Source organism: Mesorhizobium sp. B4-1-3 (genome assembly GCF_006439355.1).
Lineage (GTDB): Bacteria > Pseudomonadota > Alphaproteobacteria > Rhizobiales > Rhizobiaceae > Mesorhizobium.
This window is the reverse complement of the sequence record NZ_VFTG01000029.1, coordinates 1-57,671: the sequence shown is the minus strand read 5'-3', so window position 1 is coordinate 57,671 and position 57,671 is coordinate 1. Positions and strand designations below refer to the sequence as shown.

Annotated in this window: 45 protein-coding genes; 26 read left to right on the top strand and 19 right to left on the bottom strand. The window is 64.7% G+C overall.

The features are described from left to right. Nucleotides 1–20: 20 nt before the first annotated feature. The 7 genes from FJW06_RS25860 to FJW06_RS25830 form a co-directional block, all read right to left on the bottom strand. Nucleotides 21–1,268 (bottom strand): ABC transporter substrate-binding protein, encoded by a 1,248-nt coding sequence (locus FJW06_RS25860; protein WP_140755863.1) that lies wholly within the window; start codon nt 1,266–1,268, stop codon nt 21–23. Nucleotides 1,269–1,317: 49 nt separating this feature from the next. Beyond that, nucleotides 1,318–2,478, bottom strand: a complete 1,161-nt coding sequence (gene argE / locus FJW06_RS25855; RefSeq protein ID WP_140755861.1) for an acetylornithine deacetylase — start codon at nt 2,476–2,478, stop codon at nt 1,318–1,320. Between the two features lie 42 nt (nt 2,479–2,520). Next, the gene (locus FJW06_RS25850; RefSeq protein WP_140755859.1) at nt 2,521–3,417 is read right to left on the bottom strand and encodes an amidohydrolase family protein; all 897 of its coding nucleotides are present in this window, start codon (nt 3,415–3,417) and stop codon (nt 2,521–2,523) included. A gap of 185 nt (nt 3,418–3,602) precedes the next feature. Beyond that, on the bottom strand, nt 3,603–4,670 hold the full coding sequence (locus FJW06_RS25845) for a branched-chain amino acid aminotransferase (protein ID WP_140755857.1): 1,068 nt from the start codon (nt 4,668–4,670) through the stop codon (nt 3,603–3,605). A gap of 65 nt (nt 4,671–4,735) precedes the next feature. Beyond that, a complete protein-coding gene (locus FJW06_RS25840; RefSeq protein WP_140755855.1) occupies nt 4,736–5,755 on the bottom strand; it encodes a succinylglutamate desuccinylase/aspartoacylase family protein in 1,020 nt (339 codons plus the stop codon). A gap of 233 nt (nt 5,756–5,988) precedes the next feature. After that, a complete protein-coding gene (locus tag FJW06_RS25835) occupies nt 5,989–6,906 on the bottom strand; it encodes an AraC family transcriptional regulator (protein WP_140755853.1) in 918 nt (305 codons plus the stop codon). 246 nt (nt 6,907–7,152) lie between these two features. Further along, nucleotides 7,153–7,473, bottom strand: coding sequence for a DUF1330 domain-containing protein (locus FJW06_RS25830; RefSeq protein WP_140755851.1), 321 nt, complete (start codon nt 7,471–7,473; stop codon nt 7,153–7,155). A 128-nt stretch (nt 7,474–7,601) separates the two neighbouring features. Here FJW06_RS25830 and FJW06_RS25825 point away from each other — a divergent pair, with 128 nt between their 5' ends. From FJW06_RS25825 to FJW06_RS25815, 3 genes are all read left to right on the top strand, one after another. Then, on the top strand, nt 7,602–8,051 hold the full coding sequence (locus tag FJW06_RS25825) for an Lrp/AsnC family transcriptional regulator (RefSeq protein ID WP_140755849.1): 450 nt from the start codon (nt 7,602–7,604) through the stop codon (nt 8,049–8,051). Between the two features lie 109 nt (nt 8,052–8,160). Further along, nucleotides 8,161–8,931 (top strand): fumarylacetoacetate hydrolase family protein, encoded by a 771-nt coding sequence (locus FJW06_RS25820; protein ID WP_181178570.1) that lies wholly within the window; start codon nt 8,161–8,163, stop codon nt 8,929–8,931. Between the two features lie 25 nt (nt 8,932–8,956). Further along, nucleotides 8,957–9,691, top strand: a complete 735-nt coding sequence (locus FJW06_RS25815; RefSeq protein ID WP_140755845.1) for an SDR family oxidoreductase — start codon at nt 8,957–8,959, stop codon at nt 9,689–9,691. A gap of 25 nt (nt 9,692–9,716) precedes the next feature. Here FJW06_RS25815 and tssH read toward each other — a convergent pair whose 3' ends face one another. Beyond that, nucleotides 9,717–12,542, bottom strand: a complete 2,826-nt coding sequence (tssH, locus tag FJW06_RS25810; protein WP_140755843.1) for a type VI secretion system ATPase TssH — start codon at nt 12,540–12,542, stop codon at nt 9,717–9,719. A 331-nt stretch (nt 12,543–12,873) separates the two neighbouring features. Between tssH and tssA the strand changes: the two genes are divergently transcribed. The 15 genes from tssA (at nt 12,874) to FJW06_RS25735 (ending at nt 31,075) form a co-directional block, all read left to right on the top strand. Further along, nucleotides 12,874–14,049 (top strand): type VI secretion system protein TssA, encoded by a 1,176-nt coding sequence (gene tssA / locus FJW06_RS25805; protein WP_140755841.1) that lies wholly within the window; start codon nt 12,874–12,876, stop codon nt 14,047–14,049. A gap of 6 nt (nt 14,050–14,055) precedes the next feature. Further along, a complete protein-coding gene (gene tssB, locus FJW06_RS25800; protein WP_140755839.1) occupies nt 14,056–14,592 on the top strand; it encodes a type VI secretion system contractile sheath small subunit in 537 nt (178 codons plus the stop codon). 3 nt (nt 14,593–14,595) lie between these two features. Beyond that, nucleotides 14,596–16,101, top strand: coding sequence for a type VI secretion system contractile sheath large subunit (gene tssC / locus FJW06_RS25795; protein WP_140755837.1), 1,506 nt, complete (start codon nt 14,596–14,598; stop codon nt 16,099–16,101). Nucleotides 16,102–16,174: 73 nt separating this feature from the next. Beyond that, a complete protein-coding gene (locus tag FJW06_RS25790) occupies nt 16,175–16,624 on the top strand; it encodes an Hcp family type VI secretion system effector (RefSeq protein WP_164772067.1) in 450 nt (149 codons plus the stop codon). Then, nucleotides 16,611–17,363 carry a type VI secretion system baseplate subunit TssE gene (gene tssE, locus FJW06_RS25785; protein ID WP_140755835.1) on the top strand — a complete coding sequence of 251 codons (753 nt, stop codon included), beginning with the start codon at nt 16,611–16,613 and terminating at the stop codon, nt 17,361–17,363. The genes FJW06_RS25790 and tssE overlap by 14 nt, the downstream gene beginning before the upstream one ends. Nucleotide 17,364: 1 nt before the next feature. Beyond that, on the top strand, nt 17,365–19,239 hold the full coding sequence (tssF, locus tag FJW06_RS25780; RefSeq protein WP_140755833.1) for a type VI secretion system baseplate subunit TssF: 1,875 nt from the start codon (nt 17,365–17,367) through the stop codon (nt 19,237–19,239). Then, nucleotides 19,203–20,270, top strand: coding sequence for a type VI secretion system baseplate subunit TssG (tssG, locus tag FJW06_RS25775; RefSeq protein ID WP_140755831.1), 1,068 nt, complete (start codon nt 19,203–19,205; stop codon nt 20,268–20,270). Before tssF ends, tssG begins: the two co-directional genes overlap by 37 nt. Further along, nucleotides 20,267–21,718 carry a type VI secretion system-associated FHA domain protein TagH gene (gene tagH, locus FJW06_RS25770; protein ID WP_140755829.1) on the top strand — a complete coding sequence of 484 codons (1,452 nt, stop codon included), beginning with the start codon at nt 20,267–20,269 and terminating at the stop codon, nt 21,716–21,718. Before tssG ends, tagH (FJW06_RS25770) begins: the two co-directional genes overlap by 4 nt. A 4-nt stretch (nt 21,719–21,722) precedes the next feature. Then, nucleotides 21,723–22,175: a type VI secretion system lipoprotein TssJ gene (gene tssJ / locus FJW06_RS25765; protein WP_140755827.1), complete on the top strand. Its 453-nt coding sequence runs from the start codon at nt 21,723–21,725 to the stop codon at nt 22,173–22,175. 35 nt (nt 22,176–22,210) lie between these two features. Beyond that, entirely contained in the window at nt 22,211–23,545 is a 1,335-nt protein-coding gene (tssK, locus tag FJW06_RS25760; protein WP_140755825.1) for a type VI secretion system baseplate subunit TssK, read from the top strand. A gap of 4 nt (nt 23,546–23,549) precedes the next feature. Next, on the top strand, nt 23,550–24,875 hold the full coding sequence (gene tssL / locus FJW06_RS25755; RefSeq protein ID WP_140755823.1) for a type VI secretion system protein TssL, long form: 1,326 nt from the start codon (nt 23,550–23,552) through the stop codon (nt 24,873–24,875). 1 nt (nt 24,876) lies between these two features. Further along, entirely contained in the window at nt 24,877–28,413 is a 3,537-nt protein-coding gene (gene tssM, locus FJW06_RS25750; protein ID WP_140755821.1) for a type VI secretion system membrane subunit TssM, read from the top strand. Further along, nucleotides 28,395–28,964, top strand: coding sequence for a type VI secretion system-associated protein TagF (tagF, locus tag FJW06_RS25745; protein WP_181178568.1), 570 nt, complete (start codon nt 28,395–28,397; stop codon nt 28,962–28,964). Before tssM (FJW06_RS25750) ends, tagF begins: the two co-directional genes overlap by 19 nt. Nucleotides 28,965–28,976: 12 nt before the next feature. Then, nucleotides 28,977–30,032 (top strand): DUF2169 domain-containing protein, encoded by a 1,056-nt coding sequence (locus FJW06_RS25740; RefSeq protein ID WP_140755819.1) that lies wholly within the window; start codon nt 28,977–28,979, stop codon nt 30,030–30,032. After that, nucleotides 30,032–31,075, top strand: coding sequence for a beta-ketoacyl synthase N-terminal-like domain-containing protein (locus FJW06_RS25735; protein WP_140755817.1), 1,044 nt, complete (start codon nt 30,032–30,034; stop codon nt 31,073–31,075). The genes FJW06_RS25740 and FJW06_RS25735 overlap by 1 nt, the downstream gene beginning before the upstream one ends. A 27-nt stretch (nt 31,076–31,102) precedes the next feature. Here FJW06_RS25735 and FJW06_RS25730 read toward each other — a convergent pair whose 3' ends face one another. The 6 genes from FJW06_RS25730 to tssI are packed head-to-tail and all read right to left on the bottom strand — an operon-like array spanning nt 31,103 to nt 37,450. Continuing rightward, entirely contained in the window at nt 31,103–32,107 is a 1,005-nt protein-coding gene (locus FJW06_RS25730; protein WP_140755815.1) for a type VI immunity family protein, read from the bottom strand. Next, nucleotides 32,091–32,639, bottom strand: coding sequence for an SMI1/KNR4 family protein (locus FJW06_RS25725; RefSeq protein WP_140755813.1), 549 nt, complete (start codon nt 32,637–32,639; stop codon nt 32,091–32,093). Before FJW06_RS25725 ends, FJW06_RS25730 begins: the two co-directional genes overlap by 17 nt. Before the next feature lie 10 nt (nt 32,640–32,649). Beyond that, nucleotides 32,650–33,609, bottom strand: coding sequence for a DUF4150 domain-containing protein (locus FJW06_RS25720; RefSeq protein WP_140755811.1), 960 nt, complete (start codon nt 33,607–33,609; stop codon nt 32,650–32,652). A 4-nt stretch (nt 33,610–33,613) separates the two neighbouring features. Beyond that, the gene (locus FJW06_RS25715; protein ID WP_140755887.1) at nt 33,614–34,684 is read right to left on the bottom strand and encodes a HEAT repeat domain-containing protein; all 1,071 of its coding nucleotides are present in this window, start codon (nt 34,682–34,684) and stop codon (nt 33,614–33,616) included. 2 nt (nt 34,685–34,686) lie between these two features. Further along, on the bottom strand, nt 34,687–35,115 hold the full coding sequence (locus FJW06_RS25710) for a DUF6484 domain-containing protein (protein WP_140755885.1): 429 nt from the start codon (nt 35,113–35,115) through the stop codon (nt 34,687–34,689). A 10-nt stretch (nt 35,116–35,125) separates the two neighbouring features. After that, the gene (gene tssI / locus FJW06_RS25705; protein ID WP_140755809.1) at nt 35,126–37,450 is read right to left on the bottom strand and encodes a type VI secretion system tip protein TssI/VgrG; all 2,325 of its coding nucleotides are present in this window, start codon (nt 37,448–37,450) and stop codon (nt 35,126–35,128) included. 308 nt (nt 37,451–37,758) lie between these two features. On the opposite strand from tssI, the gene tagH (FJW06_RS25700) reads away from it, so the two are divergent. From tagH (FJW06_RS25700) to FJW06_RS25670, 7 genes are all read left to right on the top strand, one after another. Beyond that, nucleotides 37,759–38,838, top strand: coding sequence for a type VI secretion system-associated FHA domain protein TagH (gene tagH, locus FJW06_RS25700; protein WP_140755807.1), 1,080 nt, complete (start codon nt 37,759–37,761; stop codon nt 38,836–38,838). Nucleotides 38,839–39,238: 400 nt separating this feature from the next. After that, entirely contained in the window at nt 39,239–40,768 is a 1,530-nt protein-coding gene (tssL, locus tag FJW06_RS25695; RefSeq protein ID WP_140755805.1) for a type VI secretion system protein TssL, long form, read from the top strand. Continuing rightward, on the top strand, nt 40,768–44,295 hold the full coding sequence (gene tssM, locus FJW06_RS25690) for a type VI secretion system membrane subunit TssM (protein WP_181178563.1): 3,528 nt from the start codon (nt 40,768–40,770) through the stop codon (nt 44,293–44,295). The genes tssL (FJW06_RS25695) and tssM (FJW06_RS25690) overlap by 1 nt, the downstream gene beginning before the upstream one ends. Nucleotides 44,296–44,412: 117 nt before the next feature. Next, nucleotides 44,413–45,192, top strand: a complete 780-nt coding sequence (locus FJW06_RS25685; protein ID WP_140755801.1) for a PP2C family serine/threonine-protein phosphatase — start codon at nt 44,413–44,415, stop codon at nt 45,190–45,192. Continuing rightward, nucleotides 45,189–47,681 carry a protein kinase gene (locus FJW06_RS25680; protein ID WP_140755799.1) on the top strand — a complete coding sequence of 831 codons (2,493 nt, stop codon included), beginning with the start codon at nt 45,189–45,191 and terminating at the stop codon, nt 47,679–47,681. Before FJW06_RS25685 ends, FJW06_RS25680 begins: the two co-directional genes overlap by 4 nt. 9 nt (nt 47,682–47,690) lie before the next feature. Beyond that, a complete protein-coding gene (locus tag FJW06_RS25675) occupies nt 47,691–48,185 on the top strand; it encodes a DUF1036 domain-containing protein (RefSeq protein ID WP_246674842.1) in 495 nt (164 codons plus the stop codon). Further along, complete coding sequence (locus tag FJW06_RS25670) at nt 48,182–50,611, top strand: M23 family metallopeptidase (protein WP_140755797.1); 2,430 nt, start codon at nt 48,182–48,184, stop codon at nt 50,609–50,611. The genes FJW06_RS25675 and FJW06_RS25670 overlap by 4 nt, the downstream gene beginning before the upstream one ends. Before the next feature lie 63 nt (nt 50,612–50,674). Here the strand turns inward: FJW06_RS25670 and FJW06_RS25665 are convergent, their stop codons facing one another. Next, entirely contained in the window at nt 50,675–51,211 is a 537-nt protein-coding gene (locus FJW06_RS25665) for an OmpA family protein (protein WP_181178561.1), read from the bottom strand. A gap of 190 nt (nt 51,212–51,401) precedes the next feature. On the opposite strand from FJW06_RS25665, the gene FJW06_RS25660 reads away from it, so the two are divergent. Then, a complete protein-coding gene (locus FJW06_RS25660) occupies nt 51,402–51,962 on the top strand; it encodes a hypothetical protein (RefSeq protein ID WP_246674839.1) in 561 nt (186 codons plus the stop codon). A gap of 18 nt (nt 51,963–51,980) precedes the next feature. Here the strand turns inward: FJW06_RS25660 and FJW06_RS25655 are convergent, their stop codons facing one another. The 4 genes from FJW06_RS25655 to FJW06_RS30405 form a co-directional block, all read right to left on the bottom strand. Continuing rightward, nucleotides 51,981–53,186 (bottom strand): caspase domain-containing protein, encoded by a 1,206-nt coding sequence (locus FJW06_RS25655; protein ID WP_140755794.1) that lies wholly within the window; start codon nt 53,184–53,186, stop codon nt 51,981–51,983. Between the two features lie 40 nt (nt 53,187–53,226). Further along, on the bottom strand, nt 53,227–54,327 hold the full coding sequence (locus FJW06_RS25650) for an OmpA family protein (RefSeq protein ID WP_140755793.1): 1,101 nt from the start codon (nt 54,325–54,327) through the stop codon (nt 53,227–53,229). A gap of 437 nt (nt 54,328–54,764) precedes the next feature. Next, nucleotides 54,765–57,314: a caspase family protein gene (locus tag FJW06_RS25640; RefSeq protein ID WP_140755791.1), complete on the bottom strand. Its 2,550-nt coding sequence runs from the start codon at nt 57,312–57,314 to the stop codon at nt 54,765–54,767. Nucleotides 57,315–57,337: 23 nt separating this feature from the next. Then, nucleotides 57,338–57,671, bottom strand: a 334-nt coding sequence (locus FJW06_RS30405) for a hypothetical protein (protein WP_210238996.1), incomplete at its 5' end; no start/stop codon positions are given.

Genomic DNA, 57,671 nt, shown 5'->3' with positions numbered 1-57,671 from the left:
TGCCGACCGGTAGGCTTCTGCTACTGCTTGATCCAAGGCGGAAGCTTGAAATCGCCAGTCGCGTATTTCCTCGGCCCGATCAGGAAGCGCTTGCCGTCCCAGATCTGGTAAAAGGTCACCGGAATGTGGTTCTCGTCCTGCACGGCAAGATGAGTCGCCTGGTCGAATTCCACCGGCCCTGGCGCGGCGTCGAACTTGGTTTCGCCGAGCGCCTTGCCGATCGCATCGTGATCCTTGGGATCGCCGACCTTCTCCATCGCCGCGAAATACATCTCTGCCTCTTCGTAGAGGGCCGAGCCGTAGACGCCCGAAGCGACCTTGAACTTGTCCTGGTACTTCTTCAGCACTTCCTGTCCGCGCGGCCAGCCGGGCGAGTCGATGGCGCCGCCGATCAGGTTGTAGAGGACGCCGTTCGACTGTTCCTTGGTCAGGTCGACGAATTCGGGCACCGACGGCGCGTATTGCAGGAACACCAGGCTCTGGGTCGGCTGTTCAAGGAACTGTTTCAGGAACAGCGCGGAGTTCGAGGGCTGGTAGTCGGTGTTGACCACGAGATCCGGCGGGTCCTGCCGCACCTTAGCAAGGATCGCGCGCCAGTCGTTGACCGGGCCGAACGGCACCATCTCATCCACGGTCACGGTCCAGCCGGCCGCGGAGAAGGACTTCTTCATGCCTTCCGAGATGACCTTGGAATAAGGATTGTCGGACGAGATCATCGCCAGCTTCTTGCCCGTCGGCTTGAACTTGCCGCCGGCGATCAGCCCTTCCACCAGGGGAAGCACGTCCGTCTCGTAGCCCTTGTAGGACGGCGACAGCGACCAGCAGCAATTATAGTTCCCCGGGTCCTTGCTCACGATACCGGCAAACGAACCGGACGGGCCGGACGAGATGTAGGGCATGTTGGCGTCGGCGAAGAGATCGACCTCGAAGAGCGACAGGCTCGCATAGCCGGTCAGCACGACTTGCACGCCTTCGGTGTTGATGAGTCGCTGGGCCGCGCTGCTGACATTGTCGGGCGACCCGTCCTTGACGTCGGCCGAGATGATCTCGAACGTGTGGCCGGCCACGCCGCCCTTGGCGTTCCTTTCGTCGACGGCGAGTTCCACGCCCTTGACGAAGTCCGCGCCGTCGGAGGCCGAAGGTCCGGAAAGCGGCGCGAGCACGCCGATCTTGACAACGTCGGCAGCCGCCGCGCCCATTGCCATGCCCAGAGCCGACGCGCTTAGCGCGCCGACGACAAGCACTTTTCTCAGTAGTCCCCTCTGCATGAGATCATTCCCCATTTTTGCGATGTTCAGTCTCCACGGCAGGCCCTTTTCAGGCATGACGCGCATGGTCAATCAGCCGGTCGATGAAGCCGACACAACGTTCGAGCTGTTCGACGGCGATCCATTCGTCGGTTATATGCGCCTCGCTGTCGCGCCCCGGACCGCAGATGATGGTCGACATGCCGGCGGACTGGAAGATGCCGGCCTCGGACCCATAATTCACGGCCGTCACCTCGTTGCGGCCGGCAAAACGCTTGGCAAGCGTTTCGGCGCGCGAGCCCGCGTCGGGAATGAAGGGCGGAACGTCATAGGCGATATTGGTCACCACGGCGGATCCGGCGAAGCCTTCCTTCATGGCAGGAACGACCTTGCCGTCGCTGAATGCCCGGAACCTTTCCACCAGCGTCTCCAGCACGCCGCCGCGAGTAGCGCGGATATCCCATTGGAAGGCACAATCGCCGGGTATGGCGTTACGCGCGGTGCCGCCCTGGACGACGCCGACGCTCACCGTCGTGTAGGGCACCTCGAACGGCGAGTCGGCCTCCGGGGCCGAACGAAGTTCGTTCGCGTAGGAGCGCAATTCTCCCATCAGGTCCATGGCGTGGAAGATGGCGTTCACGCCGAGGTCGGGGCGCGACGAGTGACAGGCCTTGCCTGTCACGGTGGTGAGCAGGCCGGCGCTTCCCTTATGGCCGCCGACGACGCCCATGCCGGTCGGCTCGCCGACGAAGACGGCAAGTTGCGGCGGCAAGGTCTTCGCCATGTGCTCGATGATGCCGTGCACACCCAGGCATCCGACCTCTTCGTCATAAGACCATGCCAGATGGATGGGCGCGGCAAGGGGCTTCTCCAGCATGGCGGGTACGCCGGCCAGCGCGCAGGCGATGAAACCCTTCATGTCCGAGGTGCCGCGGCCATAGAGCCTGTCGCCGTCACGCCACATGTTGAACGGGTCGCGCGACCACTCCTGCCCCTCGACCGGGACGACATCGGTATGGCCGCTCAGCACATAGCCTGGACGGTCGGCCGGCCCGATCGTGGCGAACAGGTTGGCCTTGGTGCCGGTCGCGTCGGGGATGATGACGCTCTCCACCCCGAAACCGGCAAGGTAGGCCTTGATGAAGTCGATCGCCTCCAGATTCGACCGGCTGCTGATGGTGTTGAACCCGACCAGCCGGCTCAAGAGTTCGATCGCGGAAGAATGTGTCATTGTCTGTCCTGGTCGCCGGTTCGGCACAGCGATGATTGCCGGTCAGAGCCGGTAGAAGCGCTTGGCGTTGTCGTGGAACAATCGCGATTGCTCCTGTGGCGACAGGACGGCAGCGATCTTCTTGAAGGTGTCGTAGATCTGGTCGAAGCTCATCTGGATCTTCGAGACCGGATAATCCGTGCCGAACATGCTACGCTCGGTGCCGAAACAGTCGATGCAATGCATGGCGACGTCGCGCACGCTTTCCAGCGTCCAGTTGTGGTCGTAAGCGCCCGGGTTCGAGATCTTGATGGCGATGTTGGGACAGGCGGAGATGTGCTTCAGGCCGTCGCGCCAGCGCTGCATGCCTTCCGGATCGCGGTCGATCGGGCTGCCGCAGTGATTGATGATGATCTGCAGACCGGGAAGAGCCTCGGCGATCTCCCGCACGATACCGGCCTGGTAGGGATACATCATCAGCTCGAGATTGAGTCCATGCTCCTGCAGCCGGGCGATATCGCGGCGCCACTGCGGGTTGCGCCCGAGCTCAGGGTCGGTGACAAAGCATTTCTTCGGGTCCGGGTGCCAGCTCAAAATGCCCCGGATGCCGGTCATCCGGTCGAACGCTGCCTGTCTCGCGATAGCGTCCGCCGCGTCCGGCTTGCCCAGCGAGGCGCCGCCGACGTAACGCGAGGCCACGCCCTTCGACTTGTCCAGGGTTTCCAGCCAGCGGGTCTCCCCCACCGGATCTCCCGCCCACAACGCCTCGATATGCACCGTGGCGACGATGTTGTGACCGCTGGAATCGCGGACGTAATCGTCCACCAGATAGTTGGTGGCGATCGCGGAAAGACCGGCTACCGCCTGCACGGAAGGGTCCGTGGGCAGCAGCCATGGATGCTTGCCCATGGAAAGGTCCCACAGGTGATGGTGCGGATCGATGATCGGTCCCGAATACATGAATACTCCCGGTGTGGAGACGCGGCCAAACCGGGAAGGTCAGCGTTCACGACTCCTACCGGAACCCGCATGCTAACCGTCCCTGTCCGGCCTGCAACCCAAGCAGTCATAGTGATTGCAACAAAAATGCCGGTATTGTCTTTCCGGGACACGATTTCGCAGAAAGGACTCCACCGGCATCCATCTCAGTCGACGGCGACCGACCAGCCATGGCTGTCGGGCACGGTGCCGGCATGGAGGCCCGTCAGGTGCTCGAACAACTTCGCCGCCACCGGTCCCGTCTGGCCGCCATTGACGACGATCTTTTCGCCGCGCCAAGCGAACTCACCCACGGGAGAGATCACGGCCGCCGTGCCGACGCCCCACATCTCCTCCAGCGCGCCCGTCCTGGATGCCGCCGCGACGTCCTCGATGTCGATGGGCGCCTCGGCCACCTCCATGCCCCAGTCGCGCAGAAGCGCGAGCACGCTGTCGCGCGTGATGCCCGGCAGGATCGAATCGCTCAATGGCGGCGTGAGGATGCGGCCGCCAATCTTCACCATGATGTTCATGGTGCCGACCTCCTCCAGATAGCGGCGCTGGACGCTGTCCAGCCACAAAACCTGGCTGAAGCCGGCCGCGGCCGCCTCGCGGCCCACCTTGAGGCTCGCCGCATAGTTGGCCCCTGCCTTGGCCGAGCCGATCGCGCCCTTGGCCGCGCGCACGCGCGTCTCGGAGACGAGGATGCGGACCGGACCGGCGCCCTCCGAGTAATAAGAGCCGACGGGGCAGAGGAAGATGAGATAGGTGTAGGTCCTGGAAGGCCGCACCACCATGTAGCCCTCGGTCCCCACCATGGTCTGGCGCACATAGATGGCGTTGCCACGCTTGGCCGGCACCCAGTCGCGGTCGAGATCGATCAGCTTGCGCATCGCCGCAAGCACGAGGTCGGGATCGACCGCCGGCATGCACAGCTCGCCGGCGCTACGGTTGAGACGCGCGATATGAGCCTGCGGCCGGAAAAGATGGACCGAGCCGTCTTCGCGGCGATAGCCCTTGGACCCGTCGAAGATCGACTGAGCATATTGGATGACGGAGGATGAGGGGTGGAGCTGCAGCGGGCCGAACGGCACGATGCGTGGGGCGTGCCAGCCACGTCCTTCCGTATACTCCATCTGGAACATGTGGTCGGAGAAGTAGTCTCCGAAGCTCGCCCTGAGGTCTTGCGGGATGGGCTTGCGCGCCGCGGCGCGCGTGACGGGAATGTCATGCATGATGCTATGGATATCCTGATTGTCGATGAGGGCCGCGGGCCGTGCCCGCGCAGCCGAGATGCGGTTCAGGCTGGGGACGCCAGATGCCCAAGGCAGTCGCCGGCCTCCACCAGCGAGAAGGTGCGGATGCAGACGGCGAAACCGCCATGCCTGAAATGGACGGACACCGGTTCGGCCCAGGGATTGTCCAGATCGTAGATCAGACCGGCAAGCGCGCCGGCAGGCACCTCGTCGCCAAGCGCGAAACGTGGCTCGAAGAAGCCCCGGCGCGGCGCGAAGGCATAGAGGCCCGGATCGTCCATCACCAGCCGGCGCACCTTTCCGCGCCGCTTCGGCAAGGATGTTGCGAGCGCCAACACCTTCAGATGCGACAGCACCGAGCGCAGGCCGTTCTCGACCACGGCCAATCCTTCGATGTTGACCGTCGAGCCACCGCCGAACTCTCCGGTGACGAAGAAGACATTGTTCTGGTGCGCATAGTTGCCGATGACGCGGTCTTCGCCGCTCAACGCGCGGATGCTGTCGAAATAGACCACATTCGGCGGGTCGAAGGCGTCGATGAATTCTTCCAAGCGCTCTTTCTGCGCGGGATCGGACCAGCGCGGCGCGAGCAGCGTCGGCAGGTATTGCAGCGAGCTGCCGCCGGCGTGGAAATCGATCAGATAGTCCGAGCGGGGCAGCAGCTCGGTGGTCACGTAATGCGCGAGCATCTCCGTCGCCGTGCCGTTGCGCTTGCCGGGAAAGGTGCGATTGAGGTTGATGTCGTCGACGGGCGAGGTGCGGGTGCCGGCGACGAAGGCCGGATAGTTGACCGCCGGAACGACGATCAGCCGTCCCGAAAGCCGGGAAAGGTCGAGCTCGCGAACGAGCCGCGCCAGCGCGATCGGACCCTCATATTCGTCGCCATGGACGCCGCCCGTCAAAAGGACCGTCGGGCCTTGACCGTTCTTCGCCACCGCAATGGGGATGGCGATGTGGCCATAGGCAGAGCGATGCACGGAGTGCGGCAGCCGCAGCGTGCCCGTCTGCAGGCCGTCGCGATCGAAGTCGATATTCGTCCCGATCATGGACTTGTCGTCGCTCATCGTATCCCTCCATGCTTCATCCGCATCGACTGGCAAGCGTAGGGCGAGCGAGAAAGGCAAGTCTTGCGCGATAGAGCCTAAAGCGCGTCGCGATCCTTCAGATTCGCTCCATGCGCTTTAGTCATTGATTCTATGCACGTCTTTGTCCCGAAACCGGTTCTCGCTTCGGGAGACATGCATCGATCTTTCGCAGATCGGCCATGGCCGGCGTTCGTGCGGGCAGGCCCATCCCTTCAGACCAGCTCGCGCCGCCAGCGCAGCGGCGTCAGGCCGGTAGCCTTGCGAAAACAGGTGGTGAAATGGCTCTGGTCGGCGAAACCGCAGGTAAGCGCGACATCGGCCAGTTGCAGCTTCTGTTTCCTCAGCAGATCCTTGGCGCGATCGACGCGCCTGTGCACGATGAAGTTGTGCGGGGTCTGGCCTGTGGACTGGCGGAACATGCGCGTGAAATGCCGCACGCTCCACCCAGCCAGACGGGCGAGATCGGCGAGCGCGATTTCTTCCTGCAGATGGGCGTCGATATAGTCGCAGACACGCCGCCAATCGCGCGAGGAGAAGGCGCCGGTCGCCGGATGCGGGGTCCCGGCTTTCGCAAGAATGAGAACCTGGCAGATCAGCGCAAGCACCATGCTGTCCACCAGCATGCGGCCCAGCGGACCGTCCGGATCGCCAAGCGTCCAAAGCTGTTGAAGAAGCGTGCTCACAACGGTGTCGGGCGCCGTGGATCCGGACAGCGGCTCGAGCGCCGATGACAGGTCGTCGGGACATTCCGGGCCGAGCAGGCTTCTGACATGGTCGACCGGCACCGCCAAGATGACCAGCTTGCGGGGACCGCCGACGCGCCAGCGGCTCTCGACGTTGGGCGGCACCACGATGAGATCCCCGGTGCGAGACTTCCCCCCTGCCCACCCGGCCCCCATGTTCCAGTCGTAGGAACAGGCCGGCGCCGACAGCGGCGTGGATATGACGACTTCCTCGACGGCCGGGTCGGCAAGCTCATGCCGCCCCTGCTCGACCAGGATCATGCTGTAGCGTCCGGTGCCCTCGATGGTGCGATGCTGCTGGGGAAAGGCGGAATAGGAAGACCTGCGGTAGAACTCCGCATAATTCTGATACGCTTCCCGCGCGACCTGCACATTCTCGGTCCTCATCGCCGGCCTCCAAGGAGCCAAACTTCGCTTTTCAAATTCGACCTGAAGCGGGTCGGCGTTTCAAGGAAAACTCGCACTGCCCCGCTCGCGTTTGTAGCATGAACTTTTCACCGGGATCGCAAGGTGCGTTCCCCGGACCGTGCTCTAAGTTCTTGTTTTTATGCATGTCGCTATCCCAGAACCGCTGCACACTTCTTGGGGACATGCATCAAGAACGCACTTCGCCGGCTCAACGGCTTCGGTCGCTCAGACGAGCGGATCGGGAGCCGCGCTTTCGCCTCGACCCTGCTGCAGGACCATCCGTCCGCGGTCGGAAGAGGCGCGGCGGAACTTCGACGCCGCCTGATAGTCGGTGTCGTTGTACCAGGCCCGGGCTGTGGCCTCGTCCGGAAACTCGAGGATGACCATGCGGTCGGTGAAGGTCTCGCCCTCACAGGTGGTCACCGGGTCGCCGCGTGTCAGGAACTTCCCGCCGTATTTCTTCAGCGTGGCGGGGGTGAGCGCGGTGTACTTCTTGTACGTCTCGGGGTCGTGGACCCTCATCGTGCAGATCATATAGGCGGCCATGGATTCCTCGCTGCTTTTCGATCGAGCTTATAGCTTTATCAAAGCGCATTCACGACAAATTTCGTTTGTCATTATCGATTTTGCGCGTACAACCACCAAGTTTCGATGAAATCGTAGCTGAAAGCACCATGGTTCCACTGGACGCCACCGACCATCGCATCCTGCGCGAGCTGCGGCAGGACGGCCGCGTCTCGACGGTGGATCTGGCCGAGCGCGTTGGCCTTTCGCCCACGCCCTGCGCCCGCCGGCTGAAGCGGCTCGAGGAGACGGGCGTGATCCAAGGCTACGCGGCCCGCATCAATCCGGCAGCGCTGGGCCTCGGCGTCTGCGTGATGGTTTCCGTGCGCCTGGGGCAGCAAGGCCCGGAGGGAGCGGGCCAGTTTCTGGATGAAGTGGCGAAACACCCGGAGATTACCGAATGCCTGCTCGTGACGGGAAACATCGACTACCTGCTGCGGGTATGGGTGAAGGACATCGCGGCGCTTCGCGAATTCATCAGCAACGTGCTGCAATCGATCCCATCGGTGGCGGAGACGTCGACGATGGTGGTGCTCAATCCCGATGAGACCAATCTCTAGGCCGGAGAAATCTTGGTGCAAGCGATATCGCCGCTCAGGTCGATGGCCTGTCACGCGTTGGTCCGGCAATCGTCGAGCGAATAGGCGAGCGGAAATGGAGGGATCTGACATGGCATTCGATATCGTTGGGGCGGCGCAAGATTTGGTGCGTGGCCATCGAGACAACACACAGTTCGTGACGATCGCGGGATTGTCGGACCTTGCCTCCGCCTACAAGGTGCAGGATGCCTATGTCGGGGCGATCATCGGCGACGACCACATAGCCGGTTACAAGATCGGCCTGACCTCGCACAGCATGCAGAGCATGTGCGGGATCGACCATCCGGTCGCCGGCACGGTTTTCGGGCGGCGGGTGATGCACAGCGGAGCCAAGCTCTCGCTGACCGGTTACGGCCATCTCGGCGTGGAGTTCGAGATCTGCGCCCGGCTCGGCCGCGATCTTGCGCCGCGCGCCGCGCCCTATACACGCAGCGAGGTCGCCGCGGCGGTCGATGGCGTCTGCGCGGCGGTCGAGGTGGTGGACGATCGCCACGCCGATTATTCGGTGCTGGATGTCCGCTCGCTGGTGGCCGACAATTCGTGGAATGCCGGCGTGGTGCTGGGCGATTTCGTCCCCCCGCCCGCAGCGCTCGAGAAAGTCGAGGCGGTCGTCTATCAGGACGGCGTCGAGATCGGCAGAGGGGTCGGCGCCGATGCGCTCGGGCACCCCTATGAGCCGCTGGCCTGGCTGGCCGACCATCTCGGCGCTTCCGGCAGAGGCATGAAGGCGGGCGACATCGTCATGACGGGCAGCATCGTGCGCACGCGCTTCCCCGACAAGGCGTTTTCCTATCGGTTCGACATTGCCGGTCTTGGCAGTGTCGAGGTCAGCGGCGCCTGACGCGCGGCATCATCGGAGAGGACGGATGAATCTTGGATTGAAGGGCAGGAACGCGCTCGTGCTGGGCGCATCGAAAGGACTCGGCCGCGCGGTGGCCAAGGAATTGCTGGACGAAGGCGCGCGCGTGGCGATCTGCGCCCGCACCGGCACCGCGCTGGAGCAGACGGCCCGCGAGATCGGCGCGACGGCGCTCGTCTGCGACCTCGCGAAGCCGGGCGCAGCTACGGAGCTGGTGGAGCGCGCCAAGGCGACGCTCGGTGCCCCGGATATCGTGGTGGTCAACACCGGCGGCCCGCCCACCGCACCCTTCGACGAGATCACCATCGAGCAATGGCGCGCCGCGTTCGACAATCTGTTCATGAGCGCGGTGGAGATCGTGCGGGCGGTGCTGCCTTCGATGCGCGAGAAGAAATGGGGCCGCGTGCTGTTCGTGACCTCCATCGCCGCGAAGGAGCCGATCAACCGCTTCGCGCTCTCCAACTCGCTGCGCGCCGGCATCCACGGACTGATCAACACGCTGAGCAAGGAAGAAGGGGCGAACGGCATCACCTTCAACGCGCTGATGCCGGGCTATACGCTGACCGAGAGGCTGGCGGATGCGAAGCTCGACCTGGAAAAGGTGAGCCAGGCCATACCCGCCAGGCGCATCGGCCGCCCCGAAGAGTTCGCGGCGCTGGCCGCCTTTCTCGCCTCCGACCGCGCTTCCTACATCACCGGCCAGGCCGTCGCCTGCGACGGCGGCGCGCTCTGGTCCATCTGAAGGCGGCGTCCCTCACGGTCGAGGTCTATTCGAACGCGTAGGTAAATCCTTCCGGCGACGCACCCACGATGACCTTCACCATCTTCTTGCCCTCGAGCGAGCGGTTGAGCACGCCGCGGCTGAGTTCCGGCAGCAGCGTGTTGGTGAGGATGGCGTCGATCATGCGGCCGCCGGATTCGATTTCGGTGCAGCGCGCCTTGACCAGATCCATCACGCCGTCGCCGATCACCAGTTCGGCGTCGTTCGTGGCCTTGAGGCGGCGCGCGATCTTGCCGAACTGATGCCGGGCGATCGCCTCGATCATGGAATCCGACAACGGGTAATAAGGTATCGTGACAACCCGGCCGAGGAAGGCAGCCGGGAACACCTTCAGCAACGGGACGCGTAGCGCGGCGTCGAGATCGTCGATGCCGGTCCGCACCGTGCCGTTCTTCGTACGATCCATGATCACTTCGGAACCGACATTCGAGGTGAGTAGGATCAGCGTGTTCTTGAAGTCGATGCGACGGCCTTCGCTGTCGTCCATCATGCCTTTGTCGAAGACCTGGAAGAAGATCTCGTGCACGTCGGGGTGCGCCTTCTCGACCTCGTCGAGCAGGATCACCGAATAGGGTTTCCTGCGTACCGCCTCGGTCAGGATGCCGCCCTTGCCGTAGCCGACATAGCCGGGCGGCGCGCCCTTGAGCGTCGAGACGGTGTGCGCTTCCTGGAACTCCGACATGTTGATTGAGATCAGGTTCTGCTCGCCGCCGTAAAGCGTCTCGGCGAGCGCCAGCGCAGTCTCGGTCTTGCCGACGCCGGAGGGGCCGCAAAGCAGGAACACGCCGACCGGTTTTTCCGGCGCGCCGAGGCCGGCGCGGCTGGTCTGCACGCGCCTGGCGATCATCTCCATCGCGTGATCCTGGCCAACGACGCGCTCGGACAGGGTCGCGGCAAGCTTGAGCGCCTTTTCGGTCTGGCTGGAGAGCATGCGTCCGGTCGGGATGCCGGTCCAATCCTGCACCACGGCGGCGACCGCATTGCGGTCGACCGAGGGCAGGATGAGCGGTGTCTCGCCTTGCGCGGCGGCAAGATCGGCCATCAGCTCGCGCAACCGCGCCAGGTTGGCGGCCGCTTCGTCTGCCGGCTCGGCGGACACTGCTTCGGCGTTCGCAAGCTTGGCCCCATTGGCTTTCGAGGCCTTCGTCTTCTTCGTCTCGTCAGCCTTGCTCTCGCCAATCTTGCTTTCGAGAGCCTTTTGCTCGGGCGCTACGCCCTCCGCGCGTCCCGTCTCCGCGGCGGCATCTTCGCCCGCTGCCTCGTCGAGCGGCACGCCCTCGCCACGCAATTTTGCACGCAGGTCGAGTATCTCGGTGACCAGCGCCTTTTCCCGGTCCCAGCGCGCCTGCGCGGCGGCCAAGGTCGTCTCGGTTTCCGCCAGCCCGACGTCGATGCGGGCCTGCCGGTCGGAGACGTCGATGCCGATCGCCGCCTCGCGGCCGATGATGCCGCTCTCGACCTCCAGCGCCTGACGGCGGCGCAATATGTCCTCGACCTCGGCCGGCGTGGCATGCTGCGAGACCGCGACGCGGGCGCAGGCGGTGTCGAGCAGGCTGACGGCTTTGTCCGGCAGCTGTCTGGCCGGGATATAGCGATGCGAAAGCGAGACGGCCGCCTCGATCGCCTCGTCCAGGATCTGCACCTTGTGGTGCTGCTCCAGGACCCCTGCGACGCCGCGCAGCATCAGCACGGCCCCCGCTTCCGAGGGCTCGTCGATCTTGACCACCTGGAAGCGACGAGTGAGCGCCGGGTCCTTCTCGATATGCTGCTTGTACTCGGCCCAGGTCGTGGCCGCGATGGTCCGCAGCTCGCCGCGCGCCAATGCCGGTTTCAAGAGATTGGCGGCATCGCCGGTCCCGGCCGCGCCGCCGGCGCCGATCAGCGTATGCGCCTCGTCGATGAACAGGATGATCGGCACCTCGGAGGCTTGAACCTCATCGATGACGGCCTTGAGCCGCTTCTCGAACTCGCCCTTGACACTGGCGCCCGCCTGCATCAGCCCGACATCGAGCATGCGCACGCTGACATTCTGCAATGTCGGCGGCACGTCGCCCTGAGCGATGCGGAGCGCAAATCCCTCGACCACCGCTGTCTTGCCGACGCCGGCCTCGCCGGTGAGGATCGGGTTGTTTTGCCGGCGTCGCATCAGGATATCGACGATCTGCCTGATCTCCGGATCGCGGCCGACGACGGGATCGATCTTGCCGTCGCGGGCGCGCTGGGTGAGGTCGGTTGCGTATTTCGCCAGCGCCGAGTCCCCGCCGGGGCCGCGCTTCATCGGCGTCTCGGTAGAAGCGGCAGCAGGAGGTGAGCCGGCTTCGAGCGAGCCTTCAGTGACATCGGCGAAGCGGGAAATTACTCCGTCAGCGTCGATCTTGTCGAACACGGCGCTGATCTTGGAAACCAAGCCCTCCAGCGCCGGCGTCTTCAAGCAGGCAAGCAGGATATGGGCGCTGCGCACCTCTTCGACGCCGAATTCCAGCATCGCCAGATTCCAGCCCTCCTGGATGGCGTGGAAGATGTGGTCAGAGAATTCCTCTACCGAGGTCGCGCCATAGGGCAGCTTGTCGATGGCGCGGGTCATGTCGGCCGTCAGCCGGCTGACATCCAGTCCGGCGTCGGCGACGATCATTTGCACATCCGAGCGCTCGGACAGCACCAGTTGCTGGATGAAATGGGCGAGCTCGACATAGGGATTACCGCGTAGCTTGGCCGTGTCGGCCGCGGCCTTGAAGGCGCGCACCCCCGTGGCGTTGAGCTTGGCGACCAGTTCCTTACGCTTGAAGCTCTGCGATGACCGGCGCTGTTCCATCGAACCTGCTCCCGCACTCTGCCGACAGTACCCTGCCATATAAGCGGCTGCTTGACAAAGCCGCGTGACGGACAAGACGTTTGGACCTGTCCGGGCGGCACCGCCCGGTTACACAAGCCTTGCAAACTCTGGCCAACAAACATGATTGCCGGGCGGGCTATGCGAGCCATTTCACATACCCGGTCCGGCAATCGCGCAATGGGTTTCGCCGAAGAGAACGGTCGCGTTTAGCTTCCGTTAGGTTTTGCGCAGATGCTCAATTGTCGTCGCATGAGGCCAGTGATAACGTTACGTCACACAGGGGTCTCAGGGCCGCTGGCTGGGGGTTAGTGTGATTGATCTCGCACTCTGGCTGAATCCTCTGGACGGTGAGAATCCGTCGGGAGAGGACTTGCGCAGCGACCCGGCCTTTCATGAGCTGGAGCGCCTGACCGAGCCTCAGCTCAAGGTTGTTTACGACGGCAACGGCAAGCCCACATCGCAATCCAGTCCGGTCGACTGGGCGGCAGTGCTCGAAAAGGCCGAAGAGTTGCGCACCCGCGGCCGGGACCTGCGCCTGCTGGTCATCGTCGCACGGGCCTTGGCCAGCGAGGAAGGGCTGGCCGGCCTCGCCCAGGGCCTGACGCTTATTGCCAGGACCTTCGACCAGCATTGGGACACGATGCATCCCGCATTGAGGGCGAACGCGCCGCCGCGCGAGGCCGCCTTGCGTCGCATCAACGCGTTGCTCGATCTCCAGAACGCCCAGCAAGGCCTGCTGGCGAACCTGCGCGGAACCATCTTCTTTTCACCGCGCCAGGTCGGGCCGATCAGCGGACGCGACCTGGAACAGGGCGCGCTCGACGAGCGCGTCATGCTGCAGGAAGCGGCCTCAGGGCTGAACGCCGCCGAAAAGGCGGCATTGGTGAGCGCGCACAACCAGTTGCTGAACCGGGTGCGCGCCGGATGCGCGGCGCAAATCGATCAGGCCGGCGAGGCGATGACGTCGCTGCTGGCCGACGCGCGGGCCGCGATCGCCGCCCTCGACGCGGTGGACGCCGCGCTCAACGCCCGCATCGAAGGCCACGGCGCCACCGTCCCGGAATTGAAGAAGTTCCTGCAGCGTTTGCTGACGACGCTGGAGCGGAATTCCGGTGCCGGCGCCACGGCGAACGGTGCCGCGAACCCCGGTCCGCAGGCGACGGTGGAACCAGCAATGCCCGCCCGCAACGGTCATGGAGCCGAGACGATGGCAAGTGTGGCAAGCCCCGTGGGGGCGAGCACCGGTCTGCCGGACCGGATCAACTCGCGCGACGAAGTCGTCAAATGCCTCGACCTCGTCGTCGCCTTTTACGACCGCACCGAGCCGTCCAGCCCCATCCCACATCTCGCCCGGCGCGTGCGCCGGATGGTGCACATGGATTTCGTGGAACTGATGGAAGATCTCGCCCCGTCGGGGCTGAAGGAATTCCGGCTGCTTGCCGGTGTCCCCGATCCCAAGAAGCCGGCCCAGAAGGATGAAAGGTAGAAAAGCATGCCAGCAGAGAGCAAAGCGAAGGTCATCGAAAGAAACCGCGCGCCGCGCGTGCAGATCGCCTACGATGTCGAAACCTACGGCAGCCCGACGACGATCGAACTGCCGTTCGTCATGGCCGTGATGGCCGATCTTGCCGGCGCGTCGCAGACCAAGGAAGCGTCGAAGTCGGTGCTTGACCGCAACTTCGTCGAAACCGACGCCAACCGCTTCCCGAAATTCATGGAAGCGATGGGGCCGCGCGTGAAGGCGCGGGTGAAGAACACCCTGCCGCAGGCCGAAGGCCAGGAGCGTGAGGAAGAGCTCATGGTCGATCTCACCTTTTCGAAGATGGGCGACTTCGCGCCGGACAAGATCGCCGAGCAGGTCCCGCAACTGGCCGAAATCCTGAAGATGCGCCGTCAGCTCGAAGAGCTGCTGGGCTTCATGGACGGTCGCGTCGACGCCGAAAAACGCATCGCGCAGCTTCTGAACAACGAGCCGCTGCTGAGCAAGGTCGCCAGCCAGGCGATGGATGACGGCAAGGGCGAGGAGTAAGTCATGGCCGAACAGCAAAAGACAGCAGCCGCCACCGCCGAGGCGGAAGCCATCGATCTCGGCGAGTTCAGCGGACTCCTTGAAAAGGATTTCAAGGTCAAGAAGGACGACAGCGAGAAGCTGCAGCAGCTGGTGCGCAACCTGGCTTTGGCCGCGCAATCGCGCTCCGAGACGACGACGATCTCGTCCAACGCGATCAAGTCGATCAAGTCGCTGATCGCCGGCATCGACAAGATGCTGACGACGCAGGTCAACGAGATCCTGCATGCGCCGGAAGTGCGTGAGATGGAGGGCACCTGGCGCGGCCTCTGGTACCTGGTGAACAACACCGAGACGGATACCAAGCTGAAGATCCGGGTGATGAATATCTCCAAGGAGCAGCTGGCCGACACGCTGGAAGACTATGAAGGCCAGATGTGGGACCAGAGCCCCATCTTCAAGAAGGTCTACACGGACGAGTATTCGATGCTGGGCGGCGAGCCGATCGGCTGCATCATCGGCGCCTACGAATTCTCCAACCATCCGCGCGACGTCAGCCTGCTGCGCAACATTTCCGGTGTCTGCGCCTCGGCGCACACGCCGTTCATCGCGGCCGCCTCGCCGCGGCTGTTCCGCATGGACAGCTGGCAGGAGCTGCCGAATCCGCAGGACCTGCAGATGATCGTCAACAACCCGGCCTATGCGTCCTGGCAGTCGCTGCGCGAAAGCGAGGACGCCCGCTATATCGGGCTTACCATGCCGCGCGTGCTGGCGCGCCTGCCCTACGGCTCGGAGACCGTCCCGGTGAAGGGCTTCACCTTCGAGGAGGAAGTGGGCGGCGACCACAACAAATATGTCTGGATGAACGCCGCCTTCCCGATGGGCGTCAACATCAACCGCAGCCACAAGCTCTATGGCTGGGGCACGCAGATCCGCGGTGTCGAAAACGGCGGCACGGTGCTCAACCTGCCGGTGCACGCCTTCCCGACCGACGACGGGTCGATTGCGATGAAATGCCCGACCGAGGTCGCCATTGACGACCGGCGCGAGGCGGAGCTGGCGAAGCTGGGCCTGATGCCGATCCTGCACCGCAAGAATACCGATCTCGCTGCCTTCATCGGCGCGCATTCGCTGCAGGACGACGAGACGCGGGCCGGCCGCCTGGTCGATCCGGACGCGCAGGCCAACGAGCGGCTCTCCGCCAACCTGCCCTACCTGTTCCCGGTCTCGCGCTTCGCGCACTACCTCAAGGCAATCGCGCGCGACAAGATCGGCTCGTTCAAGGAACGCACCGACATGGAGATCTGGTTGACCGAATGGATCAACCGGTACGTGCTGGCCAATCCAGCCTTTGCCGACGACAAGGCGCGCGCCAAGCGCCCGCTTGCCGCGGCCGAGGTCCAGGTCGACAGCGTCGAAGGCCGGCCCGGTTACTACAATGCCCGTTTCTACCTGCGTCCGCACTACCAGCTGGAAGGCATCAACGCCTCTCTCCGGCTGGTGTCGGAACTGCCGTCGGTGAAGGGCTGAAATTGATAAGCAAAGTCATCTTGTTTCGTAGCGGTGGAGAAAGACAATGCCAGAGAGAACCGATGCGCCTTCGATGAAGATCGACGGCTTCCTGAAAGTCCCGGACATCAAGGGTCCGAGCAAGCGCGACGGCCATGAAGACGAAATCGAGATCCATGGCGTCGATTACAAGATGATCGCGCCCTACGACCCGAATTCGCTGTCGCGGCGCGGCCGCGTGTCGATGGGAATGATCAAATTCTTCAAGCACTACGACAAGTCGTCGCCCTACCTGAAGAAGGCGCTGTTCGAGAACAAGGCGCTGGACGAGGTGGTGTTTTCGGCCCGTCGCACCATCGACGGCGAGACCAGCGACTACTTGGTGGTCACGCTCACCGATGCCTCGATCATGGAATACGACATGCGGCAGGCTCGCGACGAGGCGGACCTCATCGAGGAAGAGGTCAGCTTCGCCTACAAGAAGATCAAGTTCGTCTACGACAAGGACGACGAGATCGAAATGGACGTCTATGTCGGCAAGTGAGGCCAAGCGGCCTGGCGCAAAAGCGCAGCTCGCCGGCAGTTCGCGGGCAAAACGCGAGGCGGTCCAGCCCTCCCTCTGGGACCGCCTCGTCAACGATTTGCCCGGGCTGACGTCGGAGATCGACGGGCTGCGCCGCCTGCTGGAAGAAGAACTCGGCGCCGAGCGCGTCGAGGCTCTTCTTGCCGGCAGCGCGCGCGTCATCGATGCCGATGCAGAATTGACGCCCGAGCAGAAACGGCGCCTGCACAGGCTGGTGTTCCAGACCGAGCATCGCGCCGAGATCGAAAACCGCGGCGTGGTGGTGTCGGCACGCGTGCTCAGGGAAGCGGTCCGGCGCGACATAGAAGCCCTGTTCAACACCGAGCGCTTCGAATCCGTCCCGATGCTTTCCGACGCCGAGCATGAACAGCCCTTGGATGAGTTGCCGCCGCTTGCCGATTTTCCGGAAGTGCGCCGCAGCGTGGTGAATTACGGCGTGCCTTCCTTTTCGGGCCGCTCGTCGCGGGATTTCGACCGCGATACCCTGGCGCGCGAAATCCGCGCGGTGCTCGCCACCTTCGAGCCGCGTCTCAAGGAAAGCGCGACGGCCGTGAACGTCACGCTCGGCGACAAGACCGTCGGCCTCAAGATCGAGATCGACGCCGTGCTGATCATGACGCCGACGCCGGAACGCATGCGGCTGCGCACCACGATCAATCTCGACAACGGTCTGGCGCGGACCGAATTCCGGGAGACCTGAGATGGATCGGGTCTTCGTGGAGTATTACGAAGAGGAACTGACCCATATCCGCGCGCTGGCCGCGGAATTCGCCGACATGCATCCGGCGGTCGCCCGCAACCTTTCCCTCGACACCGTCCCCTGCCCCGATCCCTATGTCGAACGGCTGCTCGACGGCGTGGCCTTCCTTGCCGCGCGCACCAGGCTGAAGGTCGACGCGGAGCGCTCGCGCTTTTCGCGCGCCGTGCTCGACGTTCTCTATCCGGACCTGGTGACGCCGGCGCCGGCGACGGCGATGGCCGTGCTGAAACCCGGACAGCAGGTGCAGTCGATGATCACCGGCCACGCCGTCGCGCGCGGCACGCGGCTGGTCTCGGGCCTGCATCCGGGGCTGTCGACACGGTCGACCTTCACCACCGCGCAGCAGGTCACGTTGTGGCCGATCGCGATCACCTCGGTCAGCTATTTCCAGGATCGCAGCGCGCTGGCCGCCGCCGGCATCGCGCCGGTCGGCGGCGTGCGCGGCGAAGCGGCGTTCCGCATCGCGCTCGCGCGGACCGGAAAGGGCAAGCTCGGCGAATTGTCGCTCGACCGTCTGGACCTCTATTTCGCCGGACGCACCAAGGCGCCGCTCATCTTCGACGCGATCTTCGGCGCCTGCTCGGCCGTCGGCGCGCGGGCGGAAGGCAAGACCAATCCGCTCACGGCGCTGCCCGAACCCGAAATGATCGGCATCCACGACGATGAAGCGCTGATGCCGCGCACCCGCCCGACCTTCGAGGGATACCGGCTGCTGCGCGAATATTTCATGATCCCGGAGCGCTTCCATTATGTCCGGGTCGCTGGCCTGCAGCCTGTGGTGCGCAAGTGCGATGCGGGAATGGAGATTATCTTCCTGTTCCGGCGCCCGGTGCCGGAACTCGCCGATGTGACGGTGGCCGATTTCGAGCTGTTCGCAACGCCGATCATCAATCTCTTCGAGCGCGAGTGCAACGTCATCGAGATCGATCCGCGGCGGACGCGCCAGGTGCTACATGCCGACCGCACGCGGGCGCGGGATTTCGAGATCTTCCGCGTCACCCGGGTGGAAGACGCCGATGCGGAAGGCAACGAGGCGACCATCCCCGAACTGTTCAGCCTGGGGCAGAACCGCGGCAGCGGCTGGGTCTATTCGGCCGAGCGGCGTCCGCGCCGGGCGACGGAGGACGAACGGCGCGACGGCCTGACCCGCACCTCCTACACCGGCGACGATGTCTTTATCGCAGTCTCGCGTCCGGCCGGCAGCCAGCCGAACCGGCCGCTCAAGCGGCTCGACGTGATGGCGCTCTGCACCAACCGCGACCTGCCGATCCTGGACGACACGCCGACGCTGACGCTGGAGACCGCCGATCCGGTGGAAGCGGTGCGGCTGCTCGGCGCGCTGCGGCCGCCGCAGCCGGCGATCCCGGCAGCGCTGCCGGCCGGCGCCGAAGGTGAATCCCGCGCCGACAATCTCGCCTGGCGGCTTGTGGCGCAGCTCTCGCTCAATTTCCTCAGCCTCGCCAAGGAAGGCCGCGGCGTCGATCCGCTGCATGCCTTGCTCGACCTCTACGCCGATCGCGGCGATCCGAGCCTTGCCCGCAACGTTCATTCGATCACCCGCATCGACTCGCGCCCGGTGATTGAGCGACTCAAGATCGATGGTCCGATGTGTTTCGGGCGCGGCACGGAGGTGACGCTGCATGTCGACCAGTCGGTGCTGGCGGGCCAGAGCACGCTGCTGCTTTCGGCCCTGCTGGCGCGGCTGTTCGCTCGCCATGCGGGCATAAACGGTTTCGTGCGGACGCGTACGCGGCTGCTGCAGAAGCAGGAGGATGTGCCATGGCCGATGACGCCCGGCAATCGCTACCTGATCTAGCGCGCCCCGCCCCGGCCGAGGCGGAGCCGCTGTCGGAGGGCTATGACTTCTTCGAGCTGCTGCGCCGGCTGGAGCAGCGGCGCGGACTGTTCGGGCATTCCGGGACAGCGGAGCGCGAGCCGGCAAGGCTCGGCCAGCATGTGCGCCTGAGCTTCTCGGCCCGGGATGTCGTCAAGTTCCAGGATGCCGGGGATAAGGCTCCGGCGCGGGTGGCCGTCGCCAATCTCGGCCTGCTCGGACCGGAAGGGCCGATGCCGCTGCATCTGACGCGCTGGGTGCTCGACCGGCTGTCGCAGCGCTGGTTCACCGGCGCCGACGCCGAGCAGACCAGCGACACGACCTTCGTCGACTTCGTCAACATCCTGCAGCATCGCATGATCGCGCTTTATTACCGCGCATGGGCGGATGCGCATCCGGCAGTGCAGGTCGAACGTTCGGTCGGCGGACGCGTCCGCGCCATGCTGGAAGCCATGGCGGGCATCGGCCTTCCCGGCACCCAGGATCCGGAGCTCGACACGGTGCGGCTGCGCCAGGCCGGATCGCTGGCCAACCAGGTCGACGGCGCTGAGCGGCTGACGCTGTTTCTCGCCACCGCCTTCAAGGTGCCGGTTGAGATAAAGGAATTCGTCGCCGCCTGGATCACCATTCCGAAGGCGCTGCAGAGCCGCATCGGTAAGGCCTATGCGTCGCTCGGCGGCGGCGCGACGATCGGGCCGCGCGTCTTCAGCCGACAAAGCCGGATCGAATTGCGCGTCGGGCCGCTAGGCCTCGACGATTTCAAGTCCTTCCTGCGCGGCGAACGGCGGCTTGCCCTGTTCAAGAAGGCGGTGCGCGACATGATCGGCGAAGCGCTCGACGTCGATCTCAGGATCGTGCTCGCGCGCGACGCCGTGCCTGCGCCGAAGATGGGGACCATCCAGCTCGGCCGGACCTCCTGGCTTTCACGCCCGGCTGAAAAGGGCGACGCGGACGATCTCAGGTTGCGCACCATTGTCGGCTGGCGGCCGGACATGGCGGAGGCGGCCGCATGAGCCTGCTGCTGACCCTGGAACAAGGCCCGCGCTCGCAGGTGGTCAGGCAGACCCGGCTGGACGAGGGCGAGCTGGTGATCGGCCGCAGCGCCGATGCCGGCTGGCAGATCGACGATCCGGACATGTTCGTCTCGCGCGCCCACTGCAAGATCAGCGGCGGCCGCGACGGCTATTACGTCACCGACACGTCGAGCAGCGGATTGTTCATCGACGATTCCGACAGCCCGCTCGGCGCCGGCAGGTCGACACGCCTGCAGAGCGGCATGCGTCTGCGCATGGGCGACTACGTGCTTCATGTCGAGGTGCAGCCCAGCGCCGGCCATACCTCGATCGGCCAGGCGCCGATCGCCAACGCCGCGCCGGCATGGTCGTCGCCACAGGCACGTACGCCTGCCAGCATCGGCGGCGACGACTTCTTCTCGGCCAAGGTCGAGGAGGAGCCGCAGCGGCCGCGCCCGGCGGGACTGCCCGATCCGTTCGAGCAGCCTGTGCCCGGAGCCTATGATCGCGCTTCCAACCAGCGCAGCTCGCCCGCATTTGACGACCCGTTCAGCCTCGATCCGGTGGCGACGCCGGCCTCGGGCGAAGAGCCCGCCGCCGACCGGCCGGACCCATTCGGCTTCGGCGACATGCTATCGCGCAACGACATGCCCGAGCCCGCGTCGAAACCATCCGGTTTCGACGATTTCAGCTTCGGGCCAGCCGCGACGCCCGCTTCCGGCCACGGCGCCGATCCAGCCGATCGCATCGAGCGGCCCGCCGAGAAACCCAAGGCCGCCCGTCCATGGGGGATACCGGCGCAGACAGCCGAACCCGCTGCGCCGCCGCGTCCCGCTCCGGCGCCGAGGCCATCACGCCGAACGCAGCCGGCGCCCAGCGACATGGCGCTGCGCGCGGCGTTCCTGCGCGGCATGGGCGTCGAGGAGGCCGATTTTCCCGGGCGCGATCCCGTCGCCGAAATGGAGAAGTTCGGGCGCGAATACAGGCTGATGCTCGACGGCCTGATGCAGCTCTTGCGCAAGCGCACCGAGGAGAAGGGCAGCGCGCGCGTCGCCCAGACTGTGGTCGGATCTTCGGAAGTCAACCCGCTCAAATTCCTGCCGACGGTCGAGGATGTCATCGTCACCATTATCGCGGAACGCAGTCCCGGCTTTCTGTCCGGCGAGGCGGCGATCGGCGACGCGGTCAAGGACCTCGCGCAGCATCACGTGCGCGCCTGGCGGGGCGTGCAGGCGGCGCTGCGACGCATGATCGACCGCTTCGATCCGGCCGCGATCGAGGAAGAGCTCAAGTCCAATTCGGCGATCGGCAACCTGCTCGCCGGCGGGCGCAATGCCAAGCTGTGGGAGCTCTACCAGAAACGCCATCGCGACATCGCCCAGAGCGCGGAATCGAGCTTCCTGGGCGAGATCGGCGCAGACTTCAGGGACGCATATGAAGAGGAGTAGGGACATGATCGACAGACGCGAATTCATCGTTGCCATCGGCGCCACGGGGCTGCTTGCGGCTTGCCAGAGCGGCCCGCCGAAACCATCGGTCATCACCGTCAACGTGACCGGCGGCGCCGGCATGAATCCGGGACCGGGCGGCGGCGACAGGCCGGTGACCGTACTGGTGATGCGGCTTGCCAGCACCGGCAAGTTCAACTCGGCCGATTACTTCGCGCTGCAGGGCGACGCCGGTTCGGCGCTCGGCGCCGACCTTATCGGGTCGGACGCCATCTCGGTCGCTCCGGGCAAGACGGCGGCAAAGACCATCACGGTCGAACCGAACGTGACGGCGCTCGGCTTCGTCGCGCTGATCCGCGAACCGGGCGGGCGCAACTGGCGCACGACCAAGTCGGTTTCGCCAGGGTCGAAATTCACCATCAATGTCAGCCTCGGCAAGGGCGGCATCTCCGCCTAGCAAACCGGCGACAGGGCAGTGCAGAGAGCAGTGGCATGAGCGACGCAAACAGGGTGCTGTGGTCCGAGGGACTCTTCTTGAGGACCCAGCATTTCCAGCAGCAGGACCGGTTCTTCGAGGGGATGGTGCGCGGCGCGTTGCAGGCCGGCCAGCTCCACACGTTCGGCTTCCAGCAGCTGACGCTCGACCAGTCGCTGCTCGACGCCGGCCAAGTGTCGATCGTGTCCGCGCGGGGCATCTTCCCGGACGGCACGCCCTTCTCAATCCCGGAGCTGATGGACGCGCCCAAGCCGCTGCCGGTCATGGCCGACACCGGCGCCGGGCCGGTGCTGGTGGCGCTGCCGCTGGAGCCGCCCGGCGGCGTCGGATTCGATCCGGCGCATGCGGCATCGACGGGCGCGCGCTATCACGGCAAGATCGTCCCGGTGCGCGACGCCGTGCAGGGCGGCGCCGATCCGGAAGAGATCGAAATCGCCCGGCCGCAAGCGGTGCTGCTGGCGCCCGGCAAGTCGGTCGGCGGCTACACGGCGCTGCCGGTCGCCGACATCACGGGCGTGCGCGCCGACGGCGGCGTCTCGCTCGACCAGGCCTTCCTGCCGCCGACGCTGATCACCGGCGCCGTGCACTGGTACCGGCAATTGCTGCAGGAGGTCGTCACCGGCCTCGACCAGATCGCCGAGGCGCATGGCAAGATGGTGATGGGCGGAGCCGGCCGCAGCGTCGAGGATCTCTTGATGCTGCACCTCGCCAACGCCGCGCGGCCACGTCTTGCCCACATGCTGGCGCAGGATGTCTTCCATCCGGCCGAGCTCTACCTCGAGCTTGCCGGCCTCGCCGGCGAGATGGCCACCTACGGCTCAAGCTCGCGGCGGCTCGGCGAATTGCCGGCCTACGACCACATGGCGCCCGGCCCCGCCTATATGGCGCTTGCCGACGCATTGCGTTCGCTGATCCTCAGCCTGCGCTACATCGAGCCGAAGTCGCGCGCGCTGCCGGTCATGCGGCACGCGACCAATGTGTGGAAGGTGCGCATCGACAATCCGAAGCTGCTTGTCGCCAGCCGCATCGTCATCCGCGTCGGCTCCGAGCTTTCGGAGGACGCGTTGCGCAAGATCTTCGTCAACCAGGCGACGGTCGGCTCGGCCGATCAGTTCGAAGGCCTGTGGAAGTCGCGCCTGCCGGGCATTCCGCTGAAGCCGCTGCATTCGCAACCGCGCGAGATCCCCTATGACGGCGACCGTCTGTGCCTGGAGCTGGACCAGAAAAGCGAGCATTGGGCCTCGCTACTCGACGCCCCCGGCTTCATCATCGGCGTTTCCGGTGTGCTGCCCAGCGAGCCGCAGGTCGACTGCTATTCGGTGAACAGGTGAGGCCATGAGCCGGGATGATCCTTTCGGACTGTCGGAGGATCGCGAGCGCACACGCATCCGGCTGACCGGTGCGGCGCCCCGGCCAATGGCGCCGCTGGCGCCGGGCGCGCCGGTCAAGCGAGCGCGTTCCCATCCCAATACGCTCATCAACATGTTCGCGCCGCTGCTCGAATTCGCGCCCGAGCTCGAGAGCGCGCTGGCGCCGGAGAACCCGGAAGGGATGCGCACGCGCCTGCTCGACGAGCTGGTGCGGGCGCGCGACGCGGCGGTGGCAGCGGGCTCCTCGCTGGAGCGCGCAGACCAGGCCGCATGGGCCGTGGCGGCGCTGCTCGACGATCTCGCGCTCAACACGCCATGGGGCGGCGCCAGCGCCTGGCCGCGCCAGCCGCTTGTGGTCATGCTGCGCGGCGACGTTGATGCCGGCACCCAGTTCTTCACCCGCCTCGACGAGCTGGAGCGGCATCCCAACCGCGACCGCGAGATGCTGGAGCTGCAATATTACTGCCTGGCGCTCGGTTTCCGCGGCAAATACCGAGTGCCCGGCCGCGCCGGCGACCGTTCGCTCAACGCTGTGCGCGTGGCGGCGGCGCGCTTCCTGCGCAATGCCGACGCCGAGGATGCACCGTTGTCGCCGAACTGGAAGGGCGTGATCGCTTCCGACGAACCGCAGCGCTTCATCGTGCCGATCTGGGTGATGGCGCTTGCCGCGGTCGTCGTGGCCGCGGCCGTCTATATCGGCCTGTCGACGGGCCTGAGCAGCCAAGCGGTCGAGCTCTCCGCGCTGGTGCGCACGCTGCCGCCGGCCTCGCGCGGCGACATTACCCGCGCCGCGCCCAAGCAGGATACACCCGCGCCCGAGCCGCAGCCGGTCGACTTCGCGCTGCTGCCGGAGTTCAAGGCCGAAGCGCCGGACAACCTCAAAGGAGCGCTCAGCGGCACCGAGAGCGTCTCGCTGGCCAGGCTGGTCATCCAGTCCTCAAATCCTGAGCTCTTCCAGTCCTCTCGGCCGACGCTGACGGAAGGCTATGAACCGCTGATCGCAGCGATCGCCAAGGTGATCCTGGACAACAAGGAGCTGATCGGAAAAATCACCGTCGTCGGTCATACCGACAATGTGCGGCTGCAAAAGTCCAACCCGCTTGCCAGCAATCAGCGCCTATCGGAAGCGCGCGCCGAAACCATAGCCAAGCTTCTGGTGCAAGCCGGCGTGCCGCAGGAGAGCATCTCCTCCGAGGGGCGCGCCGAAACCGATCCGGTGGCCGACAACTCGACGCGCGAAGGCCGCGCGCTCAACCGGCGCGTCGAGGTTCTGGTCGAGAAGAGGCTCTGAGATGTTCATCCTGCGCTTCCTCTGGGCTGTCATCACCTCGCGTTTCCTGTGGACGCTGATCGGCATCGTGCTGCTCTCGCTGCTGATCTGGGTGTTCGGCCCGATCGTGCAGGTCGGCCCTTATGCGCCGTTCGAGTCCGACAATGTGCGCATCGCCATCATCGCCGGGCTGATCATCCTGTGGCTGATCTGGCTGATCATCGCGCAGCGCCGGGCGATCCGCGCCAATCGCATGTTCGTCGCCGAGATCGCGGCGCCTGTTCAGGAAAAGCAGCTTACGCCCGGCGAGGAGAGCGTCGCGGCTGTCGGCGCCAAGTTCGGCGAGGTGATGGCCGAGCTGAAGCGCCGCAAGCTCGGCGGCCGGAAATTCCTGCGCGAGATGCCCTGGTATGTGATCGTCGGGCCACCGGCCACCGGAAAGACCACGGCACTGCGTCAGTCGGGCCTCAATTTCCCGATCGACCTGACCGACGACCTGCAAGGTGTCGGCGGCACGCGCAACTGCGACTGGTTCTTCTCCGAGAACGCGGTGCTGATCGACACCGCGGGCCGCTACGTCCAGCAGGAAAGCCAGCCGGATGTCGACGCGGCGGAGTGGTTGGGTTTCCTAGACCTTTTGAAGAAGCACCGGGGCCGGCGCGCGCTCAACGGCGTCATCGTCGCGCTGTCGATCGACGCGCTGTCGGAAGGCGACGAGGCGATCAAGGCGCATGGCCGGAAAATCCGCCGCCGGCTGGCGGAGCTGAACGATCGGCTCGAGATTCGCCTGCCGGTCTACCTGATGCTGACCAAGGCCGACCTGATCAAAGGCTTCGAGCCCTATTTCGGCGGCTTGTCGACGACGGCACGCGAGCAGGTGTGGGGAACCACTTTCCCGCTCGACGCCCGCATCAGCGCCGGAACGATCCAGACGGAACTCGCCAGGCTTGCCGCCGAGCTGGAGCGGCGACTGGTGCCGCGGCTGGAGGACGAGGACAAGCTTGGCCAGCGCGCCGAAATCTTTCGCTTCCCGGCGCAGCTTGCCAGCCTGTCGGAGCCGATCCAGGTGCTGGTCGAGGCGATGTTCGGCGAAAGCCGCTACGAGGAAGCCGCCTGGCTGCGCGGCCTTTATCTGACCTCGGCGACGCAGGAAGGCGCGCCGATCGACCGGCTGACGGCGGCGCTGTCCTCATCCTTCGGGCTGCCGCCGCGCCGCGCCATGCCGGCGGCGCGTGTCGAGAAGCGCAGCTTCTTCCTGCGCAACCTCCTGACCGAAGTCATTTTCAAGGAAGCCGGCCTCGGCACATTCGATCCGCTGGCGCAGCGTCGCCGCGCCTGGATCTGGCGAGGGGCGGCGGCCGCCTGCGCTCTCGCGGCCCTGCTCGCCGGCGGACTGTTCACCTGGTCCTATCTCGACAACCGCAATGCAATCACCGAGCAGGCCGGCCAGTTCGAGGCGCTGCAGCAGCCGCTGACCGACGTCGCCGCCATGCCGGCCGCCGTCGAGCAGCCGACCATGGACGGCGCGCTGGCGGCGATGGATGCGGTGGCGGCGGCCCGCACCACGCCGCCGGACGCGATCCACAACCTGCTCGGCCCGACCGCTTCGGCGGAACTGGTGCGCGCGCAGACCGATACGTATGACCACGCCCTGCGCAACGTGCTCGAGCCGCATATGGTCGCGCTGTTGGAGGCCACGATGTGGCGGCAGATCCGCGATCCGGATTTCATGCTCGGCGCGCTGAAGACCTACCGGATGATGACCGGCCTGTCACAGATGGACACCGATTTCGTGCAGAACTGGTGGGTGAACAGCCTGCCGCAGTTCGCGCCGGCCGCGCCCTTCCCGACCGCGGACGCCGAAGAGCATCAGCTTGCCGCAATCCGCCGCATGGCGGTCGACGACAGCTACATCGCGCCGGACAAGGAGCTGGTCGCCGAGGCGCTGAAGACGGTGTGCACGATCTCGCTGCCCGAGCGCGCCTACAAGCAGTTGCTGGCCGACCCGGAAGTGGCGGCGGTCAAGGAATGGGTGCCGGCGAATTTCGCCGGACCGAACGGCGCCAAGGTGTTCGCGCGCCGCTCCGACAAGACGCTGCGCGTCGGCGTTCCGGGCCCCTACACCTATGCCGGCTTCCACGACGCGATCCTCGACCGGGTCGAGGATGTCGCCGGACAGGCGGCGCTCGACCGCGCCGTGTTTGCCGGCGGCTGTTCGGAGAATTCGGAGACGTCGGTCTCGGCGCTGTCGGAAGACATATTGAAGCTCTATTACGACGACTATATCGCGCAGTGGGATAGTTTCCTGCGCGACATGCGGCTGGCGCCGCTGACCGATCTCAACGTCGCCAGCGAGAACCTCAAGGATCTTTCCAGCGCCGACTCCGCGCTGAAGCGCCTGCTCACCGCGGTGGTGCAGGAGACCGACCTGACCCGCTCCGACGACGCGGCGGCCAACGACAAGAACGCCGCCAACACTGGCTCGAAGCTTTTGAGCAAGCTCGGCAAATTGGGCAAGGTGGTGAAGACGGGAGCGAAATTGCTGCCGCGCGCGGGCTCGGCCGACCAGGTCGACATGACCGGCAGCCTGGTGGCCGAGCATTTCAAGCCGCTCAAGGGCACGATCGCCCAGGTCGACGGCCAGCCGCCGGCGCTCGACGCCGCCGTCGTGGCGCTGACGGCGCTGTCCAATGTGCTGCAGACGGTCACCGCCAATCCCGATCCGCAGGACGCCATCAAGAAGCAGGGCGGCCTGGCCGAACTGACGGGCGCGGTCGCGAGGCAAGCGCAGATCCTGCCTTCGCCGATCAACGACTGGCTGGGCGGCATTGCCGGCGACACAAGCGGCCTGTCGCAGAAGGCCGTCACCAACGAGCTCAACGCCATCTGGCGCGCTGATATCCTGCCCTTCTGCCAGGCTGCGCTAAACAACCGCTATCCGTTCAGCCCGGACAGCGCGGTCGACGTCAATGTGCGCGACTTCCAGCGCCTGTTCGGGCCGACCGGGCTGATCGATGCCTTCACCAACGACCATTTGATCAACTATGTCGACACCGCCAGCGAGCCATGGAAATGGCGCGCCGATTTCGGCCTCGATCCGGCGGCGCTGGCGGCGTTCGAGCAGGCAAGGCATATCCGCGACGACCTGTTCCCCGGCGGCACCGGACCGGTGATGAATTTTACCCTGGAGCCGAAGGACCTGTCGCCCAATGTGGCGCGGGTGACGCTCAACCTCGATGGCCAGAACCTCGTCTATTACAACAACGCGACCAGGCCGCAGCCGATGACATGGCCGGGCAAGGACGGCACCGGCGTGATATCGCTCGCCTTCCAGCCGGTCGACGGCTCGCCCGAAGTGATGCTCAACGAGACCGGCAGCTGGGCATGGCTGAGGATGCTGCGCGGCGGCCGTTTCAACGCGACCAAGCTCACCGACGTCTACAGCCTGCGGCTCGGCACCAAGGGGATGTGGGCCGATTTCGAGCTCAAGGCGGCCAGCGTCGAGAACCCCTACACGCTCGAAATGTTCAAGAAGTTCACATGTCCGCCGCAGATCTGATCCTGCCCGGCTTCTACGGTAAGATGCCCGCCGCCGGCGATTTCGTGACGCGGCGGCTGCCGGGCGATTTCGTGCGCGTGTGGGACCGCTGGCTGGCGCAGCATATCGTGCCATTGTTCGGGGCGGAGGCCTGGCCGGCAGATACCGCCTTGCGGTTCCTTAGCGGCCCCGCTTCGTTCGGCGCCTCGGCGGGCATCGTGCTGCAAAGCGCCGACCGGGTCGGCCGGCGGTTCCCGCTGAGCGTCGTCGCCCGCCTTTCTGAGGCGCCGCTGAAGCTGGCCTATTCCGATGCCTGGTTCGACGGCGTTGAGAACGCAGCCTTCGCCGCGCAGCGCGGGGAGTTGGTGCCCGATGAGCTGGACGCCGCCCTGACAGCGCTGCCTGCGCCACCTGTCGATGGGGATGGAGATATCATCGTCGACCTCGTGATGTGGACGGCGCATACGGACATTTTCGATGTCGATCCGCAAGCGCCGCAGCCGACGCTCGAGCAGATCTTCGCCGCGAGTTGGGAGGCCGCGCCTGTCATACCGTCAGCCTCTGTCGATTGAGGAAGATGACCAATGTGGCTTTTGTCGAACCACACGCCGTTCGCCGTGGAACGCAACTGGACCCGCGATGAGCGCGGCCATGAGGTCTGGCTGGTAGCGATCAAGGGCTCGTTCGAAATCGATCCGGACGGCAAGCAGACATTGTTGAAAAACCAGACGCCGGTGACCAAGGCTCCGCTTTTTGGTGCGGATGCCAATGAGCTCCTGGACGAAAGCGATTTCAACATCGAGAAGAAGCACACCGACGTGCTCATCGAGGGGCATATCCGCGCGCCTGAAGGCCAGCCTAACCCAGAAGTGATCGCGCGTATCAAGGTCGGCGACCTCGACAAGGCCGTCAGGGTCATTGGCGACCGTGTCTTCGTGCCTGGCCCGGTTTCGGTTCGCACGACCCGGCCACAGGCGTTCTCCGAAATGCCGATCAGTTGGCGGCGGACCTATGGCGGCACGGATATGGAGGCGTCGAAGCCGGACTGGGACGAGCGCAATCCGCTCGGCACCGGCTTTAGCGCCAATCCGCAAAGGCTTGTCGGCAAGATGGCGCCGAACTTCGAATATCCGGATGCGCCCTATCGCGATCATCGCAGCGGCAAGCCGGCTGCCTTCGGGCCGGTGGCACGGCACTGGCAGCCGCGAGCGAAACATGCGGGCACCTATGGCGATGCATGGGCAAAGACGCGTGACCCGCTCTTGCCGCTTGATTTCGACCGTCGCTACTACCAATGCGCGCCTGAAGATCAGCAAACGAAAGCTCCGCTCATCGGTTACGAAGACGTGCGTCTCGGCAACTTCACGACAGACGGCTTCTGGCAGTTCCTGCTGCCGCGTGTGACCTTCGTCATCACCACCGAGTTCTACGGCCGGCCGGATCGAAGACATGGTGAGGCGACTATCCACACTTTGCGCATCAACCCGGATCTCAGGCAATTTTCGATCACCTGGATGTCGACGCTGCCGGTGCCCTTTGACGAAGAGCGTTTGAAGAACACGACGGTGCGGATCAAACGGCGGAGCGGTGTATCGCCGACTGTCGCTGCCACCGGTGTGTGGCTGGTGGACGATTTCTGATGGCTAAGGGGCAAACCATCGTGGTGGTCGGCGTCGGCGCGCGCACGCCCCTCGGCTTCGACGCGGCATCAAGCGCGGCGGCAGTGCGGGCCGGCCTTTCGGCCATCCAGGACCACCCTTACATGGTCGACCGGTTCGGCGAATTGATGAAGGTGACGAGAGACAGCGGCATCGACATAATGCTCAACGGGCCGGACCGCGCCGTTGAAATCGCCTTTGCGCCGGCGATGGATGCGCTGCAGCCGTTGCTGGCGGCAGTGCCATCGACGGAAGTGTCGCTGATCCTCTCGACCGGAGAATCTCGCCCCGGCCAACCGCAGGGATTCGCCGTTCAGGTCAATTCCAAGCTGCGCAAGCGGCTTTCGCAACATGTGATCCTGGAAGGCGGCGGCTCTACCGCGGGCGGGCATGCCGGTGGCCTGCTCGCGATCTATCACAGCTGCAAGCTGCTGCGCGACGGCAAGGCCAAGTTTTGCCTCGCAGGAGGGGTCGACACCTATCTGGAGCCGGAAACCCTCGAATGGCTGGACGAAACCGAACGGTTGCATTCCGAAGGTAATATCTACGGCTTCTGCCCGGGCGAGGCGGCGGGCTTCTGTCTGTTGACCACATTGGCCAACGCCCGCGCCAATGGCTTGCAGCCACAACTGGAGATCGTGGCGGCATCGACCGCCAGCGAAGACAGCCGGATCAAGACTGAAACGGTAGTGCTTGGCGAAGGCCTGGGAGCGGCCTTCAGGACTCTGTTCGAGGATGCGCCAGCCGACCTGGTCGACCGCATCATCTGCGACATGAATGGCGAACGCTATCGCGGAAACGAATACGGTTTTGCCGTCATTCGCAATCCGGGCCGCTTCAGGAACGCCGCCGATTTCGAAACCCCAGCTGACTGCTGGGGCGATGTCGGCGCGGCCTCCGGCCCGCTCTTCGTAAGCCTCGTCACCGAGGCGCAAGCCCGTAGCTATCAGAAAGGGCCTTTGTCGCTGATCTGGGCAAGTTCGGAAAATGGTGCCCGTTCGGCGATCCTGCTCGGCTCGCCCTGAACTGACTATGGGACGTCGCGGTGACTACTAAACGTTAGGCACCGCCATCCAGTTCGATGCCGGTGAAAAGCGGTGCAGCCATGCGTCGGTGGCGCCCGCATTGGATATGAAGCCGTCGCCGGCCAGCGGACCGATGACGTCCAGGATGTTTCCGTCCATCACCTCTGCCATGCGCTGGTAGACAAGCACCTTTTTGGTGAGCCGGTTGCGGTCGAGCGCATCCGGCTCGGCACCTAGCACGAATACGGTGGCGTGCCGCTGGTCAAACACTGTTACATCGGGATCGGCGCGTAGGTCTTTAGTGCGCGCTGCGACATCGGGATCGTCCCTGAAGGGGGAGCCCAGCGCATTCAGCCAACACGGCGATTTCAACTCGCTTCGCATCCTGAAGGGCGTGAGATCGAGCATGTCGATATCGATGCCCCAGAAGCGCCGCGCCTTGGCATAGATTTCGGTGAAAGCCTCGTCCTTCTTGTCTCTTGCAAAGGCGAAGACCGGCCCACCATGCCCGGAAAAGACGTCTATCCGATCCACCAGTGTCCGCAGCAGCCTGGCCAATTGCCCGGTCGCAAAATCGAGAGGAAAGAGAAAGCGGACATACCAGGCCAGCCCCTGCTTCCTTCGCTTGAGCGCCTCGATGTTCAGGTTGAATGTTCCCTGCGCATCGTCAATCTCGCAACCATCCCAGAGCTGTGCCTCGACGGATCGGCCCGCGCTTATGCGCTTTCGCGCCGCCTCGAAGAAGCTGTATGGCGCGCGCCCGACCGCGCGCGCCGATTGCGTCAGGATCGGATCCGCCACCTGCGACCAGAATGGCAGTTCGGCGATCTTGAACAGCCTGATGCGGTCCTTAGGACACACCGCGCGGTAGAGATCGAGAATCCAGTCGAACTCGTCAACTGTCAGTCTTTTTGGATAGATCACCACCTCAAACAGAAGCTTGTTGAGGGGCGCGTCGTCGACGATAGTCGATTTCAGAAGCGCGTCGGGAAACCCCGGCAAAGGTTTTCCGGGATCACTGACTGTCTTCATCGTCGGTATCCGCCCCTTCGCGCTCGACGTCAATGGAGTGCCTCAGCGACTCAAGGAACTCGGTGAGGTATTCGTCGAAATCGCGATATTCGCGCGTCAGCTTACCATTCTCATACTCCTTGAACGTCGCCTGCCCACCTAATGCCGGCGGCCACATGAAGAGATAGTTGTTGGTGTCCTCGCCCAGCACGACAGCGATTGCGTCTTCCGCCGGGTTCTCGTCGCCAAAGTCCTCAAAGACCTCCCAGACCATTTCAAGCGTTTCCTCGAACCAGTTCTCGCGGCTTCCCCTGGTCCCCAAAATAGCGGCATCGCCGTCGAAGTCGGTCCAGCCGTCGTGCATCAAGAGGAATGCGCGATAGGAAGGCTCGAGGGGAAAACCGCACTTCTTCTCGAAGCGCGCAATGTCGTTTTCCGTTGCCGGCCTTGCCGGCGGCTCGGTCATGTCCTCATCAAGCGTCAGCCTGTCGAGTTCGCGCTTGGCCTCCAGAAGCGCGGCCACAAGTTCCGCGCGCTTTTTCTCGTTCAGCATAATGGCTCCATCAACAGCAGTCTCCTCGCACTCCGGTATGCTGGTCGGGACCGCTCGTTTTCAAATCGCTCATCGCGCCGCCGATCCATTTGTTCGGCCGGCGCGACATCCAGCGCAGATTGGAACCGCGTGTCGGGTGGCCGTTGTGCTGGATTTCCTGGACATGGTCCGGACTGAACAGCCTATATTTCGGCCGGGTGCTTTCGGCCTTTTCCTTCAGCTTCTTCTTGCAGCCGGGCGAAACGTCGTGGAAGCCCATGTCCTCGGGCTTGCCTTCGCCGCCCGGGCCCTTACCCAGTCTGGCGTAGCGCTTGATCGACTTGCAGACGTTGTTGCCTGAGTTTCTCGTGCCGGCGCCATCGGACCCATATCTCTTGCCAGCCTGCTTGACCTCAGTGAACTCCGAGCTCTTTCTGCCTTTCAACGCGTCATTGTATGCCTTGATCTTGGCGCAAATCTCTTCGAGCTCGCACTTGTCGTACTCCTTGCGCGGCCGCCCGGATTTCGTTTTTCCTTTCGGCGCGCCATCGCACAGGATCACCAATACCGTGCCTTCGGTCTTGCTGCGCGGGTCGATATTGCCGCCGAGATCGACCGTGTTCTTGTCGTTGTGGAACTTCTTGTCGGTATGACGGCAGGCATTCTGGCCGTCCATCTTCACGTCGAAGGAATAGGTGATCCAGTCCGTCGCCTTCATGTTGACGTTGGACTTCACGCCGCCGACGGTACCGGGTTCGTCGCCATTGCTGCGGCTGTAGTGGGACCCCTTGATGGCAATCATCTTGCCCTTGGCGAAGACCGTCGTCGTGCCGTCGGAGAGCGACGACTGTTCGGCGATATTGGGGTAAGGAAGCGGAACCGGTCCACCCGGACTAGGCGTCTTGCAGACGTCCGGTATCGTCGCCATCGACAGCCCGACAGTTCCTTTGTAGGTCAGGCCGAGATTGTTGACGGAGATGTGTGATGGCATCGCCTTACAACCCTTTTGCCCATTCCTTCACCCGTTCGGCCACCGGCAGATAGGGCGGGCTGTCGTCGAAATGCGTTGCGAATGCATCGCCCAACACTTCCGGCTCGACGGAGAACAGCTTGTCCTCAGACCGCGCTTGCGGAAACAGCTCAAGAAATGCGGCCCCCGCCGACACGGCCAGAGCCGGCGCGCGCATCTGGTGGACCAGCCAATGCAGCAAGGTGCGGTCTCCCAACATGCCGGCGCCCCGCACCGCCACCGCTGCCGTCTCGGGCGATTTCAGCAGCCCCCCCATCCAGGCCCTCACATCCTTATCGGGCGCTGCCTTGACCGCGGCCCGCAGCGCCGCCATGGCGTCAGGACCTCCACCAACCGCAACCTTGCGCAGCTCGGCACTGGCCAGATCGCCGGAACCAAGTTCTGTCAAAGCCCAAGCGGCCCAGAACCGGGGCTGCTCCTGGCCATCCTCAAGACCTGCGCGCAATTCCTCGACCAGATCGGTTCGCCGCATCTTGCCGGCCAGACGGAGGCTGGCGGCGCGGACGCGCGCATCGGGATCGCGCACGAGCCGCGACAGCATCTCTCTGGGATCGACACCGTGCCCAAGGCAAGCCGAAACACCGAGAAAGCGCTTGAACGCGTCCTGGGCGCCGATCCAGTCGCGCACCTTGGCGGCGATTGCCTGTGGTCTGTGCCAGGCCAGCGCGCCAATCAGCCCGCGTGCGTCGTCCTCGCCCTTACGGCCGAGCTCGACAGCCTCGTCCAGACGGCGGCCATCGCTCTGCTCGATCGCCAACCAGGCGTAGAGGAACAGTTCGCCCTTTTCCGGGAAGTCCTCATAAGCGGCGACGACGAGCGGCCAAGCCGCGGAACCGGCGATGCGCAGACCATCGAGATTGGCTTCCAGGCGACTGTCGACGCCCGCGACGACGGCAAGATCCGGCGGATCGGCCTGCATCAGCGTGTCGCGTTGCGCCCAGAGGAACGCAGCCTGTTCGGCGTGCTGCCTGACGATGCCGGCTACGATCGGCCGTTGGGGCGCGCCTTTGCCGGCTTGTTTGCGGGTTGCGGCCATCGTCAATTGAGGTCGATAGATCCGCCACGGATGCGGTTGGCGGCACTTGCATGACTGGTGACGTAGGTGCCGCGAATGGTGATGCGGCCATCCTTTTCCATGAGGATCGCAGCCTTGCCGCAGCGCAGTTCAATGCGCTCTTCGCCAATGATGCGAACACGCTCGCCGTCGCGCAGGATTTGCGGCGCGGTGGTCTTGCGCGCCGGCTCGACGATGCGGCCGACGATCAGCGGCTTCATCGCATTGCCTTCCTGAAACAGCAAGGCAACCTCTTGACCGATCATATCCGCCGTCAATTGGGTCAGGCTGCGCGCAGGCAAGGCGGCTTCTTCCGGGTTGCCGGGGAACACCACCAGCGGCGAAGCGGCATCGTCGAAACCGAGGAAGATGCCGATCACCACACCATCGATGCGTTCGCGAACCTCGCTCATCGTCGTCCCCTCAATTTTCGCTGATGGTCGAACCCTTGATGACCACATCGCTGGACGCCTTGATGGTGATCTTGCCCGATCCCTTGATCGAGATGTCCTTGCCCTCGATTCCGATCGAGCCGTCCTTCTTCATCATGATCTTCGCCGATCCGGTCTGGATCAGGATCTCGTCGCCGGCATTGATCACCAGTTTCTTGCCAACATTGATCGAGCTGTCCTCGCCGACGCTGATGGAGCTGCCTTTGGCGATGCCCAATGAATGAGCACCTCCGACATTCGTCGAATCATCTGCTCCGACACTGGCGCTGCGCGCCGCGCCGATACTGAAAGTCTGCGCGCTTCCGACCGTAACACTTTGATCCGCGCCGACATTGACGGTCTGCGCCGCGCCGATGTCCCAACTATCCGCGGCGCCAATGCTGTGGCTTTGATTGATCCCTACGCTCACCGACCGCGTCGCACCAATCGTGTTCGTCTGCGAGGCGCCCACGGTTCTCGCTTCCGCCGCGCCCACCGTATCCACGCGCGCGACACCCACCGTGACCGTCTGGTTCAGCCCCACCGTCTGCGAATGATTGGCGTCGATGTTCTCGGTCGAATTGGCGACGACATGGATCGTCTCGTTCGCCATCACCGTCAGCGAGCGGTTCGCACCCACCGTCTCGGTGTCGTTCGAGCCGATGTTGGTGGTTTGGTCGACGCCGATCTTGACGGTCTTGTTGTTGCCGACGTCCTCGTCGAGGTTGTGGCCGACGGAGTGCTTGGCGTCATGGTCAATGCGGTCGGACTGATCGTGCTGGACCGTCTTGTTGCGGTCGTGCTTGATCAGCAGGTGATGGTCCTTCTGGGCCTGGAAGTTGACCAGCTCGGAGCCGGCCTTGTCCTCGAACATCAGCTCGTTGTAACCGCTGCCGCCTTTCGAGGAATTCGACTTCCAGCCGGATTGCGTGGCGTTGCCCGGCAGCCCATAGGGCGGCATCTGCGAAGCGTTGTAGACGCGGCCGGTGATGATCGGCAGGTCCGGATCGCCTTCGATGAAATCGACGATGACCTCCTGGCCGATGCGCGGGATCTGGATGAAACCCCAGTTGCTGCCGGCCCAGGTCTGCGAGACGCGCACGAAGCAGGAAGAGTTCTGGTCCTTATTGCCGAGCCGGTCCCAGTGGAACTGCACTTTCACGCGGGCATATTTGTCGGTGAAGATCTCCTCGCCCGAAGGGCCGACGACGGTCGCCGTCTGCGGGCCGCGCATGATCGGCCGCGGCGTGATGCGCGGCGGCCGGTAAGGCAGTTTGGTGGGTGCCACGCCGAGCACCACCTTGAAATTCTCATTGTGAGCCTCGTTCTGCGTCCGATAGCCCGGATCGAACAAACGGTACTCGGCGCTGACCACAAGATAATCCTGGTTCTGGTCGTCGCGCGGAAAGCTTTCAAGCGTGAACTTGCAGCCGGAAAAAAGGCCGCGCACCGTGCCAACCGCCGTGCTGTGTTGGTGCACGGCCTGAAGCTCCTCGCGGCGGATCCCGGCGATCTTGTCGCCGCGCCCGACATCGAGATGGGCGCCGGGCTGGCGGTAGTTCTCGCCCGAGGCTTCCTTGTGGCCGAAAGGCTGGGCGGATTTCGCCATCAGATCGGCGCCGGGCTTCTCGAAGTCGTAGTCCGTGTGGGCATAGGCGCCCGGCCGCACCGCGCTGCCAGGTATCCACTCGGTGATGTATTCGACATCGCGCCGCGAGGCCTGGCCCTCGAAATTGTAAAGCACCTTCTCGTAACCGGGCGCCGGCTTCAGCTTGCTCATCGCGTCGCAGAGGATGAGCGTGTGCTTGCCCTCGTCATGCTCGAAGAAATAGAAGATGCCTTCGTGCTCGAGCAGCCGCTGCACGAAATCGAGATCGCTCTCGTCGTACTGAACGCAATACTCGCGCTGGGGATAGGACCCCTGCAGCCGCTTCTCGAATTTGGCGATGCCGTATTTCGAGAATATCTTCTCGACAATCTCCACCGCCGTCATGTTCTGAAAGATGCGGCAATCGGTGGTGTTGCCGAGAAACCAGGGCCATGGCCTGACGGTCGCCTCGTAGAAGGCCAGGCGGTCCTCGATGCGGGTCAGTTTGAAATCCGACACGAGGCCGCTGAACCAGCGCTTCGGATCGGATTCGCCCTCGACCGAAACGACGCCGCCCAGCATCTTCAACGGGTCGATGTCGCGGTTCTTCGAGACGAAGCCGACCGTATAGGCAAAACAGCAGCTGATCTCATCGCGGCCGATGAGATGGGTGAAGGTCAGGTCGGCGCCAGCCGGCGTCTGCACAACCGTGGCGCGTTCGTTCGGCATGGTCGTGCCCCTCCTGGACGCGGCCGCCAGTATGATGGATTGAAGCCCCCGCTATGTTAACCGCATCACGTTCGGGAACTTTTCACGCCCACCGCACCGGACCGCTTTTCAGCCTAGCATATGTTTGGCGGCGGCCAAATAACAGCTGTGGCTAAACCGCTCCGTGCGCTGGTGTGAAACGCAGCTCTCCCGCCGCGCTCGCAAGCTGCTAGAATGCCAGAGCAATTCCAGGAAAGCTGCGTTGGCGTTTCCGCCTGGGATTGCGCGGAAAATAAGCATTTGTTGACCAAGTTGGGCGACGCTTCCGGATGTTCATCTCGCTCCAGATCAGCAATGTCGACAGGCTGCCGGCCGGCACCGCCGCCAGCTATGCCGCCCGCGACCGCAGTTTCGAGATCGGCCGCGAGAATTGCGACTGGACGCTGTCGGACCCGGACAAGGTCATTTCGGGCCGGCACTGCGAGGTCCGCTACCAGGCGGGTTCGTTCTGGCTCTACGATCTTTCGCGCAACGGCACTTTCATCAACGGTTCGAGCCAGCGGATGAGCGGGCCGCATCGGCTGGCCCAGGGCGACCGGCTGCTGATCGGCCGCTACGTCGTCGGCGTTTCGATCGAAGACGAACGAGCCGCTACCGGACATCCGCAGACCAGGACCGGATCGACGCAGCGCGAACTGCCGCCATCGACCGGCCGGCCCTTGGATTCCGGCCAAGAGCCGTTCTTCAGTCCGGCGGGACAGCGCCCCACCGGAGCGGCGTCCGCCTCGACATCCTCGGCGCTGCAGCCAGGCCCAGCAGTGCCAGCCAACCAGCCCGCGGAAGCGGACGCGATATTGCGGGAGATCGCCAAGGCTGCCGGCCTCGCGCCTGAATTGCTGCAGTCGCGCGACCCGCACGATGTCGCGGCCGAGATCGGCGCTGTGCTGAGGATCACGGTCGAGCAATTGTCCCTGCTGCTCAAGGCGCGCGCGGCGGCAAAGGTGCTCGCCAAGACCGCGCACCGCACGATGATCGGCGCCGAGGACAACAACCCGCTGAAATTCGTGCCGGGCACCGACGACATGTTGGAGATCATGTTCACCAAGCGCAGGGCCGGCTATCTCGATGCCAGGCACAGCGTCGAGGACGCGTTCCGCGACCTGAAGGCGCATGAGATCGCGACCTATGCCGCCATGCAGGCCGCGCTGTCGCGGCTGCTCGACGACCTGTCGCCGGAAGCGATCGCCAAGAAGATCCCGCCGGCGTCCTTCTCGTCCAGGAAGAGTCAGGCCTGGGATGCGCTCGTCGCGATATGGCGGACGATGGAAGACAAGCATGAGAACGGCATGCTGGATGTCTTCCTCGCCTATTTCGCCGAAGCCTACGCCAAGGCCGACAAGCAGAAATAGCCGCACGGGCACTGGCGCATTTCACCGTTTCACGGAAACGGTGAAATGCGCCATCTTCTTGTTTTTACGCAATTCCGGACGGAAAACCGCTCACACTTTTCCTGGAATTGCTCTGACCGCGTCCGCCGTATGTGACGGGTCTCATAGAAGAAGCCGCCTCTTCGAGCATGTTTGCTTCCGGATTTCAATCGGCGGCCCCGTTTCAATTGAGTATCCGGGCGACTAGAATGCACAGGGACGCCAGCCCGGCGGGCAAGGCGGCGAGGCTTGGGGCGTGTGCAGCAATGTCATGTTTCGGCGAGATGAGCCTTTCCATGCGGCCCGCCGCCGAGGCTCAGCCTAAAACGCGTTTCCCCGACCGAAAACACGCCTGTTGCAGCGAGAAGGCGGGGCGCCGCCGATGAGCTCGAAGGACGATCCCTCCAGGCCGGCGGACAAGACCGTCATCCGCGCGCCGCGGCCGAAGCAGAAACCGCTTGCGGCCCCCGAGAGGTCCGGCCTGGAAGGCGTTCGGCCAGCCGCATCGCCTTCCCGCGAAGCGACGGTATTCGACCCCGGCGGCGGCCGACAGATGCCAACCGGCTGGTCGTCCGGGACCGTGCTGTTTCAAGGACCAACTCCGGGAGCAGCCGCGAACGCGGCGCCGGGCGTGCAGCAGGACGTCCTGCTCGACGCCGCCGAAGGCGTGAAATACACCGCCGCCAATCCGATCCTTGCCGCCTCCGCGCCGCTGCTGATGCTTCTCGGCCAATTGCGGCTGATGCCGGTCGACCGGCAAGCCGCGCCCTTGGCAGAGCATATCGCCGACGCGATCGAGACCTTCGACCTTGCAATCGCGAGGGCAGGCGTGGCCGACGAGAACGCACGGATCGCCAAATTCGCGCTTTGCGAAACCGCCGACGATCTCATCGGCAATCTGCCCTGGCCGAGCAAGGACAGCTGGCTTCAGCACAGTCTGGTGGCGCGGTTCTTCCACACCCAACCGACCGGCGCCGGCTTCTACGAAGCGCTGAACAACATTCTCGCCAGGCCGGAAGCGCACTATGACCTGCTCGAGCTGATGCATGCCTGCCTGTCGCTCGGCTTCGAGGGCCAGTATCGCGGGCTGGCCAAGGAGCGGGACACGCTCGAACGCGTCCGGCGCGACGTCTACGACACGCTGCGCTACTTCAAGCCGCGCGCCGGCGAAGACATCTCGCCGCACTGGCAAGGCATGGCGGCGGCGCTGCCTAAGCCGAGGGCACGGCTGCCGCTCTGGGCGGTCGCGGCCGCCGCGGCGACACTGGTGACGGCGGCCTTTTTCGGGTTGCGGGTGCTGATCACCGATGAAGGCGACGCGACCGCGGGAGAGTTGCTGGCGCTCAATCCATCGACTCCCGTCACCATCGAGCGCGCCAGCGTGGCGGCGCCCACTGAGCCGGCGCCCAGCCCGCCGCCGCCCGCGGCTCCGGATACCGCCCAGATCGACCGCATCCGGGCCGCACTTGCCAAGGAGATCGCCAGCGGCGGACTGAGCGTCGGCGAAAAGGGCGCGTTCATCGTCGTCGAGATCAACAACCAGCTTTTGTTTCCGTCCGGCCAAGCGGAACTGAAGCCGCAGTTCCAGCCGGTCGCGGCCGACATCGCCACCGTGCTCGATGCCGAGTCCGGACCGATCCGGATCGTCGGCCACACCGACAATGTGAAGCCGAAGAAGTCGAGTACGTTCAAATCGAATTTCGACCTTTCCGTCGCTCGCGCCAAGGCCGTCCAGGCGATGATGGCCAAGCAGTTGAAGGACCCGTCACGGCTCAGTGCCGACGGCAAGGGCGAGGACGAACCGATCGCCGATAACGGCACGGCCGACGGCCGCGCCAAGAACCGGCGCGTCGACGTGATGATACCGAAACAGGCGACCTTGCAGACCGGCGCGGCGGAGGGCGGCGACTGATGCGCTGGCTGCTGCGGATCTTCAGCGTGCTCGCGCTTGCCGGTTTCTCGGCGGCGGTCTGGTACGCCGGGCCACTGATCCGCTTCGCCGATACGCGCCCGCTTGGGCCTGTGTGGCTCAGGGCCACGATCATCGGCGTCACCGTTGCGGTGCTTGCTCTGTTCTACGGGATCCGCTTCTGGCAGCGGCGCAAGGCGCAGAAGGCGCTCGAAACGGCCATCGCGCGCAGCGACGAGCGCAACGACGATTCCCAGGTGCTCGAAGCGCGCATGAGCGAAGCGATCGCGACGCTGAAGCGGACGAGCGGCAAGCGCAACTTCCTCTATGACATTCCCTGGTACATCATCATCGGCCCGCCCGGCGCCGGCAAGACGACGGCGCTGGTCAATTCCGGGCTGAAATTCCCGCTTGCCGGCTCCGGCAGCGCGCAGCCGGTGGCCGGCGTCGGCGGCACGCGATCCTGCGATTGGTGGTTCACCGACGAGGCGGTGCTGATCGACACGGCCGGCCGCTATACCACGCAGGAGTCGGACCGTGAGCGTGACAAGGCAAGCTGGCTGGCATTCCTGGGACTGCTGAAGAAGCACCGCACCAGGCAGCCGATCAACGGCGTCATCCTCGCCATCAGCCTCTCGGATCTCGTCGGCTTCGACGACCGCCAGCTCGACGCGCATGTCACCGAGATCAGGAGCCGCCTGCGCGAGCTGCACGAGACGCTGAAGATCCAGTTCCCGGTCTATCTGCTCTTCACCAAGGCCGACCTCGTCGCCGGCTTCATGGATTATTTCGGCGATTTCGACGAGGCGCGCCGGCGCAAGGTGTGGGGCGCGACATTCCAGACCGCGGACCGCACCAAGAACATGGCCGGTGAAGCGCCGGCGGAATTCGACGAACTGGCCAAGCGGCTCGCCGAGGAAGTCGCCGACCGCCTGCAGGAAGAGGCCGACCCCGTGGCGCGGATCGCACTGTTCGGTTTTCCGGCACAGTTCGGCGCGCTGAAGAGCCGGATAACCCAGTTTGTCGGCAGCCTGTTCGACACCTCGCGCAGCCAGGTCAATGTCAGCCTGCGCGGGCTCTATTTCTCGTCGGGCACCCAGGAAGGCACGCCCTTCGACCAGGTGCTGGGCGCGATCAGCCGCAGTTTCGGCAGCGCTTCGCAGGCGCATCTTTCCGGCGCCGGCAAGAGCTTCTTCCTGCATGACCTGCTGACCGATGTGATCTTCCCGGAATCGGGCTGGGTCTCCTTCGACAGGGCGGCCGAACGCCGCATCCGACTTGCCAGATCCGGCGGCCTGGCGGCGATTGGGCTGGCGGCCTTGGCGGCGCTCGGCGTGCTGGGTCTCAGCTTCTTCGCCAACAGAGAGCTGATCGCCTCCACCAGGCAAGCCATGGCGCATTATCGCGACAGCGCCGATAGCCTGCTGAAGAGCACGACGGTGACCGACGTCGACCTCGAAAACGTCATCGGCCCGCTCGACCAATTGCGCAACCTGCCCGCAGGCTTCGAAAATGGCGATCAGGGAAAGCCTATCGAGGAGACGTTCGGGCTCAGCCAGCGCGAGAGGCTGCTGTCGGCCTCCAAGACCGCCTACCGGCAGGCGCTGGAGCGGACCTTCCGCTCGCGGCTGCTGGTGCAGGCCGAGCGGACGATCCAGGCCAAGATGGCCGATCCGATCGCGCTCTACGAACCGCTCAAGATCTACCTGATGCTGGGCGGCAAGGCGCCGAAGGTCGACGACGAGCTGATCGTCTCGTGGATGAAGCAGGACTGGGAGGAGAACCGCTACCCCGGCCAGAACAACCGCGAAGGCCGAGCGCAGCTCGAAAAGCATCTGCGCGCCATGCTTTCGCTCGACGACGCCTATGATCCAACCTTCGCGCTCAACCAGCCGCTGGTCGAGGCCGCGCAGCGCTCGCTCGGACGCATGAGCCTCGCCGACCGCGCCTCGGCGCAGATCAAGTCGGCGGTCTATGCGGCAGGGCTGCAGGATTTCTCGATCGCCGCGAAAGCCGGTCCGGAAGCACAGCTGCTGTTCGAGCGCACGGATGGCGGCGAGCTTGCCGATCTTGAAGTCCCGGGCCTTTACACGCGCGCCGGGTTCAATCGCTTCTTCCTGCCGCAGCTCTCGCGCATCGCGCAGACGCTCGTCGACGACCGCTGGGTGCTCGGCGGCGGCGGCGAGCAGGGCGGCATCGGCCAGGACCTGCCCAAGCTCGGTCCCGAGCTTATCGATCGCTACGGCAAGGAATTCGCCGCCGCCTGGAACGGTGTGCTCGACCAGCTGAAGCTCAAGGCGATGCTGAACGACAAGCCGCAATATCTGGCGCTTTCCGCCGTCGCCGCGCCGGACTCGCCTCTCGACCAGCTCTTCACCGCGATCGCCGATGAGACCGCACTGACGAAGGACAGCACCGCCGAGGGCGATATCGCGACGGCGCAGCAGGACGCCGCCAACATGGCCAAGGGCCTCGCCCGCATCGGCCTGCAGATTGCGGGGGGCAAGTCGCAAAGCCGCGCCGGCGCGAGTTCGGCCGTCGCGCAGAATGCCGGTGCGAGCGTCGAGGCGCAGTTCCGCTCGTTCCAAGCATTGGTCAGCGGCAACCCCGGGCGCCGGCCACTCGATGCGCTGACGCAGAACTTCCACGACATCTTCCAGAGCCTGAAGCTCGCGGCCGACGTCCCCACGCAGACCGAACGCGTCAACGCCAATTTGCAACTGCAGATCTCGACGCTGCGAGCCAATGTCTCGCGCCTGCCCAAGCCGCTGGCGCGCATGGTCAATGCCGCGGCGGACGAGCTCGAAGGCAATGTCGCCGAGGCTTCCATAGCCAACCTCAACCAGACCCTCGACCAGACGGTGACGCGCGCCTGTGAAGCGGCGGTCAACGGTCGTTATCCTTTCACCCGCGACGGCACAGACGAGATCTCGATGGCGGATTTCACCAAGCTTTTCGCGCCTGGCGGCCTGATGGACCGTTTCTTCGCGCAGAACCTGGCGCCGCTGATCGACATGACCGGCCAGGAATGGACCTGGAAGCAGGACGCGCGTTCCAGCAAGGACCTTGCAAAATCGACCTTGAAGACATTCCAGTCGGCGGCGGAAATCCGCAGCGCCTTTTTCCCTTCCGGCGGCTCGGTGCCCTCGGTCTCGATCACCATCACACCCACGTCGGTGAACAGCGAAGTCGACAGCGCCGTGCTCAATGTCGACGGGCAGACGGTCCAGAGCGCCCAAGCCGGCAACGCGCCAAGCATCGTGACATGGCCGAGCGGCGCCGCTTCCGGATCGGCGAGCCTCAGCCTCGCGCCGGAAATGCCCGGACGCGAGTCCGCGCTCAAATTCGAAGGGCCGTGGGCGCTGAAGCGGCTCTTCGACAAGGCGACCATCACCGGCGACGGCGCCAGCACCGAGGCGCGTTTCGTGATCGGCGGACGCGATGTCGCCTACACCATCCAGGTCGGCTCTGGCGCCAATCCCCTGCTGCTGCCGGCCTTGTCCGGCTTCAGCTGTCCGAAGGCGTTCTGAGATGGTCGGCCCCGCATTGCATTTCGATACTCTAATCTACACGCTTGTGGCAAAGTGGCCTGGGCACACGGCCCATGGCTGGTCACAGAGGACGCTCGCTGAGCGCTTGGTGGCAAATTGAGCACTGTCGCCCTCCCCATCGACAGCTTCGGCGTCAGCCACCAGGGCTGCGTGCGCGACCACAACGAGGACAATTACCTCATCGAACCGCAGACCGGACTCTGGGTGGTGGCCGACGGCATGGGCGGGCATGAGGCCGGGGAAGTCGCCTCGGCCAGCATCGTCGACCACCTGGCGACAATCGGCATTGCGAGCTCCGCGCCGGACCTTCGCGCCCGCTTCGAGGATCGGCTTAGCCGCGCCAACGCCGAGATCCGCGACATATCGCGCTCGCGCGGCATCACCATCGGCTCCACTTTCGCGGCCCTGCTTGCCATGGATGGACGCTTCGCTTGCCTGTGGGCCGGCGACAGCCGCATCTATCTCGTGCGCAACGGCTCGATCTTCCAGGTTTCGAAGGACCACACCGAAGTGCAGGAATTGCTCGACCGCGGCATGATCAGTGCCGAGGAAGCGCGCAACTGGCCGCGCCGCAATGTGATCACGCATGCGGTCGGCGTCAGCGACGAACTCGAGATCGATTTCCAGCAGGGCGAGCTGACGGCGGGTGACGTTTTCGTTCTCGGCACCGACGGACTGACCGCGCATGTCAGCGATGCCGAGATCGAGGCCGCGGTCAAGTCCGCCACGCCGCGAGTGGCCTGCCGGACCCTCCTGGACATGGTGCTGGCGCGCGGCGGCACCGACAATGTGACCATCGTACTCGTGAAGATCGGCAGCGGGCATAGCGGCGCGCACCATTCGGATCGGTCCGGAGCGGAGGGCCTGGTCAGATGAGCGACGACGACAAGACACGGCTGTCGACGAACATCACCTATACTGGCGTCGGCACACAACTCAGCGGGATCTACGAACTCGACGAGCGGATCGCCTCCGGCGGCATGGGCGAAGTCTACCGCGGCCACAACATCCAGACCGGCGACCATGTGGCGATCAAGATCGTGCTGCCCGAATTCGCCCGCGACCAGACGATCCTGTCGCTGTTCCGCAAGGAAGCATCGATCCTGAACCATCTCTCGCATGACGCGGTGGTGCGCTACCACGTGTTCACGATCGATACGCGGATCGGCCGCCCCTATCTCGCGATGGAGTTCGTGGACGGCCAATCGCTGTTCGACATCATGCGGCGCGGGCCGATGCCAGCAGAGGACGTGCGCCGGCTTTGCCATCGCCTCGCCTCTGGCTTGAGCGCTGTGCACCAGGCGGGCGCCGTGCACCGCGACCTCTCGCCGGACAATATCATCCTGCCCGGCGGCCGGGTCGAGCGCGCCAAGATCATCGACTTCGGCATCGCCCGGTCGGCCACCGTCGGCGGCGAGACGCTGATCGGCGGCAAATTCGCCGGCAAATACAATTACGTCTCGCCGGAACAGCTCGGCCTCTATGGCGGCGAAGTCAGCGAGCAATCCGACATCTACAGCCTCGGCCTGGTGCTGGCCGCGGCGCTGCGCGGAAAGCCGCTCGACATGAGCGGCTCGCAATATGAGATCATCGAGAAACGCCGGACCGTGCCGGACCTGTCGGATATCGATCCCGATTTCCACGAGCTCCTCGAAGCCATGCTGCAGCCGGATCCGCGCGACCGGCCGGCGAGCATGGCCGAGATCGCCCGGGCGACGCGCGGCGAGGATCTCGAGCCGACATTGCCGCCGCCGGTGCCGTTCGGCGCACGCGAACGCTCCGGCCTGCCGCGCGCCGGCTGGACAGCGCCACCTGACTCCAAACCCCAGCCGCCGGTGCCTCAGGGCGAGCCGCGCTTCGTCGAGCATGTGCGCCCGGCATATCTGTCGGAGCCACGGCCCGTGCCACCGGCCCCTCCGGCCAGCGCGCCCGGGCCGGCTGCGCCCAAAAAGGTTTCGCGGATGCCCGCCATCGCCGGCGGCGCCGCAGCGCTCGCTATTCTGGCGGCAGCCGGCCTTTATTTCAGCGGCGTGCGGGCGCCCCCGCCGGTGGCGGAAGAATCCAAGCCGCTGACGCCGAAGCCGGTCGCCGAAGCGGCCAAACCAGTGGCCGAAGCGCAGCAACCGGAGGCCCGGAGACCTCAGGTGCCGGCCGCGCCTCAGCCGGAAGCACCCAAACCTGACACTGCGAGGCCGTCTGCCCAATCTGATGCGGAGACCAAGACGCCGGTCGAGCAGCCGACGCCGCCTGCCGCTCAGCCGGAGAGCGAGGCCAAAAGCCAGATGCCTCAGGTCGAGACCAAACCCGTGCAGCCCCCGATCCAACAGTCGCCTGCGCCGGCTCCCGCGCCAACGGAAAGCCAGAAGCCGGCGCAGCCGGCAAGCGAGCCGGCGGTCAAGGCGCCGGAACCGAGCCAGACGGCTGAGAACAAGCCGGCGCAGGAGGCAAATCCGCCGGCGGCCAAGCCCAGCGTGAAAGACCTCGTGGACAAGCTTTCCAAGTTGCCCAAGCCGGCGGCCTCCCCGGCTTCGCAAAGCCAGGCATCGGCGCAGCCAATCCCTCAGCCGGCCGAGCCGAAGGCGCAGACCCCGACAGCCAGCCAGCCGGAAATGCCGACCACGCCAGTAAAACCAGCGCAGCAACCGCAACAACCGGCGACTAGGCAGCCCGATACCGACGTCGCCATCAACGTGCCCAAGCCGGCGCTTCCATCAGCGGAAGATGACATGTCCAAGTGGAAAGACCAACGTTCCTGGGTGCGCGACTTCAGCGGCGGCAGCTGTTTCTACGCGAATGTGACGTCGGGACCTGGCGCCGCCCCGACGATCGAGGGATACGGAACGGCGGTCCAGCCCTTCGAACAATTGCTCAATGATTTCCAGACGAGGTTCCATATCGAGCCGGACATCAGCGTGCGCCTCATCACCTTGTCCCAGTGCGGCGTGCCTACTTTCCTCCGCTTCCTCGACCGTAGCTCGGCCGAGAAGCCGCAGCTTGTGCTGGACCGAACATCGATCCCGGACGGCTCGCCGGTCAGTGGCGCGCTCTATACGGGCGGCGGGCTTGTCTCGAACATCATGCTGATTGACCATAAGGGCGTTGCCTTCAACCTCAACGACCGCATGGTGCCGCAAACCGATAAGGTGACCTTCAATATCCCGATCGGTCTCGCCGCCACCGACAAGGCGACCGGCAAGGCGGTGCCGCAGATCATGCTGGTGATCACCGGGCCCAAGGACATCCAGGCCGCCATGTTCTCCAGGCCGACGCCGGCCTCGGAGCTGTTGCCCAGAATACTCGAGGAGATCGAGGCCGACGGATCGCAGTTCTCCGCCACGGCCACCTATTTCCGGCTTGGCGGATAGCATGAACCGATGGGCCTTCGCATCCTGCGTATCTTGAGGCAGTCCTGGCCACGCAAGCAGCGTAGCCGGCCCCGATTGCCGTTGCCGGGCCGCATGACGCTTGGGGCGCTGCTCGGAGCGGCGCTGCTCTCGATCCTTTCGCCCGGCAAGGCGCATGCCGAATTCACCGTCTGCAACCAGACGCTCGACGTCGTCAATCTCGCCGTCGGACAGAAGGTCGACAATGCCGACCAGACCGACGGCTGGTGGACGATCGGCGCCAACCAGTGCGTCAACGTCATCCGCGAGGAGCTGACAAACCGCTACATCTATCTCTACGCGACGGACGTCTTCGGCCACGCGATCCTGAACGGGTCGACCGAGATGTGCATCGACCGGAGGCGCTTCTCGATCCGCGGCATCGAGGAATGCTGGCAGCGCGGCCATATCGCGGCGCGCTTCGTCGAGGTCGATACTCAGGAGCAGGTGCGCTGGACCTATTTCCTGACCGGAAGCAGCCCGTGACGCACACGATCGACACGAGCTTCAAGCAGAAGAAGCTGGCGCGCCTGGCCGAGCGGCGGCGCAAGCTCTGGCGCCGGGCGCTTGCCGGCCTTGCCGCGCTTGCCGTCATCGCTTCAGCCACCGGCTTCTATCTGACCAGGGACTATTGGTCGTTCGGCGACGAGGACGAGGAGTTGCATCCCGTCGAAGGCATGGAAGACGTGCCGCCCGATGCCTCGGTCTATGTGCCGGCGATCATCGATCTGGCCGGCGATCCGATGTGGATCACGCTGGCGCCCGATGCCGACACCGCGACGAAGGGCAAGACCGTCGCGCGCCCGGCCGAGCTCGACACTTCGGGCGCCTCGCCGCAGATCGAAATCCTGTCCGACGTGATGCTGAGCGCCAGCGAGAAGTTCATGACGACGATCCCGTCGACGCAGGAGGACTTCGCCTTCTTCCAGGCGCAGCGGCAAGCCGCGCCGAAGCCTTCGGCGACGGCGCCGGGCGATGCGCAACCGGCCCTGCCCGCTCCAGCCGCGGCGCCGGACGATCAACAGGGCGACCTCGAGAACGACCTGCAGGCGGCGCCGGACGAGGGCGACGCCGGCTCAGCGCCCAAGGCAGACGCCGACGACCCCGAGGCCGGCTGGGGCGAGACCATCGACCAGGGCGAAGCGGCGCTCCCGGCCTTCAAGAAAACCGCGATCGAGAACAACACGACCGTCGCGACCGTCACCAGCGAATATCAGCGCTTCGAAGCGACCGAGGACACGTTCGTGAAGATCCTCAACGATCGCAGCCTGGAGAGCGTGGCGCTGGATGCGCATTTTTCCGCCGAGGACGCGAAGCTGGCGGGCGAGGCGCTGAAGTCGCTGTTCAACCGCGACGGGCTGGAGTCCGGCTTTGTCGTGGCCATGCGCGGGTTCCGACCCACCCGCGAGACGACGACCATGTCGCTGATGCAGGTTTCCGTCTATGCGAGGAACGTCTATGTCGGCACGCTGACGCGCAACGCGGCCGGCGCCTTCGTGTCGGGCGTCGACCCCTGGGTCCGCGAGGATCTGTTCAACTATTCCGGCGCCTCGGACCAAGGCGGGCCGAAGCGGCAGTATCGCCTGCTCGACGCGATCTATTCGACAGCTGCGCGCAACAAGGTGCCGACCAGCGTCATCGGCGAGGCGATCATGTATCTGTCGCGCGGGCAGGATCTCGACGCCTTCGCCAGCGAGGACCAGCGCCTGGTGCTGATCTATTCGCAGACGCCGCGCGGCCAAGGCGAGATCTCCGGACGGGTGCTCTATGTCGGCGTTCAGGGCGCGGACAGGAGCCTCGACTGTTTCGTCTTCCAGCAGAGCGACGGCCAGTATGCCTGCGTGACCGGCGACGATCAGGTGCGGTCGCTCACCGTTACCAACGGCATGGTCACGCCGGTCGCCGGGGTGATGACCTCGACCTTCGGCCCGCGCAAGCATCCGATCCTGGGCACGGTGCGCATCCATAAGGGCGTCGACTGGGCGGCGCCGGTCGGCACGCCGGTGGTGGCCGCTTTCGACGGCGAGATCTCCTTCCAGGGCGACGGCGGCAGTTATGGCAATCTGGTGAAGATCACGCATGCCAATGGCCGCGAGACGCGCTACGCGCATATGCAGAAATTCGCCATCGCCAGCGGCGTCGGGACCAAGGTGAAGGCCGGCGACGTCATCGGCTATATCGGCACAACCGGTCTTTCGACCGGACCGCATCTGCATTTCGAGCTCTATCAGAACGGCGAGGCGATCGACCCGCTGGGGACGGTCACCACAGTCGCCACCGCCGTTTCCGTCAATTCCGGCGGCTCCGGCGATGCCGCGGTCGAGACGCTGACAGACCGGATCGTGCATGTCGAAAGCGGCGGCAGCGCGCGGGCCAAGAACCCGCTTTCCTCGGCGACCGGCGCCGGCCAGTTCATTTCCAAGACCTGGATCCGGATGATGAACACCTATCGGCCCGACCTCGCCCGGTCGCTTTCGACGGCCGATCTGCTCGCGCTTCGCTACGACGCGACGCTGTCGCGCGAAATGGTGCGCAACCTCGCACGCGAAGGGGAAGCCTATCTGCGCGCCCGGGGCCACCAGATTACCGCTGGCCGCCTCTATCTTTGTCATTTCCTTGGGATGGAAGGCGCGGCCCAGGTCCTGGCGGCGCCCGGCTCGACGCAGCTGAGCGCGGTGCTCGGGTCGGCGGTGATCCAGGCCAATCCGTTCCTGACCGGCAAGACCGCGAGCTACGTCGTGGACTGGGCCGAGCGGAAAATGGGGCAGAAAGCGCCGCGCGTGGTGACCGATCAGAGTCAGCCGGCGACGACCACGACCGAAGTCCGGCAAACCTCCCCGGAATTCGAAAAATACAAGCAGGCGATCACCGCGCTGATAGGCTCCATCCAGGAGACGCTGGAACCCGGCTAGCCCCACAGAGAGCGCTGCCGTCCGCCACGTCGTGATGAGCCGGCCGGCGACCGCGCCGGCGGCCTATTCGGTCCTGATCCGCATTTCCACGCGGCGGTTGACCGGATCGTAGGGATTGGCGACACGCGGGTGCGACTTGCCGAGGCCGATCGCTTCGAGCCGCGCCGATTCAACACCGTTGGCTTCGAGGAAGGCGGCTACCGATTGCGCCCTTCGCTGCGACAGGTCCTGATTGTAGCGATCCGTGCCGGTCGCATCGGTGTGGCCCTCGACGACGAAGCTGAGCGTGCTCAGCCGGTTGTCCTTCAGCGCCTTGGCGAACTCGTCCAGCTCCGCGCGCGCTGTCTGGTCGAGCTGGGCCGAATCCAGGGCGAAATTGATCATCATGTCGAGGCCGGCCTTTTGGGGCGGCGCCTCGTTCTTCTCGGCCTTGCTCTTGCATTCTTCCTCGGTGCCGACGCAGATGCCGCGCGAGGCGCCAAGATTGCCCTGGCCGGCGAAGAATTTCACGATGTCTTCCGATTTCTGAAGCGGATCGGCGTAAACGTGCGTTGAAAAAAGCACGGCCGCCAATGCCAAGGCTGAGCTGCCCCACCGCATGACCGTCACTCCTGTTAGAACGGGCCTGTTTGAACGGGTCTTTGCTGGCGCGGACTATATCAAATCCCGAAACGATTGTCTGTGAACAAGCGCACGTTGCCAGTGGCTTCCGCCTGATAGAGGTGGAGGCTTGACCGGCATGCAGCCGCGGGCTTGAGTGTTGTTCTGCCGGTTCTGGGATGTGGCGGCCATGGCCAATGAACTCGGATACAGAACGGCGAAGGATCTGTTTCTCGCCTGTCCCGCGATCGCCCGGGACATGAAATCGCCGGCTGCTGCCCAACCCCCGCTGGAATTCTGCCGCGCCTTGCTCGCCGGGCGCGTGCCGGAGGAAGCCGTCACGTTCTGCGCCTACCTCCTGCCCGAGCGCGCTGGGGTGTGGTGGGGGCATGAATGCCTGAGCAATCTCACCGAGTTGCTTGGCGAAAGCGATCTCGAACTGCTGGCGCTCGTCAGCGATTGGGTGAGCGAACCCGGCAATCCTCGCCATCGGGCGGCGCTGAGCAGCGCGGTCGATCCGTCGCCGGCCACGCCGGCTGCATGGATCGCCCTGTCGGCGGCGTGGCGTGACCCGCTCTTCGACATGCTGTCGACCGGATTTCCCGCCGCCCACGCGGTCAACGCCGGGATCCTGGCCGGGCTGGCGCGCGTCTCGACCGCGGACCGCTTTGGCGTGCTTTCCGCCTTCGTCGGGATGGGCATCCAGATGGTGGAGATGGAAGCGCAACGACCATCGGTCGGCGCGTATTAGACTACAGCAGCTTGACAATCATTTGCAGCCGCCTTGCGCCCACTTGGCCAAAGCGACCTTGAAGCGGGTGCCGAGCGGATGCTGCAGGCGCAGAACGGAGACGTCATTGGCGGCAAAATTCTTAGCCTGATCGCACAGGCGGGTCTCGTTCCACTGGTGACAGCCGTCGCAGTGCTTGCCTTGCCAGACCGATTTGTCGAGGCCTTCGACCGGGCTGAAAAGCGGCTCCCCCGTAATCAACTGGGCTATGCTCTTGCCGTCGATCGCCGGGTCGCCGAATTTGACCGGGCGATCGAAAAGGATCGGCTCGTCCGTCGCGAGCTTCGGGATCTTTTCGCGCAGCGCATTGAGAGCAAGCTGGTCGACGGCCTGACCGGGCGCCGCGCCGGTGTTGCGCGTCTCGGAACCGGCTTCGGCCTGCGGCGGGTTCGCCTCACCGACGATCAGCGGCGCGTTGAGATCGACCTTATGCAGCACGACCTCGGTGGTCAGCGAGACATTGATCCAAGGGCGCTGCTTGCCGGCGGTCGCCTTGAATACGTCGCTGGTCACCCTGTTCATGGCTTCGGTGATGGAAACGTTGGATTCGCCGATATGCTGGAGCAGCGCCGTGGTGAAAGGCGAGTGATCACCCGAACCGTCATAGGCCAGCTGGTTCGGGCTGGCGGCGAAAGCGACTAGCGTGCCGGCGCCGCCATTCTCGATCGGGATTTCGGCAAGGCCGCTGCTTGCGCCCTTGATGCCGGTGGCCTTGGCCAGCACGTCGGCAAGCGGGTTGTCCCGGCATGCATCCAGGAACACCAGCCTTATGCTGGTCTCACGCGACATCTGGCGCAGGACGAAATCGACCGACACGGCCTCGAAGTCGAGCGAGGTCTCGTCCTCCAGCGCGGCGTCGACCGGCAGCAGATAGTTCTTGCCGGATACCTGCAGGCCATGGCCGGCATAGAAGAAAAGCGCGATCTCGGCGCCCCGCACCTGCTTTGCGAACTGCGCGACCGTGGCCTGCGTCTGCTGCTTGGTGAGGTCGAAGCCGGAAACCACCTCGAAGCCGAGGTCCTTGAGCCGCTCGGCCATGGCCTGCCCATCCCGCGCCGGATTGGCGAGGGCCGCCGCGTGCTGATATTGCGAGTTGCCGAGCACCAGCGCGACACGTCGCTCGGCGCTTGCGGCCGTCAACGTCAAGAGCAGGGCAAGCGCCACAAGCCCCGCGGCGCGAAACATGCCACTGCAAAAGGCAATCGGAACGGAACTCACCGCCACCTCAGTTGGCGAGCTTCGTGGCGGAGAATTCGATCCGCCGGTTAAGCGCCTTGTTCTTGGGTGTGTCGTTGGCCGCGACCGGCTTGTCCTCGCCATAGCCGGCGGAACTCAGCTGGTTGAGCGGAACGCCGTCGGCAATCAGCGCGTCTGCGACCGCCTTGGCCCGCCGTTCGGAGAGTGCCTTGTTCGCCTCGGGCGATCCGTCGGAATCGGTGTAGCCCGACACCTCGACCTTGAGCGTCGGGCATTTGCCGACCACGCCCTCGACCTCCGCCAGCAGCGGGCGGCTCTTCGCGTCAAGCCTTGCGCTTGCCTGGCGGAAATAGATCGCGCCGGTGCGCGAGAGCACGGCAAACCTGTTGAGGCACTCCTCGTCGCTGAAATTGGCTTTCGCCGCATCGGTGGCGACGGGACCGACCTCGGTGGTCGATGCCGCAACGGTCTGCACGGCGGCCGGCTTGCCGCCATCGGCGGTAAAGACGAAATCGAACGATACCGACGCGGTCGGCACGATGTTGGTCACATTGGCGGCCTGCTGCAATTTGTCGATGTTGGGCAGAAGCCCGAAATCCTCGACATGGACGGCAACGGGCGCTTCCGAGGCGACGGAAACCTGGGTGTCGCTGATCATGGTGACGACGACGCTCGCCTCCAAATCCTTGCTGACGCCATGCAGGCTGAGGTGGAACGGCAAGGTCGTCTTGATACGGCGCTTGGTCGGCAGGTCGGCGAATGCCGCGGGATCCACCTTCGCCGTCACCTCGGCCGTCGGATAGGTGAATGTCTCGAAGAACAGAAAGCGCATGCGGACGTTGCGCAGATCGACGCCGGTGTCGACGGAATTGAGGTCGAAGCTGATTTTCGTATCACCGGCGGAACTCAGCGTGCCGGTGATGTTCCTGATTTTGTTGGTCTCGACGATCGTGTTCTTCTTGACCGACTGGTAGGTGAGCACCGAGGCGGACGGATCAAGCGTCCAGTTCGGCGCGGCGCTCGCGGGCTGCGATCCGAAGACCAGCAGGCCAAGCAGCGCGGCAAGGATCAGGTCAAACGCCGCGGCCTTGGTCCGCAGTTTTTGCCAGAATGCAACGACTTCGAACATGGAACGCCCCGCCAGGACAACCCGATCTCGATACCGGCACGTGGCGGGAGCATAGAGCACTTGCCCCAGCTTGGCGAGCGGTTACGGCGGACTGGATGAGCGACTCGCCGAGGCTATCAAATGCTCATCCCCAGCCGCCGCCTCCGCCACCGCCGCTGCCCCCTCCACCGCTACCTCCGCTTCCGCCCAACGGTGCAATGAGAGGCGCGGTTTCGGTCTGAACGGGCTTGATCAGTTTCTTGGCGGTGACTTTCTTGCGTTTGACGACTTTCGGCGCGGTCGTCGTGCGGACCACCTTCGTCCTGTGCTTCGCCGCCGGGGCCGGCTCGACCCTAGGCATCACGGTCGTGCATCCCGCCACTGCGAGAGCACCGGATAGGATTGTTGCGACTATTGCGTGTTTCGATGCCCAGCCCACCACATTGCCTCCTTACTGATCAGAACAAGTCCCGGCGCGGGTTGGCTTGTTCCCAGACCGCCCTGGCCGTCTTGACCAGTTGATCATCCAACGAGCCGTCCGCAGAAATCTTCGATTTCAGCTCCCCACGCATCTGTTTCAGAGCCGCCGTCTTCGCCTTCGCCCCGAATTTCGTCAGCGTCGCCTTTGCGTCCGGAATCTCGTTGCGAAGATCGAGCGCGGCCGCGAAAGCAAGATAGCGCACTGCTACCGCCTGGTCCGCCTTGTCGCCTCTTTGCATCTCCAGCGCCGCGCGATCATACGCAGCCGACTGATCGCCCCGGTCGGTGGCCAGTTCGAATAGCCTTTGCGCTTCAGCCAGATCCTGCTGCACGCCGACTCCGTCTCTGTACATGCGCGCAAGGCTGCCGGGAGCATAGGGCTGGCCGAGATCCATGGACTTCTGGAACAGCGCGAGCGCGGTCTTGGGATCCTTCTCGACCCCCGTGCCGGCGAGATAATTGCGACCGAGCAGGTTCATCGAATACATGTCCTGCCGCTCGACACCGGCCTTGAGGAAAGCCACGGCGCGCTCCGGATCGGCCGGCACGCCGTTGCGGCCTTCGGTGAAGATCGCCGCAAGATCGTTCATCGCGTAAGTATGGCCCATCGCCGCCGCCTTGAGCAGCAGGTCAAGCCCCTTGCCGGTATCGCGATCGACGCCGTAGCCGTTGAACAAGGCCCGGCCCCATGAGGTCATGCCATAGGGGTCGCCCTTCTCGGACGCCGCGGCGTAAAAAGTGTTGGCCTGCTTGCGGTTGGCGGGCATACCGGTGCCGGTCGCGTTGAGATAGCCGAGCTCGAACACCGCGCGGACATGTCCCTTGTCGGCGGCCTCCTGTATCGCCTTCTTCGCCTCGTCGACCTTGCCGGCGGCGAGCAGCGCGCGCCCGAGTTCGTAGTGGAAGCGCGCGACGTCAGGATAGGCGTTCACCGCTGCCTGGCAGGCCTCCACCGCCCCGGCGCCGATCTCATTCGGCAACAGGCCGGGGACGACGCCCTGCAAGTCCAAAGGTTCGCCTGCCTTCTGGTCGCACGGATCGACGGCGGGCGACAGCTTCATCGTCGCCGGCTTTGACGGTGTGTTGTCGGACCTGATTTCGACACCGACTATCAACGGCTGGACCGTGCCTATCTGAGGTTCGTAGCGCAGCTGATCGACTTCATCGGCCATCAGGCTCGATTGCGGCGATAGGGTCCGATCCGGCAGGGACAGCGTGCCGGTTGCCGGATAGCTCGCAAGCTTCACGCTTACAGCCGGGTCCTTGGTCGGGAAATCCAGCTTCAGCGGGACGGGGCCGACGCCGACGGGAACCTTGACGTCGCGGTTCTCGATCGCCTCGGCGGCGCCGGCGATGTGGATGCCGCGCTCCACCACCTCCTGTTTCTGCTCCGACTCCAACGAGGCCACCAGCTGCTTGCCTGCGGCACCCTCGCCATTCTTGACCCGGAACACCAGTATGCCTTGCGATCCGCCGCCCCATTCGTCATGGGTGGCGTAGGCCAGCATGTCGACCTGGTCCTCGGCGTCGGCGCTCTTCGGCACATCCATAGCGAGCCGCGGCAGGTCCTTGCCCTCGATCGGCTCGCCCGTTGCGACAGGCTTGCCGTCCAGGACCAGACGCCCCAGCGCCGGCGGTCTTTCGATGCTGATGGTGACCGCGCCGCCATCGACATCGACCGGCACCGGCAGGTCGAGCGCGACCGGTCCGACGCCCGACGGCACGGTCTTTTCCAGCACCGGCGGCAAAGCCGGCCGATTGGCGCGGCGCATCAGCACCACCTCGTCGATCAGCGAGGAATTCTCCCACGGAACCTGCGCGCCCTTGGTGGCCTTGACCACGTCGCGGCGCACGGCCGCCATGACCGAGCGTATCTCCTGGTTCGGCGCCAGCGCGCGGCGGGAGAAGGCGGATGAAAACGGGCTGAGATCGCCGGATCCGTCATAGGCGACGGCGCCGGGTTCCGTGGCGAAGGCGATCAGCGTGTTCAGTGAACTCTTCACCTGGGCAAGGCCGGTGCCGCCGGCCGCGATCAACTGGTCGCGCAACCAGTAATCCTTGCGCGGGAACGGATTGTTGCGGCAGGCATCGAGGATGATCACCTGGATCTTCGATTTGGCGCGCAATTGCTGCAAGACATCGTCGAGCTTGACCGCCTGGACCTCGATGTCGGCCGCGTCTTTCAGCGACGCGTCGACCGGGATCAGGAAATTCTCGCCGCCGATCTGAAAGCCATGACCGGAATAATAGACGACCGCCAGATCCGCGCCGTCAGCCGCCGCGAGATAATTGCGGAACTCCTTCTCGAACTGGAGCTTGGTGAGGTCCTTGGCGACGAACACATCGAAGCCGGCCAGCCGCAAGGTGTTCGACACATCCTCGGCATCCTTGTCGGGATTCTTGAGCGCCGGGATTTCGCGGTATTCGGAATTGCCGATGACAAGGGCAACCCTTCGATCGGCGCAGGCCTGCACCGTCGTGAGGCCCACGAGGATCAAGGCTGCAATCAGCGCGCAGCATCGCAGCATGGCAAATCCCTAACTGCTATAACCTATCGGCCACAAGAACGCAGCTTGCGACATCGTGGTCTGTTAAAGACTTCACAATCTGCCAAGACGGCAAGGAACCGCGCCTGCGATGGCAGGGCAGGTCGCGTATCCAATAAATTACTAAAATAACCCAGAGGCCCAAGCGCCGCAATGACCTGGGCACGTCCGTCGCCGTCAATCGTTGCGAGAACGCTGACGGCAAGCCGACATACGCCGAGAAGTAAACGTCGCGCCGACCCGTCGGAGATCCGGCGATCGACTAGGACCAATCGACATTCAGGATTCAGTTCTGCGGTGATGTGTGATTCATGGGTTTCCAGATTCGGTAATCTGGAG

Excerpts from the sequence above, each read along its gene's own strand:
- tssJ (WP_140755827.1), top strand. The coding sequence starts at position 21,723 with ATGATCGACAGACGCGAATTCATCGTTGCCATCGGCGCCACGGGGCTG.
- tssF (WP_140755833.1), top strand. The coding sequence starts at position 17,365 with ATGGATCGGGTCTTCGTGGAGTATTACGAAGAGGAACTGACCCATATC.
- FJW06_RS25830 (WP_140755851.1), bottom strand. The coding sequence starts at position 7,473 with ATGGCCGCCTATATGATCTGCACGATGAGGGTCCACGACCCCGAGACG.
- FJW06_RS25720 (WP_140755811.1), bottom strand. The coding sequence starts at position 33,609 with ATGCCATCACACATCTCCGTCAACAATCTCGGCCTGACCTACAAAGGA.
- FJW06_RS25790 (WP_164772067.1), top strand. The coding sequence starts at position 16,175 with ATGAAGATCGACGGCTTCCTGAAAGTCCCGGACATCAAGGGTCCGAGC.
- FJW06_RS25730 (WP_140755815.1), bottom strand. The coding sequence starts at position 32,107 with ATGAAGACAGTCAGTGATCCCGGAAAACCTTTGCCGGGGTTTCCCGAC.
- FJW06_RS25680 (WP_140755799.1), top strand. The coding sequence starts at position 45,189 with ATGAGCGACGACGACAAGACACGGCTGTCGACGAACATCACCTATACT.
- tssK (WP_140755825.1), top strand. The coding sequence starts at position 22,211 with ATGAGCGACGCAAACAGGGTGCTGTGGTCCGAGGGACTCTTCTTGAGG.
- tssH (WP_140755843.1), bottom strand. The coding sequence starts at position 12,542 with ATGGAACAGCGCCGGTCATCGCAGAGCTTCAAGCGTAAGGAACTGGTC.
- FJW06_RS25660 (WP_246674839.1), top strand. The coding sequence starts at position 51,402 with ATGGCCAATGAACTCGGATACAGAACGGCGAAGGATCTGTTTCTCGCC.
- FJW06_RS25850 (WP_140755859.1), bottom strand. The coding sequence starts at position 3,417 with ATGTATTCGGGACCGATCATCGATCCGCACCATCACCTGTGGGACCTT.
- FJW06_RS25735 (WP_140755817.1), top strand. The coding sequence starts at position 30,032 with ATGGCTAAGGGGCAAACCATCGTGGTGGTCGGCGTCGGCGCGCGCACG.
- FJW06_RS25725 (WP_140755813.1), bottom strand. The coding sequence starts at position 32,639 with ATGCTGAACGAGAAAAAGCGCGCGGAACTTGTGGCCGCGCTTCTGGAG.
- tssI (WP_140755809.1), bottom strand. The coding sequence starts at position 37,450 with ATGCCGAACGAACGCGCCACGGTTGTGCAGACGCCGGCTGGCGCCGAC.
- FJW06_RS25815 (WP_140755845.1), top strand. The coding sequence starts at position 8,957 with ATGAATCTTGGATTGAAGGGCAGGAACGCGCTCGTGCTGGGCGCATCG.
- FJW06_RS25640 (WP_140755791.1), bottom strand. The coding sequence starts at position 57,314 with ATGCTGCGATGCTGCGCGCTGATTGCAGCCTTGATCCTCGTGGGCCTC.
- FJW06_RS25820 (WP_181178570.1), top strand. The coding sequence starts at position 8,161 with ATGGCATTCGATATCGTTGGGGCGGCGCAAGATTTGGTGCGTGGCCAT.
- tssE (WP_140755835.1), top strand. The coding sequence starts at position 16,611 with ATGTCGGCAAGTGAGGCCAAGCGGCCTGGCGCAAAAGCGCAGCTCGCC.
- FJW06_RS25845 (WP_140755857.1), bottom strand. The coding sequence starts at position 4,670 with ATGCATGACATTCCCGTCACGCGCGCCGCGGCGCGCAAGCCCATCCCG.
- FJW06_RS25650 (WP_140755793.1), bottom strand. The coding sequence starts at position 54,327 with ATGTTCGAAGTCGTTGCATTCTGGCAAAAACTGCGGACCAAGGCCGCG.
- tagH (WP_140755829.1), top strand. The coding sequence starts at position 20,267 with ATGAGCCTGCTGCTGACCCTGGAACAAGGCCCGCGCTCGCAGGTGGTC.
- argE (WP_140755861.1), bottom strand. The coding sequence starts at position 2,478 with ATGACACATTCTTCCGCGATCGAACTCTTGAGCCGGCTGGTCGGGTTC.
- FJW06_RS25835 (WP_140755853.1), bottom strand. The coding sequence starts at position 6,906 with ATGAGGACCGAGAATGTGCAGGTCGCGCGGGAAGCGTATCAGAATTAT.
- tagH (WP_140755807.1), top strand. The coding sequence starts at position 37,759 with ATGTTCATCTCGCTCCAGATCAGCAATGTCGACAGGCTGCCGGCCGGC.
- FJW06_RS25740 (WP_140755819.1), top strand. The coding sequence starts at position 28,977 with ATGTGGCTTTTGTCGAACCACACGCCGTTCGCCGTGGAACGCAACTGG.
- tagF (WP_181178568.1), top strand. The coding sequence starts at position 28,395 with ATGTCCGCCGCAGATCTGATCCTGCCCGGCTTCTACGGTAAGATGCCC.
- FJW06_RS25675 (WP_246674842.1), top strand. The coding sequence starts at position 47,691 with ATGGGCCTTCGCATCCTGCGTATCTTGAGGCAGTCCTGGCCACGCAAG.
- FJW06_RS25840 (WP_140755855.1), bottom strand. The coding sequence starts at position 5,755 with ATGAGCGACGACAAGTCCATGATCGGGACGAATATCGACTTCGATCGC.
- FJW06_RS25825 (WP_140755849.1), top strand. The coding sequence starts at position 7,602 with ATGGTTCCACTGGACGCCACCGACCATCGCATCCTGCGCGAGCTGCGG.
- tssL (WP_140755823.1), top strand. The coding sequence starts at position 23,550 with ATGAGCCGGGATGATCCTTTCGGACTGTCGGAGGATCGCGAGCGCACA.
- tssC (WP_140755837.1), top strand. The coding sequence starts at position 14,596 with ATGGCCGAACAGCAAAAGACAGCAGCCGCCACCGCCGAGGCGGAAGCC.
- tssM (WP_181178563.1), top strand. The coding sequence starts at position 40,768 with ATGCGCTGGCTGCTGCGGATCTTCAGCGTGCTCGCGCTTGCCGGTTTC.
- FJW06_RS25860 (WP_140755863.1), bottom strand. The coding sequence starts at position 1,268 with ATGCAGAGGGGACTACTGAGAAAAGTGCTTGTCGTCGGCGCGCTAAGC.
- FJW06_RS25710 (WP_140755885.1), bottom strand. The coding sequence starts at position 35,115 with ATGAGCGAGGTTCGCGAACGCATCGATGGTGTGGTGATCGGCATCTTC.
- tssM (WP_140755821.1), top strand. The coding sequence starts at position 24,877 with ATGTTCATCCTGCGCTTCCTCTGGGCTGTCATCACCTCGCGTTTCCTG.
- tssL (WP_140755805.1), top strand. The coding sequence starts at position 39,239 with ATGAGCTCGAAGGACGATCCCTCCAGGCCGGCGGACAAGACCGTCATC.
- tssG (WP_140755831.1), top strand. The coding sequence starts at position 19,203 with ATGGCCGATGACGCCCGGCAATCGCTACCTGATCTAGCGCGCCCCGCC.
- FJW06_RS25715 (WP_140755887.1), bottom strand. The coding sequence starts at position 34,684 with ATGGCCGCAACCCGCAAACAAGCCGGCAAAGGCGCGCCCCAACGGCCG.
- FJW06_RS25655 (WP_140755794.1), bottom strand. The coding sequence starts at position 53,186 with ATGTTTCGCGCCGCGGGGCTTGTGGCGCTTGCCCTGCTCTTGACGTTG.
- tssB (WP_140755839.1), top strand. The coding sequence starts at position 14,056 with ATGCCAGCAGAGAGCAAAGCGAAGGTCATCGAAAGAAACCGCGCGCCG.
- FJW06_RS25665 (WP_181178561.1), bottom strand. The coding sequence starts at position 51,211 with ATGCGGTGGGGCAGCTCAGCCTTGGCATTGGCGGCCGTGCTTTTTTCA.